This is a genomic window from Arenibacter algicola (assembly GCF_018860365.1).
Classification (GTDB): Bacteria; Bacteroidota; Bacteroidia; order Flavobacteriales; family Flavobacteriaceae; genus Arenibacter; species Arenibacter algicola_B.
Window position 1 is genome coordinate 173014 of the sequence record NZ_JAHKPO010000018.1, and the last position, 57671, is coordinate 230684.

At 36.0% G+C, this 57671-nt stretch carries 62 protein-coding genes (2 of these 62 only partly in view); 11 read left to right on the forward strand and 51 right to left on the reverse strand.

The features are described from left to right. On the reverse strand, window positions 1-303 hold the 5' end (the start) of the coding sequence (locus KO529_RS16210) for an exo-alpha-sialidase (protein ID WP_215948913.1). It extends 1512 nt beyond the left edge of the window; 303 of the gene's 1815 nt are visible here — the first part of the coding sequence; it begins with the start codon at window positions 301-303; its stop codon lies beyond the left edge, outside the window. 352 nt (window positions 304-655) lie between these two features. Between KO529_RS16210 and KO529_RS16215 the strand changes: the two genes are divergently transcribed. Next, window positions 656-1324 carry a class I SAM-dependent methyltransferase gene (locus KO529_RS16215; protein WP_215948914.1) on the forward strand — a complete coding sequence of 223 codons (669 nt, stop codon included), beginning with the start codon at window positions 656-658 and terminating at the stop codon, window positions 1322-1324. A 77-nt stretch (window positions 1325-1401) separates the two neighbouring features. Here the strand turns inward: KO529_RS16215 and KO529_RS16220 are convergent, their stop codons facing one another. Continuing rightward, window positions 1402-2082 carry a thioredoxin family protein gene (locus KO529_RS16220; protein WP_252734435.1) on the reverse strand — a complete coding sequence of 227 codons (681 nt, stop codon included), beginning with the start codon at window positions 2080-2082 and terminating at the stop codon, window positions 1402-1404. A gap of 2 nt (window positions 2083-2084) precedes the next feature. Next, window positions 2085-2615: a TlpA family protein disulfide reductase gene (locus KO529_RS16225; RefSeq protein WP_215948915.1), complete on the reverse strand. Its 531-nt coding sequence runs from the start codon at window positions 2613-2615 to the stop codon at window positions 2085-2087. 442 nt (window positions 2616-3057) lie between these two features. Between KO529_RS16225 and KO529_RS16230 the strand changes: the two genes are divergently transcribed. From KO529_RS16230 to KO529_RS16245, 4 genes are all read left to right on the forward strand, one after another. Beyond that, window positions 3058-3894, forward strand: a complete 837-nt coding sequence (locus tag KO529_RS16230) for a universal stress protein (protein ID WP_215948916.1) — start codon at window positions 3058-3060, stop codon at window positions 3892-3894. Between the two features lie 223 nt (window positions 3895-4117). Further along, entirely contained in the window at window positions 4118-4942 is an 825-nt protein-coding gene (locus KO529_RS16235) for a universal stress protein (RefSeq protein WP_215948917.1), read from the forward strand. Between the two features lie 280 nt (window positions 4943-5222). After that, window positions 5223-6491: a cation:proton antiporter gene (locus tag KO529_RS16240; RefSeq protein ID WP_215948918.1), complete on the forward strand. Its 1269-nt coding sequence runs from the start codon at window positions 5223-5225 to the stop codon at window positions 6489-6491. A gap of 189 nt (window positions 6492-6680) precedes the next feature. Then, window positions 6681-7910, forward strand: coding sequence for an APC family permease (locus KO529_RS16245; RefSeq protein ID WP_215948919.1), 1230 nt, complete (start codon window positions 6681-6683; stop codon window positions 7908-7910). A 235-nt stretch (window positions 7911-8145) separates the two neighbouring features. On the opposite strand, the gene KO529_RS16250 is transcribed toward KO529_RS16245, so the two are convergent. The 5 genes from KO529_RS16250 to KO529_RS16270 form a co-directional block, all read right to left on the reverse strand. Then, window positions 8146-8574, reverse strand: a complete 429-nt coding sequence (locus KO529_RS16250) for a DUF1801 domain-containing protein (protein ID WP_215948920.1) — start codon at window positions 8572-8574, stop codon at window positions 8146-8148. A 303-nt stretch (window positions 8575-8877) separates the two neighbouring features. Then, window positions 8878-9624, reverse strand: a complete 747-nt coding sequence (locus KO529_RS16255) for a carbon-nitrogen hydrolase family protein (RefSeq protein WP_215948921.1) — start codon at window positions 9622-9624, stop codon at window positions 8878-8880. Between the two features lie 51 nt (window positions 9625-9675). Beyond that, on the reverse strand, window positions 9676-10233 hold the full coding sequence (locus tag KO529_RS16260; protein ID WP_215948922.1) for a DUF1572 family protein: 558 nt from the start codon (window positions 10231-10233) through the stop codon (window positions 9676-9678). Window positions 10234-10337: 104 nt separating this feature from the next. Beyond that, the gene (locus KO529_RS16265) at window positions 10338-10772 is read right to left on the reverse strand and encodes an RbsD/FucU family protein (protein ID WP_215948923.1); all 435 of its coding nucleotides are present in this window, start codon (window positions 10770-10772) and stop codon (window positions 10338-10340) included. A gap of 124 nt (window positions 10773-10896) precedes the next feature. Next, window positions 10897-11667, reverse strand: a complete 771-nt coding sequence (locus tag KO529_RS16270; protein ID WP_215948924.1) for an SDR family NAD(P)-dependent oxidoreductase — start codon at window positions 11665-11667, stop codon at window positions 10897-10899. 286 nt (window positions 11668-11953) lie between these two features. Between KO529_RS16270 and KO529_RS16275 the strand changes: the two genes are divergently transcribed. After that, the gene (locus KO529_RS16275; protein ID WP_215948925.1) at window positions 11954-13264 is read left to right on the forward strand and encodes an integrin alpha; all 1311 of its coding nucleotides are present in this window, start codon (window positions 11954-11956) and stop codon (window positions 13262-13264) included. Between the two features lie 457 nt (window positions 13265-13721). Here KO529_RS16275 and KO529_RS16280 read toward each other — a convergent pair whose 3' ends face one another. Further along, window positions 13722-14450 (reverse strand): MBL fold metallo-hydrolase, encoded by a 729-nt coding sequence (locus KO529_RS16280; protein WP_215948926.1) that lies wholly within the window; start codon window positions 14448-14450, stop codon window positions 13722-13724. 313 nt (window positions 14451-14763) lie between these two features. On the opposite strand from KO529_RS16280, the gene KO529_RS16285 reads away from it, so the two are divergent. Both KO529_RS16285 and KO529_RS16290 read left to right on the forward strand, forming a co-directional pair. Next, window positions 14764-15852, forward strand: a complete 1089-nt coding sequence (locus KO529_RS16285) for a nickel-binding protein (RefSeq protein WP_215948927.1) — start codon at window positions 14764-14766, stop codon at window positions 15850-15852. 128 nt (window positions 15853-15980) lie between these two features. Continuing rightward, window positions 15981-16355 (forward strand): group I truncated hemoglobin, encoded by a 375-nt coding sequence (locus KO529_RS16290; RefSeq protein ID WP_215948928.1) that lies wholly within the window; start codon window positions 15981-15983, stop codon window positions 16353-16355. A 298-nt stretch (window positions 16356-16653) separates the two neighbouring features. On the opposite strand, the gene KO529_RS16295 is transcribed toward KO529_RS16290, so the two are convergent. The 16 genes from KO529_RS16295 to KO529_RS16370 all read right to left on the reverse strand — a co-directional run bounded on the left by KO529_RS16295 (window position 16654) and on the right by KO529_RS16370 (window position 33575). After that, window positions 16654-17274 carry a MarC family protein gene (locus KO529_RS16295; protein WP_215948929.1) on the reverse strand — a complete coding sequence of 207 codons (621 nt, stop codon included), beginning with the start codon at window positions 17272-17274 and terminating at the stop codon, window positions 16654-16656. Next, the gene (locus KO529_RS16300) at window positions 17275-18552 is read right to left on the reverse strand and encodes an APC family permease (RefSeq protein WP_215948930.1); all 1278 of its coding nucleotides are present in this window, start codon (window positions 18550-18552) and stop codon (window positions 17275-17277) included. It abuts the gene before it with no gap. 48 nt (window positions 18553-18600) lie between these two features. Then, complete coding sequence (locus KO529_RS16305; RefSeq protein WP_215948931.1) at window positions 18601-19848, reverse strand: FG-GAP repeat domain-containing protein; 1248 nt, start codon at window positions 19846-19848, stop codon at window positions 18601-18603. A gap of 113 nt (window positions 19849-19961) precedes the next feature. Continuing rightward, a complete protein-coding gene (locus KO529_RS16310; protein ID WP_215948932.1) occupies window positions 19962-21014 on the reverse strand; it encodes a glycosylase in 1053 nt (350 codons plus the stop codon). Window positions 21015-21152: 138 nt separating this feature from the next. Beyond that, window positions 21153-21917: a type I methionyl aminopeptidase gene (gene map / locus KO529_RS16315; RefSeq protein ID WP_215948933.1), complete on the reverse strand. Its 765-nt coding sequence runs from the start codon at window positions 21915-21917 to the stop codon at window positions 21153-21155. A 197-nt stretch (window positions 21918-22114) separates the two neighbouring features. Continuing rightward, a complete protein-coding gene (locus tag KO529_RS16320; protein WP_247097425.1) occupies window positions 22115-23881 on the reverse strand; it encodes a Na/Pi cotransporter family protein in 1767 nt (588 codons plus the stop codon). Between the two features lie 320 nt (window positions 23882-24201). After that, window positions 24202-24858 (reverse strand): SDR family NAD(P)-dependent oxidoreductase, encoded by a 657-nt coding sequence (locus KO529_RS16325; RefSeq protein WP_215948934.1) that lies wholly within the window; start codon window positions 24856-24858, stop codon window positions 24202-24204. Between the two features lie 105 nt (window positions 24859-24963). Next, window positions 24964-25758: a cation transporter gene (locus tag KO529_RS16330; protein WP_215948935.1), complete on the reverse strand. Its 795-nt coding sequence runs from the start codon at window positions 25756-25758 to the stop codon at window positions 24964-24966. A gap of 176 nt (window positions 25759-25934) precedes the next feature. After that, a complete protein-coding gene (locus KO529_RS16335; protein WP_215948936.1) occupies window positions 25935-26948 on the reverse strand; it encodes an NAD-dependent epimerase/dehydratase family protein in 1014 nt (337 codons plus the stop codon). A gap of 61 nt (window positions 26949-27009) precedes the next feature. Beyond that, entirely contained in the window at window positions 27010-27579 is a 570-nt protein-coding gene (locus KO529_RS16340; protein WP_215948937.1) for a Crp/Fnr family transcriptional regulator, read from the reverse strand. Window positions 27580-27819: 240 nt separating this feature from the next. Then, window positions 27820-28059: a hypothetical protein gene (locus KO529_RS16345; protein WP_215948938.1), complete on the reverse strand. Its 240-nt coding sequence runs from the start codon at window positions 28057-28059 to the stop codon at window positions 27820-27822. Window positions 28060-28073: 14 nt separating this feature from the next. Then, window positions 28074-28472 (reverse strand): hypothetical protein, encoded by a 399-nt coding sequence (locus tag KO529_RS16350; RefSeq protein ID WP_215948939.1) that lies wholly within the window; start codon window positions 28470-28472, stop codon window positions 28074-28076. Between the two features lie 159 nt (window positions 28473-28631). After that, entirely contained in the window at window positions 28632-29567 is a 936-nt protein-coding gene (locus tag KO529_RS16355) for an ester cyclase (RefSeq protein ID WP_215948940.1), read from the reverse strand. Between the two features lie 96 nt (window positions 29568-29663). Next, window positions 29664-31169: a M20/M25/M40 family metallo-hydrolase gene (locus KO529_RS16360; protein ID WP_215948941.1), complete on the reverse strand. Its 1506-nt coding sequence runs from the start codon at window positions 31167-31169 to the stop codon at window positions 29664-29666. Window positions 31170-31316: 147 nt separating this feature from the next. Continuing rightward, entirely contained in the window at window positions 31317-32495 is a 1179-nt protein-coding gene (locus tag KO529_RS16365; protein WP_215948942.1) for a serine hydrolase domain-containing protein, read from the reverse strand. Between the two features lie 177 nt (window positions 32496-32672). Next, window positions 32673-33575, reverse strand: a complete 903-nt coding sequence (locus tag KO529_RS16370) for a LysR family transcriptional regulator (protein ID WP_215948943.1) — start codon at window positions 33573-33575, stop codon at window positions 32673-32675. A gap of 93 nt (window positions 33576-33668) precedes the next feature. Here KO529_RS16370 and KO529_RS16375 point away from each other — a divergent pair, with 93 nt between their 5' ends. Both KO529_RS16375 and KO529_RS16380 read left to right on the forward strand, forming a co-directional pair. After that, entirely contained in the window at window positions 33669-34265 is a 597-nt protein-coding gene (locus KO529_RS16375) for an NAD(P)H-dependent oxidoreductase (protein ID WP_215948944.1), read from the forward strand. Between the two features lie 377 nt (window positions 34266-34642). Beyond that, complete coding sequence (locus KO529_RS16380; protein WP_215948945.1) at window positions 34643-35956, forward strand: serine hydrolase domain-containing protein; 1314 nt, start codon at window positions 34643-34645, stop codon at window positions 35954-35956. A gap of 238 nt (window positions 35957-36194) precedes the next feature. Here KO529_RS16380 and KO529_RS16385 read toward each other — a convergent pair whose 3' ends face one another. From KO529_RS16385 to KO529_RS16500, 24 genes are all read right to left on the reverse strand, one after another. Then, on the reverse strand, window positions 36195-36782 hold the full coding sequence (locus KO529_RS16385; RefSeq protein ID WP_215948946.1) for a GNAT family N-acetyltransferase: 588 nt from the start codon (window positions 36780-36782) through the stop codon (window positions 36195-36197). An 89-nt stretch (window positions 36783-36871) separates the two neighbouring features. Beyond that, window positions 36872-37240, reverse strand: coding sequence for a VOC family protein (locus KO529_RS16390; protein WP_252734436.1), 369 nt, complete (start codon window positions 37238-37240; stop codon window positions 36872-36874). 200 nt (window positions 37241-37440) lie between these two features. Further along, the gene (locus KO529_RS16395) at window positions 37441-38256 is read right to left on the reverse strand and encodes an AraC family transcriptional regulator (protein ID WP_215948948.1); all 816 of its coding nucleotides are present in this window, start codon (window positions 38254-38256) and stop codon (window positions 37441-37443) included. Between the two features lie 272 nt (window positions 38257-38528). After that, on the reverse strand, window positions 38529-38996 hold the full coding sequence (locus tag KO529_RS16400; protein WP_215948949.1) for a DinB family protein: 468 nt from the start codon (window positions 38994-38996) through the stop codon (window positions 38529-38531). A 135-nt stretch (window positions 38997-39131) separates the two neighbouring features. Next, complete coding sequence (locus KO529_RS16405; RefSeq protein WP_215948950.1) at window positions 39132-39566, reverse strand: nuclear transport factor 2 family protein; 435 nt, start codon at window positions 39564-39566, stop codon at window positions 39132-39134. 211 nt (window positions 39567-39777) lie between these two features. Beyond that, window positions 39778-41094 carry a pectate lyase family protein gene (locus tag KO529_RS16410; RefSeq protein ID WP_215948951.1) on the reverse strand — a complete coding sequence of 439 codons (1317 nt, stop codon included), beginning with the start codon at window positions 41092-41094 and terminating at the stop codon, window positions 39778-39780. 284 nt (window positions 41095-41378) lie between these two features. Then, entirely contained in the window at window positions 41379-42437 is a 1059-nt protein-coding gene (locus tag KO529_RS16415; RefSeq protein WP_215948952.1) for a flavin monoamine oxidase family protein, read from the reverse strand. A gap of 102 nt (window positions 42438-42539) precedes the next feature. After that, window positions 42540-42806: a hypothetical protein gene (locus KO529_RS16420; protein ID WP_215948953.1), complete on the reverse strand. Its 267-nt coding sequence runs from the start codon at window positions 42804-42806 to the stop codon at window positions 42540-42542. 124 nt (window positions 42807-42930) lie between these two features. Beyond that, window positions 42931-44154 (reverse strand): hypothetical protein, encoded by a 1224-nt coding sequence (locus KO529_RS16425; RefSeq protein ID WP_215948954.1) that lies wholly within the window; start codon window positions 44152-44154, stop codon window positions 42931-42933. Window positions 44155-44299: 145 nt separating this feature from the next. Continuing rightward, window positions 44300-45100: a DUF6090 family protein gene (locus KO529_RS16430; RefSeq protein ID WP_215948955.1), complete on the reverse strand. Its 801-nt coding sequence runs from the start codon at window positions 45098-45100 to the stop codon at window positions 44300-44302. 250 nt (window positions 45101-45350) lie between these two features. Continuing rightward, a complete protein-coding gene (locus KO529_RS16435) occupies window positions 45351-45788 on the reverse strand; it encodes a cytochrome c oxidase assembly factor Coa1 family protein (protein ID WP_215948956.1) in 438 nt (145 codons plus the stop codon). Window positions 45789-45932: 144 nt separating this feature from the next. Beyond that, a complete protein-coding gene (locus KO529_RS16440) occupies window positions 45933-46970 on the reverse strand; it encodes a serine hydrolase domain-containing protein (RefSeq protein ID WP_215948957.1) in 1038 nt (345 codons plus the stop codon). 22 nt (window positions 46971-46992) lie between these two features. Further along, window positions 46993-47913 (reverse strand): NAD(P)-dependent alcohol dehydrogenase, encoded by a 921-nt coding sequence (locus KO529_RS16445; protein WP_215948958.1) that lies wholly within the window; start codon window positions 47911-47913, stop codon window positions 46993-46995. 201 nt (window positions 47914-48114) lie between these two features. Continuing rightward, window positions 48115-48453, reverse strand: a complete 339-nt coding sequence (locus KO529_RS16450; protein WP_215948959.1) for a GIY-YIG nuclease family protein — start codon at window positions 48451-48453, stop codon at window positions 48115-48117. Between the two features lies 1 nt (window position 48454). After that, window positions 48455-48868, reverse strand: a complete 414-nt coding sequence (locus KO529_RS16455) for an ester cyclase (RefSeq protein WP_215948960.1) — start codon at window positions 48866-48868, stop codon at window positions 48455-48457. Between the two features lie 196 nt (window positions 48869-49064). Then, a complete protein-coding gene (locus KO529_RS16460; protein WP_215948961.1) occupies window positions 49065-49442 on the reverse strand; it encodes a nuclear transport factor 2 family protein in 378 nt (125 codons plus the stop codon). Between the two features lie 326 nt (window positions 49443-49768). Further along, window positions 49769-50431 (reverse strand): CPBP family intramembrane glutamic endopeptidase, encoded by a 663-nt coding sequence (locus KO529_RS16465; RefSeq protein WP_215948962.1) that lies wholly within the window; start codon window positions 50429-50431, stop codon window positions 49769-49771. A 125-nt stretch (window positions 50432-50556) separates the two neighbouring features. Continuing rightward, window positions 50557-51393 (reverse strand): LytR/AlgR family response regulator transcription factor, encoded by an 837-nt coding sequence (locus KO529_RS16470; RefSeq protein WP_215948963.1) that lies wholly within the window; start codon window positions 51391-51393, stop codon window positions 50557-50559. A gap of 81 nt (window positions 51394-51474) precedes the next feature. Then, window positions 51475-52797 carry an agmatine deiminase family protein gene (locus KO529_RS16475; protein WP_252734437.1) on the reverse strand — a complete coding sequence of 441 codons (1323 nt, stop codon included), beginning with the start codon at window positions 52795-52797 and terminating at the stop codon, window positions 51475-51477. Window positions 52798-52940: 143 nt separating this feature from the next. After that, window positions 52941-53396: a hypothetical protein gene (locus KO529_RS16480; protein ID WP_215948964.1), complete on the reverse strand. Its 456-nt coding sequence runs from the start codon at window positions 53394-53396 to the stop codon at window positions 52941-52943. 164 nt (window positions 53397-53560) lie between these two features. Next, window positions 53561-54016 (reverse strand): GNAT family N-acetyltransferase, encoded by a 456-nt coding sequence (locus KO529_RS16485; protein WP_111625660.1) that lies wholly within the window; start codon window positions 54014-54016, stop codon window positions 53561-53563. Between the two features lie 190 nt (window positions 54017-54206). Beyond that, window positions 54207-55469 carry a serine hydrolase domain-containing protein gene (locus KO529_RS16490; protein WP_252734452.1) on the reverse strand — a complete coding sequence of 421 codons (1263 nt, stop codon included), beginning with the start codon at window positions 55467-55469 and terminating at the stop codon, window positions 54207-54209. Between the two features lie 196 nt (window positions 55470-55665). Then, on the reverse strand, window positions 55666-56001 hold the full coding sequence (locus KO529_RS16495) for a TfoX/Sxy family protein (protein WP_215948966.1): 336 nt from the start codon (window positions 55999-56001) through the stop codon (window positions 55666-55668). Beyond that, a complete protein-coding gene (locus KO529_RS16500) occupies window positions 56001-56384 on the reverse strand; it encodes a nuclear transport factor 2 family protein (protein ID WP_215948967.1) in 384 nt (127 codons plus the stop codon). The genes KO529_RS16495 and KO529_RS16500 overlap by 1 nt, the downstream gene beginning before the upstream one ends. A gap of 101 nt (window positions 56385-56485) precedes the next feature. Between KO529_RS16500 and KO529_RS16505 the strand changes: the two genes are divergently transcribed. Next, window positions 56486-56893: a winged helix-turn-helix transcriptional regulator gene (locus tag KO529_RS16505; protein WP_215948968.1), complete on the forward strand. Its 408-nt coding sequence runs from the start codon at window positions 56486-56488 to the stop codon at window positions 56891-56893. 239 nt (window positions 56894-57132) lie between these two features. Here the strand turns inward: KO529_RS16505 and KO529_RS16510 are convergent, their stop codons facing one another. Together KO529_RS16510 and KO529_RS16515 are read right to left on the reverse strand one after the other, a co-directional pair. Further along, window positions 57133-57417 (reverse strand): addiction module antidote protein, encoded by a 285-nt coding sequence (locus KO529_RS16510; RefSeq protein ID WP_072994314.1) that lies wholly within the window; start codon window positions 57415-57417, stop codon window positions 57133-57135. 5 nt (window positions 57418-57422) lie between these two features. Then, window positions 57423-57671: the 3' portion of a type II toxin-antitoxin system RelE/ParE family toxin gene (locus tag KO529_RS16515; protein ID WP_072994315.1), read on the reverse strand. The gene runs 51 nt beyond the window's last position; only the last 249 of its 300 coding nucleotides appear in the window; its start codon lies beyond the right edge, outside the window; its stop codon occupies window positions 57423-57425.

Genomic DNA, 57671 nt, shown 5'->3' on the forward strand with positions numbered 1-57671 from the left:
ATTCTTGGAAGTAATCAACATTGTTTGAACGGGTGATCTATGCTCATCGGCTTCACCACTAATATATTGTTGGTAGAATTGACCATTCCAATAGGCTAGGTTGGACGCATGACTATATGTCCATCCATATCCATCACTTAACTCTGGATGTGTACGGTTTGCTCGAAAGGTTTGAATATTTTCGACACCAATGGCATATCTTAAGCCCGCTTCGTGGGTAAAGGGGTCAATATGTGTGCCGCCAATGTAGCGTATAGGTTCGTTTTCACTGCCTGTTTGGGCTTTCGAAATTTGACAAAACATTATAATTAGGAAAATAACACAGTTTATGGCTATTATTTTCACTAGAGTAGCTAAATTTAAAATTGTAGTTGGGTATCCAGCTTTCATTGGTATGTATAAAGATTAATCATTTATTTTATTCAATTTGTTCAGGGTTATTACCATCCAAGTTTACTCCTAGATTGTATAAACCTTCAAAGCGCTGGTTACAACATGGTGACCGGACAAATATTTTGAATCTAAGATAGCAAATACCAATTAATTACTTTTACCATTACTTGATTAGCAAAATGCATGGAAAAGTAAAAATACATTGGAATGGATATTAAGCTGATTTTGTAGTTTGCAGTGCCAACTAGAGTGTTTATGGAGAATGAAAGAAAATAGAATAAAAAGAACAAAGAAGCCTTGGCCCACCAAAGCGGCTATGGAACAGGTTTATGAAATGAACCTGTGGGGCGGAAACGAATCCGATTTTTATTCCGGCGCAGGGTCACATCACCCAGAAATAGTAAACCCTTATATAGCTGTACTAACATTATTCTTGAGCTCGTTTAAAGAACCCTTAACCGTATGTGATTTAGGTTGTGGGGATTTTAATGTTGGAAAGGAATTGGTAGGGCATACCAGGAAGTACATAGCCATAGATATAGTTACAGGGCTTATAGCCCGTAATAGGGAAAAATATAAGGCAGATAATTTGGAGTTCCATTGTTTGGATATCGCCCTTGATGAGTTGCCTTCTGGGGATTGTGCTATATTGAGACAAGTGCTTCAACATTTATCCAATGAGGAAGTACAAGGTGTACTGGGTAAGTTGTACAATTATAAATATGTTGTTTTAACGGAACATTTACCTGAAGGGGATTTTGTACCCAATAAGGATATTATTTCTGGACAGGGAATTAGGTTAAAAAAGCAAAGCGGTCTAAACTTATTGGCCCCACCATTTAATTTAAAAGTAAAGGAAAAAAAACCATTATTGTCCCATGTTTTAAATGATGGTAAAGGGGTAATAGTAACTACGCTTTATAAAATATAATAGTATTAAATCTTGTTGATGTACAAGGTAGGTGGCCCAACCAGAACACTCTGCACTAAAGGTGCAGAGTGTTCTGGTTAATTGTAGGCAAGCTTTACCGGACATCCAATAGCCTTGGTAAAGCTGGGATTTGGTTTTTCGTCCTTTTCCAAAGCTTTAATGGCATTTTCAACATATTTTACCTTTACATCTTCAGCAGATCGGGCATTATCATCAATAGTGCCTATATACTGTACCTTGCGTTCTTTGTCCAATATAAACACGTGTGGTGTTCTTACAGCACCATATTGCGGTGCTATTTTTTGTCCTTCATCTGCCAAATAAACAAATGTAAACCCTTTTTCCTTGGCCCTTTTTTGCATTGCCCCATAACTTTCATTTTGGTTGGATTCACTTACGTTGGGGTTGATGGCTATTACAGAATATCCTTTGGGAGCATATTCATTGTGCAGGGCAATTAAACGATTCTCATACATTTTAGCGAAAGGGCACTCATTGCAAGTAAAAACTACTATGTATCCTTTGGCATTTTTTATATCGGATAAGGAAAACATATTTCCATTTACATTTTTAAGTTTAAAATCAGTGGCAACATCTCCAATTTTATAACCTCCAATTTCTTCCAAGGTCTTGGTTTGTTCAGGATTATGCCCGCCGCCACGAGGTGGACCTTTTCTGTCTTGGGCGTAGGAGCCAACAGTTATAAGGAAACTGCTCGCCATAAGTATTGCCGTAAAAAATACATTGTTCGTTTTCATAGTTAATTGTCTTTTATAGTTTTATTTATTTCGTTTTCTAAATCTTGAAGATTTGCAAAAGCGCGTTCGTGATAGGAGCGATTTTTGTTATTGAATATAATGGTAAAGGGTATTGCTCCAGACCAATTTGGGTCTATCTTGTCTATCCAACTGTTGGCATCGGGGTCATCCAGCAACACAACTTTAGATGTAATCCCCTTTTTCTTTAAAAATGGTTTTAGTTTGGTTTCGATATTTTCGGGAAAATCAAGACTTACCAATAGAATCTCCACATTTGGATTATTGGCTTCATACTCCTTAAGTATAGGTAATTCTTTTACACAAGGAGCGCACCACATGGCCCAAAAATTAACTATATGGACCTTATCGGAATTGGTATTTAAAAGAGGTTTTAAGGATTCAAAATTGTAAATAGGGATATCTTCATTGCTAGACAAATAGGTCGATTCCAATTCTGAATTTTCTGTAATAAATCCATAGCATAGGGGAAGAAAGGAAACGGCTAAAAGAAGGATACTCTTTTGTAACTTCATCTTAAATAAATATCGTCAAGTTTTTCATTTATAATTTTAGACTATTAAAAATAGCAAAGGTTTAGCCTGCCTTGAAGTTTTTTTTATCTCCAATGCTGTGAAATTACACTCTCTATTTTCTAACTGTCCAAAGCCAAACCAAGTGGTAGGAGGGAGGTTTATTTGCTAAACTTAAATCATAAGATATTAGCGAAGGCTTTGGTAATTGATCGAGGCATTGGCAACATTTAGGTTTTACCCTATGCAGTGGCTTGGTTGCCATGGTCCCGGTTTACGATTCAGGAAAATCCGTCCAAATTTTCCGCATTACTTAAAGTATTATAGAAAAGTGAACAGCACTTCGCTGGGTCCATGTACAGAGAACTGGATCCGGACACTTATCTGATAAATATCATTGCTGTGCCGTTTTAAATAAAATATATTTGAGCATACAAGTTCAATTATGACACGAAGAATACTTTGTCCTACAGATTTTTCCAGAAATGCCCAAAATGCAATTAATTATGCAATTGCACTCTTCAAGAATGAAACTTGTGTTTTTTATATCCTCAATACTTATCATGTTGAAGGCTATACCATGGAACTTACCTTTACCAATGGTTTGGAGGAATCCAAAAAAAAATCACTCGGCGGCTTGCAAATTGTTCGTGAATGGGTAACTGCTGATAAGCCTATTGACCATAAATTCCACACAGTATCAGAATGTGGTTATCTCATAGACATAATGAAAACCATAGTGGACAAGGAGGGTATAGATTTAGTGGTTATGGGCACTAAGGGAGCTACGGATTCTAGAATGGATATCTATGGGAGCCAAACCGTTCTTGCCATGGAAGAAATTAGAAACTGTCCGGTACTTGCCATACCGTCAAAAACTACCTATACAAAAATAAAGGAAATTGTTTTTCCAACGGATTATAGGACTACCTTTAAAAGACAGGAATTTCAATACCTCGTCGATATAGCAAAAATTTCCAAATCATCAATAAAAGTGTTAATTGTCCTTCCTAAGGATGAAATACTAGATGATCATCAGATCAATAATCAAAACCTCTTAAAAGATTATTTTGAAGGATTGGACTACTCATTCCACACTATAAATGACAAGGATGTGCAATCAGCGATCAATGCATATATACATAGTAGTGATAGTGATATGGTTGCATTTATGAATAGGAGGCACAGTTTTTTTGGTATGATTTTGTCACGGCCAATGGTAAAAAACCTTGGCTATTACACTACTATTCCGGTTCTGGCTTTACACGACTTTAAAAGATGAGGATTTAAGCACTACAATGGAAGCCAACAGGAAGCCTTCAACTACATACGTCTGGAGTTCATTAAAAAGACTACAACATTTTATAAAGAAGTACTAATGCACGTAGGTAAAAGGACTGTTTACAAAGAAGGTTTTTGATAGGTTATTACTAGGGATGACCAATATCATATTATTTTAGCCAATAGTTGGATAATTTTAGAGTTCAAACCTAAAACAGTTTTTTATGAGAATTTTAATTCCAACAGATTTTTCAGAATTATCCAAAGTAGCTATCAAGTATGCTGTAGATATGGGCAAGGACCTGGAGGTAAAACTTTTTTTACTTCACGTAATAGACACTAGTGCGCCTTCAAGGGCCAGAGTGGGTTCCAATAAACTTCAAGAGGCTATAAAAACTAGTTCCGAAAGGGCGATGAAGGAACTTTTGGCGTCTATTAAAAAAGATATTAGCCACAGTATTGATATAAGCTATGAAATTACCTCTGGCACGTCCATAGGAAAATATGTTGAAACGGCTGCCTTGAAAAATGATATCGATATTGTATGTATTGGAACCAAAGGTGCCAGTGGTCTAAAAAAGATTCTCTTCGGAAGTAATGCGGCTGGGATAATAGAAAACAGTAGCATCCCTGTTCTCACCATTCCTGAATTTGCACGCTATAAGGGTGTCAACAATATTGTATATTCCAGTGACTTTTACAATCTTGAGAAAGAGCTTGATTTAATTATTCCATTTGCAAAATTAATGGATGCATGGATTCAAATTCTTCATATCGATAAGGACGATGAAGGTTTTGAAGGGGATCTGCAACAAAAAGAAAAGAGTTTGATAAAGGATTTTTCTTATCAAAAAATAAAAATGACCGAACTAAAAATCAACTCCGTTGTATTGGGCATTAATAAATTTGTTGCCGACGTTGACGCGGATATGGTAATCATGTTTACCCACCATACCAACTTTATAGAAAAGGTATTTCAAAAGAGCGTCACTCAAAATACGGCATTTCAAACTAGAATACCGCTTTTTACTTTTCAAAAGGAGTCATAACCCTAGAAGAATACTATCTGTTCCAGTACTAAATAGTATTACTGTTTTTGGCTAGTTCAGGGAATAGAAAGGTATAGTTAAGGGGTAGTATGGTACGGAAACCGGTCAAGGCTGGTTTAAGTACCCTCAGAAGGCCAGCTCTATTGTATAGAAAAGCATCAAAATTACATATTATGGGATAATTCGACTTCTAAAAACACGGTGTTGGGGATCCGCGAATTTCAATGGTCGATGACGCTTACTTTATCGTAATTAGAGTCCAATAGAATAAAATATTGACATGCATTACCTAAACGAAAGCCACATCCTACTTTTTATTGTGCAGATCCTTGTGCTGCTTGGGGTTGCACGAACCCTTGGTGTTATCTGTGAATCCTTAAAGATACCGGCCTTGGCAGGTGAAATTCTAGCCGGTGTTATTTTGGGGCCAACCCTTCTTGGACGGGTATCTCCAGACTTGCAGAACATGCTTTTTCCTGATAGTGAACCCCAATACATAATGCTGGAAACAGTTTCTTGGCTGGGTGTCTTTTTTCTTTTACTCGCTTCAGGCTTTCATGTTAATGTAGGGCATGCGCTCCGAAGTGGTCGTGCATCCATTTTCATCGGTATTGTTGGTGTGCTGTTCCCTATTGCTATTGGCTATCCAATTTTTAGCGCATATGACCCTATTTATTGGGGTGAAGCAGCTACGGGAATCACATTTCCCCTGTTTTTGTCGGTAGCCTGTTCTATCACGGCCATCTCTGTTGTGGCACGTGCTTTGGGCGATCTTGGAATCAGTAAAACGCCGCAAGCGTCCCTAGCCCTTTCTGCCTGTGCTATCAATGACATTTTTGGATGGTTATTGTTTACCGTGGTGATGTCATTGGTAACGGCCCATACAATGAGTGTCATGGATCTGGGTGGTAGGGCATTGCTTGTAATTGCCTTTATCATTATAAGTATTGCCATTGGGGCCAAAGTTTTAAACTTTGCGTTAAAGCGTGTCCAAGCTACTTCATTACCACAGCCCGCAGCAGCACAGACCCTGATTGTAAGTGTTGGTTTGCTTTGTGGAGCCATCACTCAGTGGATGGGAATACATGCCATTCTGGGATTCTTTCTTGCCGGTACCATGGCGGGAAGTGCCAAAAGGGTAACAGAGGATCTTCGCAATAGTGTCTCCGATACCTTGCACGCTATTTTTGTACCCCTCTTTTTTGCAACACTTGGGATTAAAATCGACTTCTTGGCCGGACTGGAACTATGGCCAACGGTTATATTCTGTATAGTTGCTATTTTGGGAAAATTTATAGGTGCCTGGTTAGGGGCAAGATTGGGCAAACAAACCCAACAAACATCTATTTTAATGGGCCTGATCTTTATTCCGGGAGGCGCTATGGAAATTGTAGTTGCTACACTCGCCATTGAACTAGAACTCATTGGACAGGCAATATTTGTGGCTATTGTATTTTCAGCGCTTCTGTCCTCAATTCTCGCTGGCCCCCTAATTGGAATCCAATCACGTCGCTTAGGGATTGGGAAAAGTGAAGTGAATCCCAGTTAGAAAATTAAGGAATTGTTTTACAACTTTAGGGTAGGAGAATACAAATCTTTAACTCAGAAAGGTTGTCAATAGTCAGGCGAATGTTGATTTACAATTAATAAGGGCTATTGACCTGGGCTATGGTGTAAAACCAACTCCACTATGGTTCAAACCTAACAATAGCTTGAATTAATAGCAAAACTTTAAGGTATGAACGAAGAAAAGGAAGAGGTAGGGCTAAAGAAACAACTGGGTACAATGCAAATACTGCTTTACGGTGTTGGGACCATGCTTGGAGCAGGTATTTATGTACTGGTGGGCAAAGTAGCAGGATATTCTGGAACATTGGCCCCTCTTTCTTTCCTCCTTGCCGGGGTTTTGGCAGGATTGACTGCATATTCCTATTCCCTTCTTGCTCCGCGGTTTCCGAAAAGTGGTGGGGAGATAATCTATGTAAATAAGGCATTCAATTCAAAACGATTGGCCTCTTTGGTGGGGTGGGGCGTAATATTTACAGGGTTTATTTCCGCTGCTGCCATTCTCAAAGGATTTGTAGGCTACTTGGATGTGTTTATAGAATTCCCTGATGCTATTGTCATCATTGTTAGCATGACACTACTAAGTTTACTTGCCATATGGGGTATAGGGGAATCTTTAAATGTGATCGGTATAATAACCCTTATCGAGGTTGGGGGGCTACTATTTGTCATTTTTGTGGCCGGCATAGATATGGAGAAATTCACATCGCAGTTTTCCCAAATGTTCATTACGGCACCTGGTTATGATATATTCGCTGTGTTTCAGGGCGCGTTCTTGGCCTTCTATGCCTTTGTTGGGTTTGAAGATTTGGCAAATGTTGCCGAGGAGGCCAAAAACCCGAAAAAGAGCATGCCTATAGCTATAATGGGCAGTTTGTTCATTGCCTTGTTCCTGTATATTGCCGTCGCTGTAGTAGCCGTGATTGCCTTGCCACTGAACGAACTTTCTACTACCAATGCACCTATGGCGGAAATAGTAGCGAATAAGGGCCCACATTATGCCTATATTATAAGTCTAATTAGTTTGGTAGCCGTTCTAAATGGAGTATTGGCGCAGTTAATAATGGGCTCCAGAGTCCTTTACGGAATGGCCGGACAGAACAACGCACCCAAATTGTTTCATAAGGTACATAAGAAGTACCGTACTCCTGTACTGGCCACTATTGCTATAGGCATTGGGATTGTTGTACTAGCTATTTTTGTTCCTATTGTTGAACTGGCCAATACTACCAGCTACGTAGTTATAAGTGTTTTTGTAATGGTAAATCTATCGCAGACCAAGTTGGCCATTAACGATTACGGGAAGAAGAAATGTTGGGGGAATCGGAAGTTTTTACTGCCATTGTTTGCTGCTCTACTATGTATTGTTTTTCTTGTTTATAAGATACTGGCCGAAGTGTAAGTTACCTAAATAACCTGAGTTTAGTTAATTTTTAGTAATTAAGAGCTGTTAGGGTTAATGTTGTTCGGCCGAGCCAGCCCACAAAGCAGGTGCTCCCGGCAGCTATCTAGCGAGATCTCATTTATTTTAAGCTATAATTGTCCAAAACGACTGGACTGCCTTATAAGATTAGCATTATTAAATATAGAGGTGTTTGATATACGGAGATTACTGAATCTAGTTTCTACCACATTACTCAAATTCCCAACGTAATCAATTCCTTTACTTTATGGTAGGTCAATGCAGCTTTAATACATTCCTTCAATTCCACCTTTGGGATTTTCTGATTTAATTGAAATACTATGGCCCGTTTACCTTCGTATTGAAATTTGTGGTTGAAAACCAACCTAAATGTATCTACCAATCTAGTTGAGCAATGAAAATACATGGCGTACTGGTCCGGTGCTTTTTCTTTCCAGTCCATTCGCAGGGTACTACCATCTTTGGTTACAAAACTTGGTTCTCCCCATTTCAACGTTTCTTCCAATTTATAAAGCCCATCGGTTTCTTCCGCTGCTTCAATGACCAATTCTCGTAACAATTGCATTTTATCCCTAACAAAGTCGGGATAATTTGCAAAGACTGCAGCTACTTTTGGGTCGGTGATCACTTTCAGGTTCCCCATTTCATTCGTTTATTTCTTTTTTACAGGTTGCCAACGCCTAATGCCTAACACTAATTTGGAAGTAAGTTACGGTTTTGTCCGCATATATTAAATAAGACGTTTTTCTACAATACAGTTATGCTGCCTTGGTCAAAAATGCAAAAGTGCGATGTAGTATTTACTGTTGTAAACCTGTTTTGGCGATGACCGTATTATTTACGATTAAGAAAATTATTCCCCTTTTCAAAGAACCTCTATTGGTATATACGTTGCCATAAATTACTCTTAACCTTCTAGGATTTTCATGTTCTTTCTCCGACACTATTAGACATTGCTGTCTTTCCCTTCTTTCACCCTATGGGTTGTTTTTGAAACCGTATCATAGATTAGTAGGCCCTCGCTCTGGCTATCGAGTTGTCCTATTGAAATTCCGTTAGCGTCCCATATTGATGTTTGTCCGACACTTAGGTAATTATCACAATACCCTATACAATTGGCCATTAATACTGGTATTGAATATTGGTTCCCAATGTTTGGATAGTACGCATATGCTTTTTCTATTCCGGCCTGTGATTTCGCCACACTGGCCAAATATACATCAGCCCCCATTTCCCGAGCATTTTTAGCGTGTTGAGGCTGTAAGGATTCGTAACAAATGGCAAGGGCAATTTTCGTGTTTTTTATGGTCAAAATAGTCTGTTCGCTTCCTTCAACGAAATATGGCTTTTCGTCCGGATGCAGTATTTGTTTGGAGTAGGTTTGCCGTGGAAGGTTAGGTTGAAAAATAATCAAACTTATTAAAATTCCGGATTCCGATAGGGTAGGTACACCAACTCCAATGGCAATGTTGTCCGTATCGCTAATTTCTTGAAACACGTCCAATCTCACATCATTTTGGTCGGTCGCAAAATCCTTTGCAAGTTCCGGTTCGTAACTTAACAAGGATAATTCCGGAAAAACAATCAAGTCGGTTTTTTCGGAAACGGCAAGTTCTATCCATCTCAAATGGTTTTGAATATTGGCCTTTATATTTCCTTTTTCCGATTTTGTCTGTGCAATACAAATTTTCATCGTATTTGCTTTTTTGAAATTAATATTCCAATTGAAGTGCCTTTTTTGGTTTTAACCTATGTCGTCCGAGAAATGTCCTTTGTGCTTGCCTTTTGAAAATTTCTCTTGGTTAAATTCTGTTGATCTACCTTTTGGAATCGTCAAACTTTTCCATTCACTTCCTTTGATCATTTTGCCTATATAAACTATTTGTCCTATATGATAGGAATAATGGGCCAATTGTCTATTTATCGCCTCGATTATTGAATGCTCTTGGTTCCTGATATAAACCTTGGTGTCAAAATTTTCTTTATTAATAGAGGCTAGTGCCTCAAACAGGCAATTCCAAGCATCATTCCACTTGGATATAAGTTCAACTTCTGATTTTATTTCGGATTCAAATTCCGAATCACGATTTCGCCATTCTTTTTCTCCGTCGGTGGTTAAAAAATTTGTCCAGCGCGATTTCATATTTCCCCAAAGATGGTTCACCGTAATTGCAATGGAATTGGACTCTTCATTATAATTCCAAAAGAGGTCTTTTTCGTTTAGTTGTTCAAAGGTTCGCTCTCCAAGGGATTTATAATATTCAAATTGCTTCCTTACGCTATTTAGATATTCAATTTTCATAATATTTTATTCAAATTGGCTACCCGGTACTTTATTAAAATGATTTAATTCCTTTTCCATTAAATGAAGTACCTAGATGCTCAATTATAATGACCTTTAAGTTACTAAAAGTTGTTTTCCTCTGCCATTTTTACGACACCAACAATAAGGATCAAATTGGCAAAGCGGCGTTGTTCCCCTGTTTGAATAATCAATGTGGTGGCAGGTTCCCTGATTTTATCGTAGAAAGCCCAGCGTTCCATGCTTTCCCAACTTACATCACCCAATATTTTTTTATAAGCATCGTGTATTTCGGCGCTTGCTTCTGCAGGCTTTTCCATGACGATAGCACCTTGAACAGGGCAGACTTCCAGAATACCTTCAAGCACCGTGAGCGCATCCAATAGTCCTGGGCGAAAGTTGAGGTGTACAGTGGTGGAGTTTGGACCTGTCATGGCACCGACCGGTAAATTTCCGTCTGCAATAACAACTTGTGCAAAATGCCCTGATCGCGCAAGCACTTCCATGATTGTAGGATGTATTACCGGAGTCTTTAACATAAACTTATCCTTGAAAAAAAATTAATATTAAAACACTGGGTGTTATTTGGCTCCCAGTATTTTCTGTTTTTTAGCGATTAGGTGCATTTGGTTTAGTGTTTAGTCTAGTCAAATCAAGGAGGAACTACATATTGTAGACGCCGCCATTGATGTCCAGGGTAGCACCGCTAATAAAGCCGTCGTATTCGGAGGCCAGAAATAATACTGCCCGCGCCACGTCATCTGCGTTACCGGCTCGTTGGATTGGAATACCTGCCGTTGTTGCAGCCGCTGATTCTTTTGTCGTATGAGTGTTGTGAAATGAAGTACCAAGGATAAGACCTGGAGCCACCGCGTTGACCCGAGTACCTTGAGGTCCCAATTCGGCTGAGAGTGCCCGTGTAAATGTAAGGATAGCACCTTTGCTGGTAGAATAAGCCAACGATCCCGGGTGACCTCCTTTACGCCCGGCAAGTGAGGCCAAATTAACAATACTACTATTGTCATTTTTGGCTAGAAAAGGAGCCGCAGCTCGTGTCACGAACATCATGGAGGTAAGGTTTATGTCCATTACTTTGTGCCAGAATTCGGCCTCCATTTCGCTCAGCATTTTACGGGCAACAAGTGAACCTGCATTATTGATCAGTATGTCCAGACCACCAAACGCTTTTACTGTTTTTTCCACCAATGCATTCGCATCGGCCTCCTTTGTTAGGTCACCACTTATAGCAACCGCCTTTTGTCCTTTACCAATTGCATATTCCGTTAATTGGTCCGCGGTATCGGCACTGGAAAAATAGTGGATGGCAACATTGGCTCCACTATCAATAAAGTGTCTGGTGATTGATTCGCCAATTCCTTGAGCTCCAGCAGTGATGAGAACATTTTTTCCGGTTAATTTATTATTGTTTTTCATATTGTTCCTAAATCAATAGCGTTGATAGTTGTCGTGAAATTAATACTTGTCCTTTTTGGACAAGGTACTTTTACTTTTACAAATATAATATAACAAGTTACGCATTTTCCTATTGTAGTCATTGTCAAGGCTATGATTTTGGCCTGGAGGCCCTAATTGCCATGTCTTTGGGTGTGGGTGGATTTTTTGATTAAGTAATAAGTTTTCAGTTTATAATGGCCCCAAACTAAACCTTTCATATTAATAAAAGTCCAATTTAAAATTAGTCACCATTTAATTAATGAAAATGCATTTAAAAAACCTCAAACTGCTTGTAGGAATCCATTTAATATTATCAATACTTTATAGTTGTAGTAATAAGTCAGATGATGGCATAGACGACGAAATTATGAACACTCCAATTTTACCCTATGAAGCGGAAGGTTTGGTGAAAATTGAAAATGGTTCGGGCGGTTTAATTGCAAGTTTGGAAAGTGGGGATAGATTTGGTAGAGACCACGATAAAATTGGAGATGTTAATGGAGATGGTGTAATCGATATTGTAGTTGGTGCACGTTCAGACGATGATGGAGGCGTTGATGCAGGAGCCGTTTATATTTTATTTATGAATAGTGATGGAACTGTTCAAAACAATCAAAAAATATCGATGCTTGAAGGTGGTTTTAATGAAACCCTAAATGCAGGAAACTTTTTTGGTTATGGTGTTGCGGGTATAGGTGATTACGATGCAGACGGGATCCCTGATATTGCCGTCTCCTCTCCTGTACCACCAAATAATGCACTATATATTATTCATCTTAATGCTGATGGCACAGTTAAAGATTATGTAAAAAATCAGAACATAATCGCAAATGGTTTAACAGCTATTGGAGATATTAATGGAGATAATCGTATAGATTTAGTAGCCTGTAATCCTGGGTCTGATGATGGTGGAACACAAAGAGGTGCAATTGATATCTTATTTTTAAATACAGCATCACAAGTAATATATGCAAATACGGTTACCATAAGTTCAACGCAAGGAGGTTTCGGAGTCGGACTTGAAGATGGCGACCAATTTGGAGGTAGGGAAGTGGCCATGCTTAATGATATCGATAACGATGGAAATAAAGAATTGGCTGTAGGTGCTTTTATGTCCGACGGGGGTAAGGGAGCAATTTGGATACTTTCATTAAACGCATCAACTTTTAATGTAGAATCCAAAATTAAAATTGCCGAAGGTTTGAATGGGTTTACCGATAAACTTACTGATGAACTGAACCCTAATGGAACTTATGGCGCAAATTTTGGACACGCCATGTGTGCTTCAGGAGATATCGATGGAGATGGAATTATGGACTTAATCACAGGAGCGAATCAACAAAATGAAGGTTGGGCTTATGTACTGTATTTGAATGCGGACAAGACAGTTAAATCATTCTCAAGAATTAATAATACTGAGGGCGGTTTTAATTTAACTTTGGATTCAGAGGAACGATTTTCACGTTCAATCTCTTGTGTTGGAGATTTAAAGGGTGATGGTTCAGTTGCGATAAATTTTGGAGGTGGAGCTGGTGGTACAGGTACACTTTATACCCTGTTTTTTAGACCGCAGTAAAATAAATATTATTCTTTTTGATTAAAAAAAGATGTTTGTATTGGTTAAATTTTTGATCAGTTAGGAGATAACGTTTTCGTATAACCATTATTTGCCGGTTAATATGCAATAATTATTGGTTGGGACTGACGTTACCAATTCCGAGTGCCTACCTGCCTGAGTGTAGTTTAAGGAAAGTTTAATCGGCCGTTCCGAGTTAAGAGAACAGTGCAATAAATAGCGGTTATTCATTGTTGGTTTAAGGTTTCTCTTTATTTAGGTAGACATTGGGATTATATTTTTCCATTTAGATTTCTGGTTTAGGTAGTTTGGTAAATCCGTATTTTACATAGAGCCATTCCGCTGTGCTTGTCTATAAAATCCAACATCTTAAATCTTGCCCTAATAGACCTCAGGCATAAGAGGGTTCAGGGAAAGGTGAGGCAGTTATGAATTATTGCCATCCAAAGTTTGTCTTTCATATTTTGATTACTTGTCCAATTGTCGGAATGATACACTTGATATTTTCCCCTTTGACTTTCAGCTTATTTTCAAATTCGCTAAAACTCTTACCAAGATTATGGATAGGGACAACAATTTTCGGATTAATCGTTATGGTTGTCTTTACTGCCTCGTCAATGTTCATAGTGAATTTACCGCCAATTGGAATAAATGCTACGTCAATGTCTTTCAATAATTCCATTTCTACTAAAAAGTCCGTGTCGCCCAAATGATAAAAGGATAATCCGTTAATTCTAAAAATATAGCCAACACCTTGGCCCTTTTTATGTTGTTTTATTGTTGAAGTTCCATGTTGGGTATTATAGGCATTCAAAACGGTTACGGAGATGCCGACATTAATTTGGAGGGTGTCATTTGGCTTCACAAGGATGATTCTATCTCCAAGTTCCTTAAAACAACTTTTAGGGGCAAAAATTTTCGTATCCTGTTTTATCAGTCGGTCTACCGTTACTCTTTTGCAGTGGTCTTTGTGGTGATGAGTTATAAATATAAAATCCGCTTTCTCAAGTCCGTTCGGCATTCCGTCAATTGGGTCAGGCCATTTTGAGTACTCTGTTTTATCGGGATATTTTGAAAAATACGTCTTTAAATAGGCGGGGTCAAAATAGATTACTTTTTTGTTGATCCGCAATCGAATCCAGGAATTAGGAAACCAGGTTATATCAGTTTTAGTTGTTATTTCCATTCTGTTTTAATTACCAACAACATGTTCGTTTATGGCTATTTGCCTTGGCAATAACTAAGTTAGCAAAAGAAAACGAATCTGCGGAAAACCCTTCCTGTTACGCTTTTGGGAGTGGAGGATTTTCCAAGAAGGCGAAAAAAAAGCAACCCGTCCACCGGCCTTAATAACAAAATTGTGCAGGTAACGATTAGGGTGGGGGCGGGTTAGTTATACACAGTGTTTTCATATCGTTTTTTCAATTTATTCTATTTTACAGGATAATCAAATAAAAACAAACCTAATATACTTATATTGTTCATTAAAATAAATACCTATGCCCATTTACATGGATCGTCATGATGTATCTAAAGAAGTAACTGCTGAAAGTGTTGCACGGTTACATTTGGAAGACCTAAAGGTTCAACATAAGTACAATTGCCGAGGATTAACATATTGGTTTGATAATAAACGAAAAACCGCATTCTGTTTAGTGGAAGCTCCCAATGCAGAATCTGTAAACAAAATGCACAATCATGCACACGGTGAGTTATCTCATTCAATTATTGAGGTAGATGCAAGTCTTGTTGAATCGTTTCTTGGAAGAATGGAAGATCCTGATGTTAAGCCTGGGGCAGAACTGAACGTCATTGGCGAATCCGCATTTCGTTTTTTACTATCTGTTCGAATACAAATCGGGCGGTTAAACAATAATCTAGATAGTGGTTTAGCATCGTCCATAAGTGACTATACGCATAAGATCATCAAAGTGGTCAAGGCTATGCAAGGAACACTTGTACGGCAAGATAGCCGCAACCTACTAATCTCATTAACAACTGTCCAACATGCTGTTCATTGTGGTTTAGCACTTCAAGAGAAATTGGGAAAGGTATATCCTCAACTCAGTTTGAGTATAGGTTTGGATGCTGGACAACCTGTGGAGGGCAACAAATCTATATTTGAAGATACCATACAGACCTCAAGGAGGTTATGTGAAATGGGAAGAGGATTTTCTGTTTCACCTATGGTTCAGGAAATGTATAAGAACGAGCAATCGGATACCGATCTCAATTCAATACAAATGGTCAAGATTAGTGCCGTTGAGATGGTTTTCTTTAATAAGCTCTTTGATTTTCTGGAGTCCAATTTTTCACGCTCTGAATTGAGAATTGATGCATTTGCCTCCAGCCTTGGATACAGTAGGTCTCAAGCTTATAGAAATAGTTTGGGTTTGTTAGGACTTTCACCAAACGCATACTTGAATAAGTATAGGTTGGAAAAATCATTGGATAAACTGAATAGTGGGATGAACACCGTATCCGAAACGGGTTTTTTATGTGGCTTTTCCAGCTCCTCCTATTTTTCAAAGTGTTTTCGCAAAATGTATGGAATATCTCCCAAAGAATACATGACCGCCTTTCACTAATAAAAACCAGCACTGGCAAAATGCTATTTTGGTCAAAATTTACATTCTTTTGGATTAATAGCACTAGTATGGCTTTAAGGTAAAAGATACTTTTGGTGTTATTGAAATTATTAAATAAATCCAAAATTATGTCAGAGTCATTATTTGAACGATTAGGTGCAGAAAAAGGTATTGTAAAAATTGTAGATGATGTGGTTGAGGCACACATGAACAATCCAGTAATTTCCGCCCGGTTTACTCCCTATTTAGAGCAGCCAGAAAATTTGGCAAAGATTAAAACGCATACTGTCAATTTCTTTACAACAGGAAGTGGTGGACCTCAGGTTTATACCGGTAGGGATATGGAAACAACCCACAGGGGAATGAACATAAGTGCTGCAGAATATATGGAAACGATGGATGATATTTTCATGGTACTTGATAAACATGGAAAAAATGCCCAAACTAAAAAAGATGTACTTGAAATCCTTTGGTCATTAAAAGCCATGATAATAGGTAGGTAAATCTTTAGCTGCAGATAATTAAAGCTATAAAGGTAATCACCTTTAGGCCTTTCCCATTTTTATAAAATGCATGCCAACGGTCCCGGTTGTGAAACGTAGTGCAGAAAACAGGCAGTTTCGTTTTGGATAAACACAAGCCCAATTATTAGATTTCACTAAGAATCTTTTTTTCTCAATTAGCCAAATTTAAAAAATTTGATGACCTCTCAAAAATTATCGAACCTTAGTGTTGGCAATGGCTAGTACTATGTTTTATACAGGTTGTTGGGCATATTTTTATATCGCGTTTGTTGCCTTTTTATTTTACCAAGTCAAATGATATTTTGATTCCTTCTATAATCATATTTGTTCCGATAATTGCAATTATCAATCCCATTAATTTACCAATTACAGAAATTACATTTTCTCCTATTTTTTTAGCAATTAAATCGCTTAAGCTAAAGGTTATGTAGGTTAACAAACACATAATTCCGAAAACAAGTATTACTAAAGCTATGTGTACATATGAGGCATGGGAAACAAAATTCATTGCCGTAACAATAGTTCCTGGGCCAGCTAATATCGGAATCGCTAAAGGCGAGACTGCTATGTTTTCATCAATGTTGACTTTCTCTAAGTGTTTAACGTTTGATTTTTTTGATTGTAACATTTCAAAACCTACAAAGAATATTAAAATACCTCCAGTTATTTTAAATGCAGGTATTGTTATTCCGAATAATTCAAAGATAAATTTCCCTAAAATGACAAATACGGAAACAATAATGAAAGCAATTATTACTGCTTTTAAGTTTATTCTTTGTTTTGTTTTTTTATCTGCTCCTTCAACCAATGTTATGAATATTGGCATATTTGAAATAGGATTCATAATTGCAAAAAAGCCAGTAAAAACAGTAATTGAAAACGTTATTATATTATCCATTTATTTCTTTTCCGTCTTTTTATAAATCCACTCTACTGTAAAGCAAAATACAATAATTGCCAGTGCAATAATAACACCAATAGCATTTGAAGTGTATTGTTGATTAATTAAGATTACTGAGGCAATGATACATAAAGCAAAACCTAACAATGGAATTATCCTATTACTATCTGTTTCCTTGGATAATCGATATCCAACAAGATTGACTACACCAAAAATGAGTAAAAAGCCAACACTTCCTGCGGTTGATATGCTTTCTAATTGAAGTATGTTTACTAAAATTAATGTAGCTACTGCTGTAACCATTAATCCTATGGGTTTATTCCAAAGTTTTGCTAAAAAGTGATGTGGTAGTTCATCGTCCTCAGCAATTTCATAATTTACTTTACTGCCTCCATAAAGAGATGCGTTAATTGCGGAAAAAGTTGAAATTAAGGCAGCAATTGTAATTATAGAAAAACCAATTTTCCCTAACATAGGTTTTGCCGCTTCTGCCAAAACATAGTCTTGCGCCGTGGCAATTTCCCCAAAAGGAAGTGATCCTACAGTTACCAAAGCAATAATGATATATAGCACAATTACGAAAATTACAGAATAGTAATACGCTCTTGGAATATTCTTTTCAGGATTAACTATATCAGGTGCTGCGTTTGCAATTAGTTCAAATCCTTCATAGGCAACGAAAATAACCATTCCGCCAGCAAATAACTTGATTGGTGCTTCCCAATTTGTGACTGCAAGTTGAGCTATATTTGGATTGCCAATTAGACCATAGGCACCAATAAAAACAAAGGAAATTAGAATCACCAATTTAATAATTACTGCGTAAGATTCTATTTTGCCAACGACAGCAATACTATAATAATTAATAGCGGTAGCTAAAACAATAATTGCACTTGCATAAATGTGTGAATCAATTATTTTGTCGTGCGTTAATTCTAATAAGTTTGGGGCATAAGACCCAAATGCCGAAGCATAAAGTGAAAGCATAATAATATAGCTTATCCACAACAGATTATTAATTCCGCCACTAAAGATAGTTTTTCCGAAACCTTGATTGATGAATTTAACGGTTCCGCCTCTGTCAGGATACTTTTTTGATAGCTTTATATAACTGTAAGAAGTTATCAATGCTAAAATACCAGCGAATAAAAAGGCTATTGGTGTTCCGCCTTTGGCCAGTGATACAGCAAGCCCAAGGACTGCAAAAATTCCACCACCGACCATTCCTCCAATTCCGATTGAAATAGCTTCTATTAAACCTATTTTTTTATTCATATTATAGGGTTTTTCAAATTGTGGCCATCGATCTTGATAAAATGCGTCTTACCTATTGACAGTTACTTTATTAAATGGATTTTCGTACCAAATTACTCCTAAACCTTGACTCTCCGCTCCATAGTTTTCCTCACAAGTGAGAACATCCAAGTCACCATCGCCATCTAAATCCAGTAGTTCGATCCTATCAAATTTAATACCCTTTGGACCACTGAGTTTATGCCAATCCCACATAGGATCACTTGGATTATCTCTATACGATATCCAATATATTCCTGATTTATTAGGATTCTTCAATGTATTTGTGGTGTGCACAAGATCAAGCTTTCCATCCCCATCAATATCTCCAACTTTGACAGCCTTTGCTCTTCCTGTGATTTTTGGAATATCAATATGATAACTCTTCCATTTTAAACCATTTTTGTTCAACCGCTTCATATAAACAATCTTTTGGTTGGTATATTCCGTAACAATGGCATCTTCAAGTCCGTCTCCGTCAATATCGGCCATGTCCATGAACATAACTTCTAAACCCTTACCTCCAATAAAATGATCATGCCACTCTTGTTTTTGATTTTCGATTTTGCCAGGATTCTCCAACCATCGAACCCCATTGGTTACACCAGGTTTGCGATCGGAGGTAACTACATCCATATCCCCGTCATTATCCATATCTCTTATAAGAATGGACATAGTCCATGTTGCGGAACCAATCGGATACCATTTCCAGTCAGAAAGATTTCTAGTATTTTTTGGTGCTTGAAACCAACCGATTTTTGCTGCTTTGTTTTTAGAACCAACCACTAAATCAGTTCCATTTTTTCCATCTATTTGAGCAGGGATTGCAAACATCCATTGCATGAGACCATCAGACGCAGGGAGAGTCTGGGTATTCCATTTTGAGGAATCCAGATAGTCATGGGGATTAGTAGGAGCCCAGCTGAAATAAATTTTTCTATTTCCCCCTTCTGTGCTACTGACCACATCAGTTCTTCCATCATTGTCAAGGTCAACAAAAACGGCATCTTCAACATCAGGAGTCTTACCTACAATAACTGATGGCCATTTTTCCTTTACCAAATTGTATCCTGGATGAACATAAACCTTAGTATAACCACCTTCTTCCCAGCCAGTAGTAATATCCATCAAGTTATCATTATTTACGTCGGCTAATCGTACTCCGTCAGCCCCGCTCAATGTAGAATCAATCACATGCCTATCCCAAGTGTTGTTTTGTGCCTGTAGAGACAAAGTGGTAAAAGTTGCTAAAAACAAGAAAAGAAAAAGCCTGCCCATATTTTCATATAAATATTAAATTCGTTACTACATATGTTCGCTATGGCACATAGTTTACACAAGTTTAAGTTTAGCGTTTATTAGCCATGTTTTGTGCACTGTATTATGGCAAGTTATATTGCTAAATCCTTTGATGTCGCTAATGCAATAACTCTACCACTGGTACCTACGGCATTGTAAAAGTGGTAAACAACGCCATTCCATTTTATTACCCAGGGTTTATGGGCATACTTTTTATCATAATCTTCTGAAGAAGCTAACAAGTCTTCTCCTTCCCAATCTGTCCAATTTATTAAATCGTAAGAGCAGGCAAACCTTTCAAAAGCTCCAGGTTTCCAGAATGCTCCAAAATAGAACATTACGTAAATATCACCGATTTTTGCAATCTGTGCATCGCCACAAATGCCTTTTCCTCTTGTAATAACAGGATTTTCTCCATATCGTTTCCAGGTATGCATGTCATCAGATACAGCCATGGCAATACTTTCATAATTAGCAGTATCTCCCTTGGCGTTATAATACATAACAAAGGGATGCCCTGTGTGCTTGTTACTATCACGAATGACCAAACTTTTGTAGATAGTTTTATCCTCAAACCAACGAGCACCTTCATCTTCAGGCGACAAAAGAGGAGAATTATTCGTATTCCATTCCTCAGCTTCTGTTATTGTGGTGGAATTTGCCAAGCCAATTTTTAATGTGCCTGATTCGTATCCGGCTGTATTTCCACCTAAGTAGGTCATCCAGTATTTATCTTGATATTTCTCCACGGTATAATCACCACCCCAATCGGTTTTAACAAGTGATACGTAGCCAGCTTTTTGGTTGGCATCCCATGTGTTTTCTGTAAACGACAATATTTTTCCTTTCGATTTCCAATTTAGCAAATCGTCACTTTCCGATAACCAAGTTTCATATCCTTGACCATCAAAAACAATATAAGTCATATACCAGATATCGTTTTTCCGAAAGATAGTTGGACTGTCAACCATTTTTGTGGTATCAGGATGTTTAACAACAACACCATATTTATAAGGAGTTTTAATCTCATTGAAAATTTTTTCCATTTCTTCCTGAGGTACCACCTTGTTTAATGAGTTGCCTTTGTGATGACAACCGACTAACGATATTGCAGCTATTGCTACCAGTAATAAAATATTCTTCATTCTAAATATATTTATTTCTCCTTATGTTGATTTACCATAACGGTTAACTAAGCGTAGGGTAGGGGTACTGCACGGTACCTGCCCAACTTTGTTATACAGGCGGGAAGGTTACTTATAGGCATTGTTGTAGCCAGTTATTTAATTCCAAATTTCATTGGATTCTGTTAAAATGACTGGATAGTTATCGGTTACTAGTATGGTCTGTTCGTGTTGGGTTACATATCCACCTTTGTTCCCTACTAAAGTCCAACCATCATTCAATTCTACTGCAACAGTGGAGTGTGTTGAAATAAAAGTCTCTATTGCTACAGTTGTATTTTTCTTAAATCGTTCTCTGTTACTTCTAACTCTGTAGTTCAAAATATTTTCAGGCTCTTCGTGTAAACTTCCACCAACTCCGTGTCCAGCCAAATTTTTTATGACCTTAAATCCAGATTTTTTAGCTTCTGTTTCTATTAAATATCCAATTTCAGAAATTTTTACTCCGCCTTTGATATTGTTTATTGCTTTGCGTAAAATGTTTTTAGAAGCATCTACAAGTGGTTGGTGATGATGAATGTCTTTTCCAAGTACAAAAGAACCTCCATTATCAGACCAAAAACCATTTAGTTCTGCGGATACATCAATATTAATTAAATCTCCTTCTTTCAATATTTTTTTCTCTGATGGTATTCCGTGAGCGGCTTCTTTATTAACACTTATACAAGAGTAACCAGGAAATCCATAAGTTTCGTAAGGTGCAGATTTAGCTCCATAACTTTTTAAAATATTAGCTCCGTATTCATCAAGTTCTTTGGTTGACATTCCTACTTTAGCGTATTCTCTCATTAATTTTAGTGTAGTTCCTACAACTTCACTAATTTTTTTCATTCCGATTAATTCTGATTCTTTTGTTATGGACATATTATTTTTTTATTTAACTACATTAGTTATAACTGCGTATTTAGCTTGGAACTTTTATCATATGCGCTGCCAAATTTTAACGTCTTATTTTAATTACCTACCAGCTGGGCCTAAATGGCCTGCCAGTATGAACAATTTACATATTATTCTCGTCCGGCTCGTTTACAATGGTTCCATTTAGTCTTAAATTATTAATATCAGGTATTAACTTCATTGAGATCCATAGTGTCTTGGTTAATATAGATTAATTCACCGGCTTCAATCAACTTTTTTGAAATTAAGGCTACAATATGGCTGTCGTTGACCAAAGAGCTAACCACATTACTGGGAATTTTACTTTCCTTGATCAATTGATCCAGCGTTCCATCCAACAGGATGTCGCTCTTTTCTGCTTGTGATTTTAATTTTTTCAGTTTCTTCAGGTGCAGGGTTGGCTCAGTGCTTTTTTGTAATAAATATAATTCTCTGAGGATTTTGGAAATTTTCTGTCTCAATAGATCATATTCATACTGGATACGAATATCTTCAGAAAAAAGATATACGTTCATGTTTTTCCTTATTTCTTCTAAGGCCTTGATGGCCTCCACAATGTTTCTGCTGGCCAATTTAATTTGTGCAAATTGTTTGGTCAATTCCGGAGAAACGGAAGAGCGGGATTGCGCCAAGGTGGTAAACTCAATGATTTTGCTGTAAATGGTCTTTATCTTACGCAGGTACAACTCTTCAATGTTCACTTCAATCTCCTTTCTCGATTTTTTTATAACCTCCTTAATTTTCTCTTCTCCAAAAAGATCGGTCCGGTGAATATTCATACCATGGGGTATTATAGTGAAAGCGGCTTTCTCAAATAAACGCTTGGTTTCATTACGCAGAGCAAGCAATGCAGTTTGAGGATAAGCCAACGCATTTTCATCCAAAAACTGAGGTTGTTCTATGATATCTTCTTCATCGGTAGACTTGAATACCCTGTGCAAAATATTGATCAATGGGTTGATCAATGGTATCATTATGATGACTCCTAGGACATTGAATATACTATGAAATACGGACAGTTTAAAAGTGTAATTGGATTGGGCTATACCCACCCACTCAGAAATTATATCCACCAGTTGCCCCAAATAGCCAATAAATACCAATGCAATCAATCCGGTTACGATATTGAATATAAAGTGTGCACCCGCAAGCCTTTTCCCGGAAGTATTGGAACCGAGAGAACCAATTATAGCAGTTATAGTAGTGCCCACGTTTGCTCCAATAGACAGTGCCAATGAGTTGGTATAGGTAATCTGACCGACAGCCAATGCTGTAAGTATAAGGGCCATGGTGGCGCTACTTGATTGCAATATCATGGTTATCAACACCCCAATAAAAGTATATATTAGTAGGCCCATTACTCCAGGAATGGCAAAGTCGGCAAGGTTGATATTGTCCTTATAGACATCAAAACCATTTTTCATGAAATAGATTCCCATGAAGAAAAATCCGAGACCGGCCAAGATCTGGCCAATTCCTTTTAGTTTTTTGGGTTTTTGCAATACCAAGACAATCCCGAATGCCAGCATAGGCATAGCAAGACCAGCAATATCTATTTTTAGGCCCAACGTAGATACCAGCCAGGTTGTTGCTGTTGTTCCAATATTTGAACCAAAAATTATCCCAATTCCAGCCCTAAGTTCAATAAGACCGGCACTAATAAAAGAAATGAGAATTACAGAAATCAATGAACTGGATTGCAGGATTGCAGTACTCAAAAATCCCAAGCCTATACTCTTGTACAACTTATCGGTAGATTTTTTGAGTAGGGCCTGAAGCGGACCAGAAACAAAGGAGTGAAACCCTTCTTCCAACATGATCATACCAAAGAGTAAGATTGCTATACCTGCTGCAATCTCTTTTACTGTCGGGTTCATAAACAGTAACATCCCCAACAAAATTAGACTACTGATTAATAATATTTTTTTCAATTTGCCTTTTTTTGAGTTTTGCTTTGATTAATAATTTAAAAATAGGAAATAATTTCAGCCTACATCTTTTATAACATCATTTATGCAATTATATGCTTCCCGAGAAAGGTCCGGCTTAAATGTGGATTACGGAATTTATGTTATTGTTTTTAGGATAAGCACAGACATTAGCTATTCAGAACAGCCCGACAAAGTTATTCTAGCGGGCTGGATTATCTGTGTCCGTCCAGAGCTAAGTTGAAAGCTTGTAAAATCTGCCGTTCCGAGCGAAGCGAACAATGCAACAAATTGTGGCATTATAGTAAAGTTCTGTAGCGCATTTACCATTCTCTAATTTTACCTTGATGCCAAAAGTTACCGCTTTTAGGACTCTTGTTTAGTAAGTCCTTAATGTCGTTGGCAACTTCCTTGGGTTCTCTAGAAGCATCACTTCCGCCCATATCCGTTTTAGTCCATCCCGGGTCTAAAGACGAAACAATCACATTTTGATTTTCAAGTCTTTTTGCCAGCAGTTTTGTGTACATATTCAAGGCAGACTTCGACATTTTATAGTGAGGTTGAAATTCATCAAAGTTCTTTTCACTGAACGAACCCCAATCTGAAGTAATATTAATTATTTGTCCGTTTTTATTAAAATTTGGAATCAACTTTTCGGTCAACTCAATTGTTCCAAATAAATTCACATTAAAGGTTTGTCTTAAATATTCGAGGTTTATGGCAGATTCATTCCATTTTTCCAACAAAATTCCGGCATTATTAATAAGAAAGTCAATTTTTCTGTTGCCAATAATATTAATGAATTTTTCTATTGACTTACTTTCGGCAAGATTTAGTGTATAGCATTCAAAATTCGATTTTGAAATGGAGCAACTTCCTGAAGTTGAAGTTCCAATAACTTTTATATTATTATCGGTCAGTAGGTCGACTGTTGCAAATCCAATTCCTCTACTGCATCCAGTTATTATGCCAGTTTTCATTTTCGATTAGTATTTTTTAGATGCACGTAAACAAAGCACCCCGCCCTGCCCGAATCATTATAGGCGGGTTAATTTTATACGGTGTTGTAGGTAGTGCTTTTTTCGTCACTTGCTCAATTTTAGAATCCGAAACGCTCCTTGTATGACCAAAATAAAAACGATTGTACCAATAAGCAAATCAGGTTTACTAGAGCTCAACCAATTCACCAAAATTCCTGCAATAATTACTCCCAAATTTATAATCACGTCATTTGAGGTGAAAATCATACTCGCTTTCATATGTGCCTCTTCTTTGCTTTTTGACTTTTGTAAAATGTAAAGACAAATTCCGTTTGCTATAAGTGCAAAAATGGAAACTATTATCATTGTCGAAAAATCGGGAAGTTTTTCGTCTCCGAAAAATCTCCTTAAAACTTCTACAAACCCAATAATCGCAAGTGTTATTTGAAAATATCCAGCAAGTTTGGCAATCCGTTTTTTCTTTATTATTGTTCCGCCAACAGCAAACAAACTAATTCCGTACACAAAACTGTCGGCTAGCATATCCAAGCTGTCGGCAACCAACCCCATTGATTTTGAGATTATTCCAGTTGTCATTTCGATTAGGAAAAAGGCAAAATTTATTCCGAGTACTGTCCAAAGTAATTTTTTCTGGTTTGCATTTTCTTTAAATTCTGTTTGGTCTGTTTGTTCGGTCGAGATTTTCTTTCCGCCTAAATTTAGTTCGAGAACTGACTTTTCTATTTGGTCAATTTGTCCGCTGTGAAAAACGGTCAATTTTCGGTTCGGAATATCAAAGTCCAAACTCGAAATACTTGAAATTCCGTCCAATTTCATTCGGATTAAATTTTCCTCAGAAGGACAGTCCATTTTAGTAATTTCAAATACTGTTTTATTCACTTGGTTTCTGGGTTTTAAGGGATTACTTACAACGATGGTGTAAAAAATGGTAGACCGGAAAATGGGCGACGACCATTGGGTTGAACACAAGACGAATTTTAAAATTTGGGGACTTTTCAAATGCACCCGAACCTTTCGGTTTTGTTATAATTGCCTTATTGTTTATATGCGTTGTACTATACCATTTTCTTTTCTTTCCAATCGTTTTTTAAATATTTCAAAGCATCTTCTAAAGCCACTTTTGAAGGTTTAGGATTAAAATCTAATTCTTCTCTGGACTTACTAATGTCATAATCTTGCTTTAAATCATAAAACATATCTAAGTAATGCCTCTGTAATTGAGGTTCTTTTCCAGTAAACTTACTGCTAAATTCCATTAAACCCGCAACAGAGTATAACAAACATTTTGGCACTTTTTTAGGCGTTTTTAATTTTAGTTCAGGATATAAATCGGATGCCATTTTTACACTTTCTTGCAATGTAGTATGTTTCTCGTTGGATAAAATATATCTTTCACCATCTCTGCCTTTTGTCATTGCGTTATACGTTCCTGAAGCTACATCTTTTACATCTACCCAATTTAAAGTTACATTGGTGTCTACAGGTATTTCTCCATTTAAAACTTGTAATACAAGATTGTTGGAATAGCTTAATTTATAAGCTTTGAAACCGATCATTGCAGAAGGCAAAACAATAACCGTTCTGATGCCATATTTTTTTCCCAATTCCAATGCTAGCTTATCGGAATCATTTTTAGAATTATAATACCAATTTCTTCGGTCTTTATTGTATCCATTGTCTACCTTGGCTGGTAACTTCGTGAAATCCAAACTGGCTACTGAACTTACATAAACGATGTTCTTAATGCCGTATTCTTTTGCAATATCAAACACATTTTGAGTTCCTTGCATATTATTATCATAAATTTCAGTTTTGGGGTTTTTGGCCCACATACTGAAATTTGCAGCAACTGCATATAGGTGTGTAACTCCCTGAAACGCTTTTCTTAGAGATTTTCTATCAGTAATATCAGCTTGTACAACTTCACAATCCAACCCTTTAAATGGCTCTACATTACTGATATTTCTAACAGTTGTTCGTACTTTTTTATTTTCAGAAAGCAATAGTCGAACTAAGTTGTTACCTAAATGTCCGTTTCCTCCTGTTACTAATGAAATTTCTTTGCTCATAATTCTTACATTTTGTCTGAGCAAATTTCGGGACCTTTTATGGGGTTGGAAATAACATTTGTTAGATAACGATTTGTTTTCGAATACGACTTAGAGATTGGGGTTCCATTCCTAAAAAAGAAGCGATATTGTCGATAGATACATTTAAAGCCAATTTTGGATATTGATTTACAAATTTCAGATAGCGTTCTTTTGCAGTTAAAATTTGAAAATCTTTAACACGTTCTAATTTGCAACTTAAATGTTCATTGGTTACTTCTTTGACAATTATTGCCCAGAATTTTGTTTCCTTATGCAAAATATCAAAATCAGGTTTTGATATTTTTACAAGATTACAATCCGTAATCGTTTCGTAATAGTCTAAGGAAGGTGTTTCGCTCATAAAACTATCTAAAGATGTGAAAAAATCGTATTCCCCTACAAGGTGCTGTACTACAATCTTTCCATCAACATTTTGATATCCCTTTACAAATCCAGTATCTAAGAAATAAATATATCGCTCTACGTTTCCAGCTTTTAAAAGTTTGGTTTGAGCTGGAATTTCTTCTGAAACGCAATGTTTTTTAATTAAATTAATCTCGTGTTGAGTTAAAGTAATTCTTGATTGTATATAATTAATTAGATTTTCCATCCTTGATTTTTATTGGTTTAGAACGCCTGGGCTCTGATTAGTGCGGTGTAGAAATATGACGGATTCCCAGCCGCGCGCTAAGCTAAGCATTTGGTTTTGATTTGTTTTTTGTTTTGTCCAAAGCTAAAATTGAATATTTCGCTGTCACGTAATTTTCAATTTAGTCACTTTATAAATATACACAGACCTTTCCGTTTAAACCTAAAGTTCGCATTACGTTTAGGTTGTTTTGTTCTGTCGTTATCCTTTTTCTAATCGATATTTTAATGTTTCAATCAGTTCAATGGCTAGTTGCTGAGTTTTCCCCTCTAGTTTATGCGTTTTAAGAGCCTTTTCAAATGCATTAAGAAAGTCATACCAACCATCAGTCAATCCATTTACATAGGATTGAGCTTTTCGAAGTTCGTCAATAAGAGTTTGTTTTCCATCAGTCTTTAGATCGGAACAGAGTATGTCAAATTTCTTCCAGTAGTCTTGCATTGTTCATTCTCCTTTTACTGATTAACAGATTCTATCTTCTTGGAAAGTTCACAGAATTTAGTAAAATGACTGTCAATTAATTCAAACAATTCTGGCTCAATATCCACGTAGTTAAAATGACTAATGGCATAGTCATAAAACTTCCCATTAGTAAGAGCATTCATTTCTGCCATTCGTATAATCTTAGGGTCAAGTGTTTTAAATTTCCCATATTTATCTAGTTGATTTGTGAGATTTTGAAGCAACGTTATAAGTTCTTTAAGGGATTCACTTCGGAATCTAAGATAGTCATCCACTTTCTTAAAAGTTGAATTAACAGGTATCCGGATGTTTGGTATGTTATTGGAATATTCTGTTAGTTTAAATAAATAGCTTTTGGCTAATGAGTTATATTGACTTATTACTTTATCCATCTATTTGAGTTCGCGAATGCACCACAACGTGTTTGTGTATGGTTAGTTGCGTGTTTAATTAACTAATTTAGCAAACAAATCACGGATAGAAAATTTCAGTGGAATTTTCGTAAGTCGGCAGTGATCTAGCAATCAATTATACATTGTTGGCTGTAGTTATTATTTATCCGTTCCAAATTCAAGTTGTCGCTTGTATTCTTTTTCATCAAAATAGCCTTTTGATTTTTGGATTAATCCATCATCATTTAATGTCCATTCTTCAAATCCACTAATTTTAACTTTCTTACCAGTTCCATTTGGTACGTCATTTGTTCCAGTCAGTATCCAATAGAATCGTGTTTTGTCAGATTTAGTGACTAGACTATCCATTGAAACAATCATATCGGGAAAAGCGTCCATAAATCCTTTAGCAACATTTGTAATGGCATTTCTACCAACGGCAGGTTCTCCGTCATTCACTTGTAATGAACCGTCTTCAGCATAAAACATAGCAACAAATTCAGGTCGGTTACTACCCCAGACTTGTGCATAGTTGCGTGCATAGAGATTTAAGTCGAATTCTCTTTCTTCTTCGGGAATCCGGTGAGCGGTCCATGAAATACTTAACAGTTTCCATTGGTCGCTGTCTTTCATCATTATAACATGATTGACCTCATTGCTACTGGCAACACCGAATTTTGAAATGACGGTAGGCATTATTACTGAGGCCAATTGATCTTCGGTTATATTTATCTTATACGAATTGACGGATTCTAAAATAGGCTTTGGATCTTTCATATCCCGGATGGTTTGCAAATACGAGTCAATAGTCATCTCTTTATGCTGCCATTGTCCATCCTTCGGATACGTATATGCGATAATGGCCTGGTCGAAACTCAGGTCATCCAATTCTTGAGCATCCCGGTTTCCAACTGCAGCCAAGATCCTTTCCAGTATGGCTTTTATTTCTTTTTCAGATTGACTTGATGTGCTTTCTATTTGGTCTGAAGTAGTGTTTTCAGAACGTTCTTCTGTGCTTTGTTTAGATTGACAACTCACAATCAGCAAGAAAACTATAATGGAAAATAAAATTTGATTTCTCGTAATATTGTTCATTTTTCGATTGGTTTAATTGTTGCCAACGGTTCGTGGATATTAAATGTTGCATCCCTTAGGGTGCTATGATCTCATATACTTTGTTGTAAGTAGTATTTATTCATTCAATTGATTCACAAATGCATGAAGCAAGTTTACGTATATACGCTGACCTTTTTTAAAACTCTCAATACGCATATATTCATTGTCAGCATGAAAATTTTCGTCACTCCTTTGGAAGCCTACGGAAACTAAATTTGGGCCACCACCATCGGGAATAGAGGACAGGGCCGGCACGGTACCTCCAATATAGAGTATGATCGGGGGGGTCCCGAAAAAGTCTGTTAATACTTGTTTGCCTATTCTAAAGCCCAAATCACTTTCATCGAAAACAGGGGCAGTGCCCATCACACTTTCTTTGAAATCCACTTTCAATCCCCATGGGAGACTATCTTTGATGTGTTTTTTAAGCATTTCCAATACTTCTTTAGGATCATGGTCGGGCCCCGTCCTTGCCAACATTCTGAACCAAGCAGTGTGAGGTATAATAGAGGCCTTACCTTGAACATAACCAGCTTTAAACCCTGTAATGTCTACTGAGGTACGAATCCAAGGACGCTCATAAAAGGAGTATTCTCTCTCTCCGATCCATTGGTCGATGCCAAATTTCTTTAAATCCTTAGCTTGTTGATCTTGGTCTACGACAGCAGCAATTTCCTTTCGTTCTTTTTCAGAATATTGCCTTAGGCCATCATAAAATCCTTTAATAGCTATTATACCATCATTATTCCAAAGGGAAGCAATTACTTTAGAAGCAGCTAAAGCAGCATTCGGTGCAACACCTCCATAGATGCCTGAGTGCAAATCGGTATTTGCTGATGTAATAGTGACTTCAAGGTCTGCGGCTCCTCGTAGTCCTTTCCACATCATTCCTTGGTTGTCATTATTCATCATGGCATCTACACTAACTCCAAAATCAATGTCACTTAGCCATTCTTGATTTGAAGCTAACCATATTGGTAAATGTGGACTCCCCATTTCTTCGCCACCATCCAATAGTAACTTGATGTTGACAGGAAGCTTGCCATCCACCTTTATCAATCCTTCTATGGCACTAATTAAAGCAATAATAGGCCCTTTGTCATCGGTGGCTCCTCTTCCATAAAGCCTTTCATCTCTTATTTCTGCACTAAATGGGTCGCTTTTCCAACGATCTTCATTGACAGGTTGCACATCAAAATGCCCATAAAAAAGGATGGTAGGTTGCCTTTTGTTCCGTGTATAGGAGGCAGTAACTACTGGCAATTCATTAGTGAAAAACACTTCTGTGTTATCCATACCAATGGTATGGAGCATGTCTTTAAGTAAGTCTGCAGCTTTTTTGAGTTCTGGCCTGTTTTCTGGTTTCATCGACATGGTCGGGATGGCAATCAGTTCAACTAAATCATTGATATGCCTTTTATGATTTTCTACAAAAAAACTATCATATTCCTTTAGTTGCTTTTGAGTCGCCTTATTTAGGACCAAGGAGTTATTCCGGACTTGACTTTGAGCGATAGAATCATGATGATAGCTAAAGAAAACTAGCAGGGTGAAATAGTAGATTACATTCTTTTTCATCATTAATTATATTAATTACAACGGTCTCGGCTAAGAGTAGTTGCGTGGTTTAACCCTTAATTTTGCACGTACACACCAAGATGGAAATTCCGCAGGAATCTCCAAAATAGACGAGGACAACCAATTACCTATGGTCATTCTTATACCCAGTTATTTATGCTTAAGTGCTGGGATTATTCTGTCTTGTAAAACTCTATAAGTTGACTTTTCAGGTTCATCATTTATATTCCAACCATTAAAGACAATTATTAAATTATGTTCTGGTGCCATCATTAAATACTGACCTCCATATCCGTTCGCGGAATAAATATTGGTTTTGCCATTATCCGTATATTCAGGAATCCACCATTGATACCCATATCCCGTAACACTTTGCCATTGAGGTTTTACGTCTTTAAGTAAAGGGCTTGTGGATGTTGTGACCCAACTTTCAGATACAATCTGCTTACCGTTCCATTTCCCTTTGTTCAAAAACAATGAACCAATTTTAGCCAAGTCTTCTGCCTTAAGATATAAACCTCCTTCTGTATCAATTTCTCCATAAGGCGTTTCTTTCCAATAGTAATCTGTAATGCCGAGTGGCTCAAATAATTTTTCTTCTGCCCAATGATCAATTCGTTTGCCCGTAATGGTTCTAATGATTTTACCTAAAAGAACAGTTCCTCCACCATTATATACGAATTTTGTTCCTGGTATGGTATCCATAGGCTTGCTCAATACATATTCTATCCAGTTGTCGCTTGATTCCAGCCTAAAACAGTCATTTGTAGTATCATTATGATCGGTTTCTTCATTCCATTGTAATCCACTTCTCATAGTCAATAAATCTTCAATAGATATATTTTGCTTTCGTTTATCTAAAAAGTTAGTATCATAATCAGTCAAAAAAGGCATTGCTTTGTTGTTAACATTATAATCCTCATTCAAATCCAACGCAATACCTAAAAGGATTGAGGTGATACTTTTGGTGACAGACTGAAGGGTGTGCAATTCAGTTTGCTTGTAGTATGGATGCCAATACGTATTATTGAAATTGTATTGATGATTGGTTGTGTCATATTTTTGAACTATGGTTTCATAGTCCTGTTCATATTTGTAATCCGCTAATAACTCTTCATTTTGTATGACCATAAAGCGGTCAATTAATCCATAGTCTCTATCATTTATTTCTGAATTAATAGAATCAATCACGGCGGAAAGGGCATTTTGGGATGTTACCTTCTGTGGGGCTTTATTAGACTCTTTATTTTTTGAGTTACAACCCAATAACGTTACTATAATTAAAATTGAAAATGTTAGGGTTATGATTTTAACTATAGCTGTTCTCATTAATTATGTTTTAATTGGGTATAACGTTGATGTATAAGATTGGTTACAATGTTTAAGCACCTAATTTAGCAAATACAAACGAAATAGAAAATCCGTCCTGCCACGCTTTTGGGCGTGGGTGGATTTTCGTAAGTAATTGAGAACCAGCCATTAATTATACGCGGTGTTGTACTGCGTTTATTTCATTTTTGATGTAAATATATTCTTAATTATATTTAATTCTTTTTTGTATTTCAAATCTGTTCTTGACGCAAAATATAAGGTGTTTTCCGTTTTTACTTTTCCTTCCCAAACTAAATTTATTTGGTTTCTTAAAATTTGTTCTTGACATAAAAAATCTGGAACTAATGCAAGTCCGTTTCCATTGTTTAAACATCTTATAATAGAAGTAATATTTGGTAAAATATAGTTTGGTTTGAAAGCAGGTTTCTTATTAAAATTCTCAAACCAAAAACGTCTAAAATGTTTCATTTCGTTTGATGAACTATACCAAACATTTTGAAGTAGTTCGTCTTCTAACTTACTTAAATTTTTTGATTTAATGTGTTTTTGTATTTTAGTTACATTCGTTTTATTTCCTGCTATTAAAACGATTCTTTCTTTTGAAAAAGGAATATACTCAACTAATGATTTTTTTTCATTCTGTTTTTTAGGTGTTATTACTAAATCTAAAATACCATTGTTTAGGTCTTTTATTAAATCTGTATGTGCCCCAAATCTAGCTACTAGGTCAAAGTCTAGTTTTGGAATTTCGGGTTCAATAATTAGTTGAAACATTTCTGAACACATTCCAATGTTCAGAGATGGATTTTTTTCTTGAGTTGTTTTTTTAAAATGCTGTTCTGCTATTTCAAGTTTTTTTAAAGATTCAATAATATATTCATATAAAAATTTCCCATCCTCTGTTGGAATCATTTTTCTCGAAGTACGTTCAAATAATTTTTTGCCAACATAAGCTTCTAGTGCATTTAAGTGTACACTAACTCCAGGCTGGGACGCATATAAAGCAATAGAAGCTTTAGTCAAAGTTCCGTTTTCATATATTTCTTTAAATGTTCTGTACCATTCTAAATTTACCATAGTTATTAAAATATTGATACAAAGGTATGATTTGTATTATTTTTACAATAATAAATATAGCTTTAGTTTTGCCTCAAATAAATTAAGAGACAAATGAAAAATATATTTATAATTAATGGAAGTCATCCATTTGCACATTCTGGTGGAAGATTTTACGAAACACTTTTCACTAATACGATTTCATTTTTTGATAAGCTTGAAGAATTTGAAGTGAAATTTACTCAAGTAGGTGAAAATTATAACGTAAAAAAAGAAGTTGAAAAATTTAAGTGGGCAGATTTAGTGATCTATCATACTCCAATTTGGTGGTTTCAAATACCTTTTGGATTTAAAAAATATATAGATGAAGTTTTTACGGAAGGTCATCAAAATGGAATTTATGCAAGTGATGGAAGAAGTAGAAAAAATCCAAACATCAATTACGGGACCGGTGGTTTAATGCACGGAAAAAAATATATACTTACTACAAGTTGGAATGCACCTAAAACCGCATTTACTTTAGAAAATGAATTTTTTAATCAAAAAAGTGTAGATGAAGGTGCTATGTTTGGGTTTCACAGAATGAATGCTTTTACAGGAATGGAATTATTAGCAACACATCATTTTCACGATATGGAAAAAAATGCAGATGTTCCTTTTGAGTTGAATAATTACAGTGTTTTTTTAAATGATTTAATGATTAATTTGTAATTATCTGGTTTAGTTTCGAAAATGCAGTACAACGGTTGAGCTATGAACATTACGGGAGCAAACTAGCGTTTGCTTTCCGCCACGCACACAGCAAAATCTTTTACCTGCCCGTACCGAAAAGGTAACGGCCCGACTTTGTTATTCAGTCTGGCGTTCGGGCGGGTTTTCGCCTGCCACGCTTTTTAGCGTGGTTTTTTCTTTTTTTGTTCTAAAGCAAAATCCATAAGATTTAGCAACTTTATAAATATACACAAACCTTTCGATTAAGCACGAAGCTCTTATGGTTTATAGGTTGTGTTTCAGGTCGTTATTCTTTTTTGTCAAAAGGCAGACAATTGATGCCATATATAATTTCGCTATCTTTAATAAAAATATAAATGACAATAAACTCGAATGCCGGCTATCAAGCAATTCAAATATTAATTATTCTCTGCTTTACGTTTATCAGCTCACAAACCAGTGCCCAAGATAGTGAAGCAATAAGCATTAATCAACAGCTTGATGTGATACGCAACTATCCATTTGATATGCCGTTCGAGCGAAGTGATATTAATCTCCTTAATTGGCAGTATTGGCCTTATAGCCGTTATGCAAGTCATCACCCACGAGAGTTTATACCAATGGCTACCATCCACGCTGACCCTGAAGCAGCAGCACTTGAAGAAATAAAAAATGACCCATTCAATCTCGTGGAGCTGGAAGTTTCTGTTGATACGGAAAAAGATGTTCCATTATCAGACCTTCTGCAGTCAATACAAATGAAAGGCTTTGCTGTGATGCATGAGGGGAAATTAGTTTTTGAAACCTACGATCAAGGCATGCAAAAACATGATATTCAAATTTTACAATCTAGTTCAAAAACGTTCACCGGTATGTTAATCCATAAGTTGGCAAGCGAGGGCCTATTAGATTTAGGCGCTAATGTGGACGAATATTTACCTGAATTGAATGCTGATGTTTTCAAAGGTTCTACGTTGCAAAATATGCTTGATATGGAAGTGGGGTTTCCTGACTTTGGTAGTTACCACAATGCAGATGATTTTGGCTTTATGAGTGAAGTTCATATGGGGCTGAAGCCAAAGGTGCTAGGTGTTGAACATCGTTCAACTTTGTTATTTATTCAACAGTTTCAAAAACCATCCTTCGCAGCTGGCAACAAATTTTCATATAATGATATGAATACTCAGGTGTTGGCTATGGTTGCTGAGCAGGTCACAGGTAAGCAATATGCTCAGTTGATAGAAGAAAACTTCTGGCGCCCCTTACAAGCCCGCTATGATGCAGCTGTTTCCATTGATGAAGACGGCAATGCAGGCGCTAGCTGGGGTATGGCAGTAACACTAAGGGATGCTGCTAGGTTTGGCCAAATGATGTTAAATAGAGGCAGTTTTAAAGGTAAGAGGGTAATCCCTGAGAGTTACTTTGAATCAACATTTGACCAACCACCTACAGAACCCTTATCGCCTTATTTCGTACTTGGACAACAAGAGGATTACAGAAATCAAGTATGGATGCTGCGAGACGATGGGTTGATGCATACGATAGGTTCATTTGGCCAGTTTATTTTTGCGGATTACAAAAACGAAATCGCCATAGTTTTCATGGCAAATTGGAAGGATAATGGTCACTTGGAAAGCAAAGAGCATTTGCTGCGAATTGTCCGTGCAGTAGGCAAACAAATTAATCGTTAACCATTTTATTGATACCTTCTCTATAGTAGGGTTCTTCACCGCTTTATTGATTTCTATTTTTTTTGTTCTTACATAAAGAAAAAAGAGAAACGAATAAGAAAATACCAATTGCTCTGATGTAATTAAGTATTTTTTTTTAATGACCTGTATCGTTTAGTAAATGAAAAGTAGGCGATTTCGAAGTGCCAAACTTTCGGTTAAGCACAATGTTTGATACGAGCCAAAAGCCTTTGTTTTATTACTGTTTCGCCTGTTTTTTAAATACATTGTTGTGTGCAGGTATTCCATTTTTATTAGTTTCTATTTTTAAGACAATCGTGTCTTCATAGTCTGGAATAAAGTCATCTGGAATTTTATCGGTTTCAATGAATCCTGCTTTTTTATATGACTTAATTGCATTCAGATTTCGATTTGAAGGAGCTATGTAAATTGTCTTGCAATCAAATTTATCTTTTAAATAGTTACATAAGCACATTATTGCTTCCGGTCCAAATCCTTTTCCAGTATATTTTCTGTCGGCCAACCAAATGTCAATTTCTGTGGACTTTGTTTTTTTGTTTATGTCGTTATAGTTTATTTGTCCAATTTCCTGTCCAAAATGTGTCAATATGAAACATTGTCCATTCAGTGGTTTCGAACCGTCAAAATAATGGTCTAAAAAATCTTGGTTAAATTCTTCCCAAGTTGGAATAGGAGCGTCAGGGAAATTTGGAGAGCCAAGCATATAACTTGTTAGGTTTGAACGAGTTAGCCAATCATATACACTTCTTTTGTCCTGTAAAGTAGCTGGTCTGATTATCAGTCTATGTGTATTTAATAGTTCCAATTTCTTCGATTTACCCAACTGCCTTTCGGCAAGCACCAAAGCCTGTATTGCTTATAGCCATTGTTGTACGTTCGTTCTTTTTCCCACGTTTAGTTTGGGGAATGCAGACCAATTTTATTTCCTTCCGAGTCAAGGAATATTGCGTAATAACCGCTTTCGTCAGCGTGAAGTGATTTTGGAACAATGATTTCTCCACCATTTTGCTCTACTTTATCAAGAATTATTTGAAGATTATCTCCACCATCTAGATATATGGTAACTCCGTCAGCCGAGGGTTTGTAACCTTCCGCTTTCATTATAACTCCCGTAACCATTTGCCCTTCATATGGGAATATGCCCATTTGCATTTCTGGGAAATCCATTTTTTCAATGTTAAGGTCTAAAATTGTTTGATAAAAATCGACTGCTCTTGAAATATCTGTAGCCGGAATTTCAAAAATGGAAATAAAACTTTTCATATCGCTCGTTTTTTGTGTTTCGTTTGAATCGGTTTGTTGGTTCTCGTTACTGGATTTGTCTTGACCTTTACAAGCTATAATGCAAAAGGAAAGTATAACCGCACAACAAAGTGTTCTCTTTTTCATATTTGATGTTTAAATTCTCGGTGCAAATATGAAATTTTTACGAAGTCAAAAATTGTAAAAATGCGACACCTTGTTTATTTGTAGAAGAGTGTTGAAAGAGCCATATTTTCGTTACCTAAAAAATCCTTCGGGTTAATTCCTGTAAACTCCTTAAAGTCTTTTATAAAATGTGCTTGGTCGAAATATTCACTTTCGTATGCAATGTTGGTTAAGGTGTCTGTCTTTTTGTTTAGCAACATTTTTAAAGCAGTTTGAAGTCGGATGACTTTACCCAATTGTTTTGGGCTGACACCAATTTGCTTTTTAAAATTTCTTTCTAGTTGTCTTCTTTTGGACAAGTCTTCTTTAAGAATAGTCAATATCGATTCAGTTCCATTTGATGATATAAGTGCATCAACGGTCCGTTTTACAATATTGTCAACTGTGGTTTTATCATTGAGTTTTTCTAAAAGAAAGTTTTCTACGATTTCAATTCGTTGTTTGCTGTCTGTTGCGTGAATTATTTTTTGTTCCAATTCTTTTGCGGTATTCTCTCCAAACAATAATTCTATTGGCGTTTCTTTATTTGCCAAATTTTTAATGGGCGTAGTAACGAAATTGGCAAAGCCATAAGGGTAAAATCTAATTGCAAATGTATTTACGTAGCCTGTTGGCTCGATAAAAAATGGTTCAATCGTTTGTCCAAGTACCATTGCACGAGGTTGAAGGATAAATTCATCTTGCGTAGTGTAACGCTTTATGTCGTCTCCAAGGATAAATGCCATTTCAATACAACCATCAGGTATAATTAGCTGTCTTTCCTTATCGTTTTCGTTAGGAACTTCCAAAGTCCAATAACAACTTACAAGAGATTCTAAATCTGGATGTGGTTGGAATGTTTGATAGTCCATTGATTAATTGATGTTTTTTTGAATGACGCACAACGGTCTCGTGTAACCGCCAGGTACGGGTTAAATTAGCGATTATTTTCGGTTTAGCACAGGCTTTGGCCATTCCGACCGGCCCGACAAGGGTATGCTGGCGGGGTGGATTCTAGCCTGCCCTGAGCGAAGTCGAAGGGTAGTAGGATCCGCCGACCAGAGCATTGCGACCAACGAACTCCTTATAAAATATACATCAATGCATAAATGGCGGTTATATATTGTTGGCTGTAGTGTTTTTTTCAATCCCATATGTTTGGTCTATCAATTTTCATTGCTCTTAAATACGATAAAAATGTTCCTGCGTGTACAGATTCATGATATCCAATCCGTAACAAATATTTTGCAAGGATTTTCTTGTCTCCATTTCCAGGGTGTACTATTTTCGTTTCGTTTAATTCCCTATCCGAAAATTGTCGAATACTTTCTAAAAATGTTTTTCTAAAAGGCTCAGCAAATTCAAGTTCATCTTTTAGGTTTATGAATGGTCGGTTTTTCCAAGGTGTTTTATAATTTGTCATATCTCCTTGATTAATAATAACATTCCAGCCATAATCAGCCTCCAAAACGTGTCTTATCATTTCTGACGCACTCATTGCTTTTTCGTCAGGTTTCCAATTATAATATTTCTCAGGTAGTCCATTCCAAAGTTTTATACTTCTTCTCCTTATTTCTTTGAAATTTATAATTATGAGTTCGGATTGGTTCATTTTCTTTGTTTCAAGAATGTCTTTTTACATTTCAGACAACGGTTTAGTATAAGTGACATAGCCAACAGACAAAAACCTTTGATTAAGCCAAAAACACCCACATTAATTTTATACGGTGTTGTTTGCAGTATTTTTTTACTTTCTTACTGTTGAATGTAAAAAGTCCATTTTCCATTTTCCGTCAATCTTTTTAAAAGTAGCACTTTCTAACCAGTCAAATTTAACTTTAGTTGTATCATTAAAAACAAAGTTTGCGCGATTAAAATAATTGATATTACCAGAATTGTTATCCACGTTAATTCTCAGATTTTCAAATTTATATTCAGCTGTATATTTTGGAAAACTCTTCATCATTTTGAAAATACTGTCATTGTTAAAAACTACTCCATCTTCATATATAATAAAGTCGTCAGTTGTCAAATCTCGCATTTTTTTAAAATCCATTGTTTCAATTCCGTTAAAATATCCAATTAAAACGGACTTTAATTGTTCAGGATTATCAGTTTTTTCTTCTTGACAAGAACTAAATAGCAGAATCTGGGTCAGAAGTAAAATTGACAATTGTTTCATATGATTCATTTTTGGTGGGTTTGTTTATTCGTTTTGGCTTATTGCACGCAACGCAGCGCTATGTGTAGTTGCGTGGTTTAGCACTTAACCTCGCCAATACACGCCAAGTTGGAAATTCCGCAGGAATTTTCAAAGTAGGCGAGAACAAGCAACCCGCCGGAACGACCCTGTCGGGCTGGTTACTTATAGCCACTGTTGTGCCGTCGTGCTTTTAATTTATATTGTTTAAATATTTTTCTAACATAGTATATCCATCCGAAGCTACTACATTGCGGTCATCAGGGTTTTGTTTGTCCAACTTGTTTTTAATCTCCCAGTAATCAGGCATTCCGTCATGGTCTGTGTCAATGGGGGCGGGGGAGCTTTTTAGTTCGGGCCAGCCACCAACATCGCTTGGAACATCAATAATACCTTTATTGCCATATTTTGCTGTTCCATGAAGAACATCATCGATAATATCTGCATCTACTTTATCTCGTGTAGGTAAAGAACAACCCGCGTATTTTAATACAGCTTTATAAGCTTCTTCAGCTGTTTGTTGATTAATTTCCATTGCAGGCCATGGTTGGTTGAGTTTATACGCCGCACTTGTTTTTGTCACCCCCAACAAATTATTGTCAGTGACTTTAGGGTATCCATCAACAATATTTTCAGAAACCCACCATTTTCCCGCGTCAGCATCTTCATCCCTTGATGAGGGATCAACAATACAGCTCCTCACTTTTGAATCGGTTGCGGGTCCTGGCTTATAATAATTGGCAATCATGTTAATCGTAGAATGTTCAATTGGTGGGTTGCGTCTATCCCCTTTCTGATGTGCCTCACCTCCATAACTACTTGCATATTCCCAATTATAAATTACATTGTTTCTGTAATCATTAAACCCACTGCCAGAAGCCCAACGTGGGTTTCGACTAGCATTATGTGCAAAAAGGTTATGATGCCAAGAACCGTATTTATTTCCCCATATTCCCCCAAAACGATGATCATCGGAACTGCCTTTGGGGCACGCTTGTGCAATAATACACCATTGAACCGTTGTATTCTCGTTATGGTAAAGTGTCATCGTTTCATCGGTACTCCAACTAGCAGATATATGATCGAAAATAATATTCTTATGATACCTACCGCCTATTCCGTCATTTTCACCTGTGGAAGGGTCAAACCTTACTCGAATATACCGAATGATTATATTATCGGCATCGGTAGACAGGTTTCCTTTGATACATATTCCATCACCAGGAGCCGTTTGTCCAGCAATAGTTATACTGTCATTTTTGATACTAAAATTACCCGTTATCGTACCCGAAACTCTGAAGACAACTGTTCTAGGTCCTTTAGCTTCTAATGCAGCCCTTAGACTTCCTTCTCCTGAATCATTAAGATTTGTGACTTCAAATACATTTCCACCACGTCCACCAACAGTATATTTACCGTATCCTTCTGCAGTAGGGAAGGCTAATTGTTGAGACCATGCATAAAATAAAGTCAGGATCGAAATCATTCCAGTTAAAAATAATTTTCTCATATTTTTAATTTTTATATAATGTAGAAAGTTCTAACATGCGGCACAACGGTCTCGTATAACTGTCCATTACGGGTTAAATTAGCGATTATTTTCGGTTTAGCACAGGCTTTGGTATTTCCGACCAGCCCGACAAGGTTATACTGGCGGGGTGGATTGTAGCCTGCCCTGAGCGAAGTCGAAGGGTAGTCAAATCCGCTGACCAGAGCATTGCGACCGACGAACTCCTAGAAAAATAAACATTAGTGAGTAAATTGGGGTTATACATTGTTGCCTGCTGGATTTTTTTATTTTAATATTTTTTTTAAAGTATTTTTCGCTGAAAGTATTGCTCCTTCCATATAGCCAGAGAATTCATCAATGGATTCTGTCCCTGAAAAAAATAATTTACCACCCATATAGGTATTCTTAAATAACGGATGTCCATTATTTTGATGTGGTATACTGTTTATTCGATTACCATTTAGAACAAATTCGTCTGTCCATATTTTTTCATAGTAGGTTAAAGGAGTCGAAGCATCTTTTCCCAAAAGTTCTTCTAATTGCCTTAATACAAGTTCCTTTCTGAGTTCTTTAGTATAGGTTGATGAACTACCATTCAAGAAGCCTGTGAAACCAAATTTATCTTCTTCAAAATTTGTATGGTCGTACATTTCAGAAACAATTCCTACATGACTGTACAACATTCCGGAATATCCATTTTTTCTCCAAAACGGTTCGGAATATTCTAAAACAAATTTAATGGCTCCCGCCATCCAAGTTTGGACCGTTGGTAAAACAGCTGAAATATTGTCAGGTAATTCAGGGATAAATTTAATTTGCGAACCCACCAACTGTGCAGGTAAGCATAAGATAACTTTATCAGCTATAATTTTTTCTCCTTTATTGGATTGAACTATTAATTCATTTTCAGTTTCTTCAATGGAAACAACTTTTGTTTTTAGTTTAATTTGTTCAGCATCTATTTTTTCATTCAGAGTGTTTATTAAACGCTCTGTTCCGCCTGCAATTCTATAAGATGGCGTTTCGGCTTCGGGTATATAAAATTCCTGAGCTGGTTCAAATGATTTGGTTTGAAATAAAGATTTCCCTTTAGAATATTGAGGGAATTTTTTTAATTCTAACTCATCCAATAATGAAATTAAGTTGGGATGCATATCAGAGAACCAAGTAGCACCTAATTCTAGAGGTGTTTCATTTTCTCCTTTTATGGTTTGTATTCTACCACCTAACCTATTCGAGGCTTCCAAAACTGTTGCAAACACATTCTTTTTTGATAATGAATATGCTAAAGTAAGACCGCTAAGTCCCGCACCAATGATTATTATTCTTTCGTTTTGTTTCATTAATTGATATTTGTTCAATTCTGCTGGCAGCTAACGTCCCATGTATGGTGTCGTAGCTATCCCGCAGGGTAGCTATGCACTATACATATTGTTGTACTTTCGTTATTTTTCAACTTCTTTTTTAATCATATCTACTATACTTTCAATCTTTTCTTTTACGCCTTCAGATTGTTCATTATTATATCTCGTATAACTTATCATTTGAAATAAATAATCTTCAAAATCAGGATGAATCAACAAAGGTTTGAAATCTGATTTAGATACTAAGTCTTTCGTGGATTGATATTCTTTTAAGCTCCCAATCGCAAATTTTTCCCTTATTTGTTTGTCTTCCATAAATGGGCTACATATACATCTTACACTTCTCATGCTTTAGATCTTGATGATGATTTAACTTCGAAAGAAGAGGCAGTCATAGTTAGTCTAAATGCTGAAAATCATGATATTCTAAAAGCTAATGCTAGCTCAAGCTAGTATAGAATAATCAAGATTATTATTTGCATTTACCTTCTTTGTTTTCAACGGTTTTTAAGACCTTTCCGGTATTTGCAATCGATAGAGCTCTTGTGAAATCTTTTAGTGAAAAACGGGCTGAAGCTTGAAGCAACATTTTACTTTTAAAGCCAGTTACATTAGAAGCATCTTTGACCAACTCTTTGCCAATAACCTTTATCTCGACTTCCGACCCAAGCTTGAAAATATCAATTATATTCTGATTGATAGCAGGAGCTTTTGCTGATTTTAATTTGCCATCGGCATAGCGTTCTATTGTCCATTTTCCTTCATGGAATAAGGCCCCGTCAATGTAGATTTGTTGTATATGATCATCGGAAAAATTTCCTGAATCATAATTAAATGCTAGTTGGTACTTCCCCGTCTTATCAAAATATTCAATTCTTAAATCATTAGATAATAATTTCTGTATGTCATAAAGTTGTGGTTTTAGAGTAAAGAAACTATTCGTCCAGAATATTTCCCAATCACCTAGAGTTTTCGTTCCAGTACATAAAGGTATTCTTTGCGGTTTGGTTGCAGTGTATTCTTTCGGAGCAGGGGATCTGAGCAAATCATAGAAATTAATATCCACTTCAGCACAACCGACCACAAACTTATTGCTCTTTTCGCGATCAAAAAACAAAGTCTCTGGATGGATCAATCCATTTTTTGCTTTGTGCCATGTTATTTCACAATCTATTTTTGTTTTGCCAATAGCATTATCCACTCCTCTTTTTATATCAGGATGGTCTTTGTCCAAAATAGCTTTCATGCGATCTGACCAATCTCTTAACTCCTGGGCCTTAGCTTTTTGGGAATTAAAAAACTTTTTTAAGCTGGTTTTTATGTACGCTTTTTCAAAAGGAAATTTGAGCGCAAAATCGGCCCCATAATCTACTAGATTTACATAGCTTCTAATATTTCTTAAAATCATAAAGCGTACAGCAGGGCTCGAGCTTTTAAGAGTAAAATTTTCTTTCTTGAATTGAGCTGTTTTGAGTAGGTTGTCAATCTGCACCATTTGAGCCGATGTGCCACCAGCCACAAGACAGCCAATGAATTTTTCAGCAGTGCCGTATTTCTCCAAAAGAGTCGGGGCTTTCTTATTGGCGCATGCTTCACATTCTGCTCTTGATGGTAGTTTGGGTGCAGAATTTTGTGCTGCAGTAGATAGGGTTAAAAGTAAAATAAGGATTAGAATAAAAGGGTTGTAAGTTCTCATAACTTATTTGTGTTAAAAGTTATTTTTTCAAAATAGTCCATATTCACATTGCAGTATTTGTTGTTAATGTTGTACAACGTCCCATGTATGGTGTAGTAGCTATCCCGCAGGGTAGCTATGCACTATACATATTGTTGTACTTTCGTTATTTTTCAACTTCCTTTTTAATCATATCTACTATACTTTCAATCTTTTCTTTTACGCCTTCAGATTGTTCATTAGTATATCTCGTATAACTTATCATTTGAAATAAATAATCTTCAAAATCAGGATGAATCAACAAAGGTTTGAAATCTGATTTAGATACTAAGTCTTTCGTGGATTGATATTCTTTTAAGCTCCCAATCGCAAATTTTTCCCTTATTTGTTTGTCTTCCATAAAAATCATTTGCATTCCTCCAATTTGATAATTTTCTATTAAGAAAGGAATTAAACGCTCTTCTGTTAACTTCACAATTATTGATTCTTCTTCACTTAGTTCACTTAAATAACTTGAAAATGATGTGATATTGTTTCTTAAATCAATGTTTTCCAATAAATAGAGCTTTCCAGAATTTATCAATTCATTACTTACACTAAGCTGTGGGTCGAAAGTAGGTCGGATGGAAATTCGAGAAAGATGAACGTTAAGGCTATCCTGTAAAATTAGTTCTGGCTTTTCTGTTCTATATTTTAATAGCTTAAAACTGGAGTACAATATATCATTTCTTATATCTATTTTTTGTTCTATTTGGTTTAGATTATTCGAATACTCTTTTAATAGTTGTGATAGAATTAGCTGTTCTTGTTTTCTATTTTGTTTATTTTGATTCCAACTATTAATCTGTAAAGCAATTAAAATTCCGATAACCACGAGCACTATTTCTCCGATTGCATAGATCAGATATGTCCTGAATTTGTTTTCAGTGAGCATTTTTTGCCTAATTTTTCTAAAGAATTTTATCATTGGTTAGCGGTTTCTGATAATGAAGCACAACGTTTAAGCTATGAAAAGTAAGGGAGCAAACTAACGTTTACTTTTCACCACGCACATAGCCAAATCTTTTTGTTTTCGCCTGCCACGCTTTTTAGCGTGGTTTTTTCTTTTCCTTGTTTAAAGCAAAATCCCAAAGATTTTGCGGACTTCATAAAAATACGCAAACCCTGCGAATAAACTCTAAGCCCGTATTGTTTATAGGTTTTGTTACCTGTGGTTTTTATTTCACATTTCTAATCACAACAATCGGTTCTTTGAGTTTTTTACTTGCAATGGAAATATTGTTATAGATCCATTTATCACTATTCCAATCCGCCAAAACCCTCATTCTACCTTGTCCCTTTGTTCCAGTGATGTGAACGTATATATCGATTGTAGTATCATTGTTTGAATAGTTAACAATCCCTCTAACTATGTCAATTCCTTTTACCGGTTCTAAAATACCTAACAATTCAACTACTTCTTCATTTTCCTGAGCTTTTAGAATGGCATTTTGCATAAGATTTGGGTCGACATAAGCTTTTGTAATATCAGAAAATCTTGTCCCAATTGGAGAGGACGCAATAGCAATAACAAAGAATACAAGTACACCAAACACAGGAGTGAACCATTTCCAATTCCGTTTCCACCAACTTTTATGTTCAATTAATTCGTCCATTTTTTAAATTACAGGTAACGGTCTCGTATAGGAGTAGTAGCGGATTTCTACACACTAACTTTTCAGTTGAGCACTGACCTTTGTTTTATGTTTTATCTTACGTTGTATCACTTTAACCGCTATTACTTGTAAACATTGTTAGGGCTAGTTTTTCTTTCTCAATATTTTTACTATTCGATTATACATTATTTCTGATAAATTCCAGTTGTAGCCTTCAAAGTCCACCGTATTTGTAAATTGAATGACTACCGCATCGATGTCCTTGTGGTATTTGGCAATTGTTTGATAGCCTGGAATCAAACCTGTATGTTCATACTCATAAATTGAGGTATAGATTTCCTGTTCTTTTTTGTCTTTAAATACAGAGCCATCATTTAGAGCTCTAATAAATTTGCCCAAATCTTCTGCCGTAGCCAACATTACACCATTATCGTCTTTCTTTAAATCGTTTTCATAGCCAACGTAATAGCCACTCATTACATCATCTAGATTGACATCCTGAATAGAGCCATAAGTGCTTTTAAGATTCAGAGGGGTTAAAATTTCCTCACTTATGTATTTAAATTTACTTTTACCTGTCACTTTTTCTATGAGCTTAGAAAGTAATAAGTAATTTGTATTGCTATATTCAAAATCAGTATCGGGTTCAAAGTTGGCTGGCAAGTCAAGTACCAATTCTAACCGTTCTTTGTCGTTTTGTTTTGGATGAACCCAATAATTTTTGGTGTCGGTATAATTTGGAATTCCACTCCGATGCTGAACCATCATTCTTATCATAATTTTATCAGCATTTTCGATCTTATCTGAAAGTTCAGGAAAGTAGTCAGCAAGAGTTTTATCCAAAGACAAACGTCCGTTATTTACCAATTTGGTGATAGCTACGGCAGTATATAATTTGCTAACACTGGCAATTTTGAACAAAGAATGTGGTTCGGCAGGGGTTTTGCTATCTCTATTTTTATAGCCTGAGACATAAAATGCTGGAGGTTTATTTTTTTTATCAACATAAACTATAATTCCATCAAACCCATATTCAGATACTTTATTAACTTGTTCCTGCACTGTTTTGGGCAAGGGTGTCATCCATGCTTTTACTATTGGCCAAGGAACAAAGTACAATGAGATTATTGTTCCAATAAGCAGTGCTATTCTTATAATTCCCCTTGTGTACTTCTTTGTCATATTATCTCTAAACGAAAAACTTTTAATTTGCTATTTCAATGACTACATTCCCTTTTTTTTGTCCCTTATCAACATACTCGTGAGCGGCCACAATTTCCGAAAGAGGAAAACATTTATCTATGTACGGTCTGACCTTTCCCCCTTCAGCAAGTTCATGTAGTTTATTCAGATGCTCCTGTTTCGGGCTTGTGAGTGACTTTACCGAAACAAAGCTGCCTTCCTGTTTCAATACTTTCTTTGCTTTCGATTTTGACGTTTTTCCAACTGCGTCAAAAACGATATCAAACTTCTTTTCAAGTGAAGAATAATCCTGCTTCCTGTAGTCAATAGCACTATCAGCTCCAAGTGATGTTACCATTTCTAAATTGGAACTACTACAGACAGCCACCACCGTTGCTCCTTGTTCTTTAGCAATTTGGATGGCGTAGCTTCCTACACTTCCTGAAGCACCATAAATTAATACATCCTGTCCTTTGCTGAGGTTAGCTTTGTTTAGCAGAAACAAAGCTGTCATCCCTCCAACGGGCAGGGCCGTAGCTTCTTTGAAATCAAGCTTTTTTGGCATTAACCCGAGTACTCCTTTTTTTCTTTCTTGCGGTATGCATATATATTCGGTGTAAGAGCCGGTATCAAGCATGGTAGGAGTGGCAAAAACTTCATCACCAACTTTATACTTGGTAACATCTTTTCCAACAGCTTCCACAATTCCCGACAATTCATGCCCTAATATTTCCTTTTTCGGTTTAAACAGGCCGAACATTAGTCTGACAAAAAGCCAAGCTACTGGTGGAAAATCTGAACTACGTAATCTCGCATCACCTGAAGTGACAGTAGTAGCACATATTTTGACAAGAACTTCGTTGTCCTTTGGCTGTGGTTTTGCAATATCAACCAATTTTAAAACGCTTGGGGGGCCGTATTTTGTGTAAATAACTGCCTTCATATTTTTTATTTAAGAATTAGCCACATCGTGTTTGTGTATGATTTCGTTGCGCCTGCCTGCCGCAGGCGGGTGTTTCAGCAACTAATTTAGCAAATACAAACCGAATAGAAAATCCGTCCCGCCACGCTTTTGGGCGTGGGAGAATTTACGTAAGTAGGCTAGAACTAGCAATGAATTATATACGTTGTTGGCACCTGCTTTTTATTTGTAGATACTCTCAATATTCAACTCTTCAGTTACCATATCTTGCAGCGTTTTCAATTCCTTATTATAATTTATATTTTCTTCGTCTCTACCTTTTAATTCTGATAAAACTTCAAATACAAAATTTTCTTCTCCATACTCATTCCAATCTTTTTGGAAGCTCCGATTCCTGTGGTTTCCAAATTTGAGTTCCATTTTATGTCTATTCCATTTTGATTCCATATCAATACTATGGTCAATCAGAAATTTATTATTACTAATATTTCTTATTTGAAAAACTCCCATTGGGATTTTCAATTGTTGGTAGGCTTCTTTAAGTTCTTTTTTAGTTTTCATATTACATAAATCCTAATTGTTTCATAACTGTTATTCTGTCAAAAACTTGAGTGTGTCCATTAATTAAATTGTCCTTAAAATGATAAATTGTTAGACCTTTTGTATTAATGGATTTTTTAGTTGGCGGATATTCTCCAATCATTCCAAGATTAGTACCTGTTAATATCCATGTTATAGCAACGTAATTTTCTTCTGGAATAGCAGATGTTATTTCAAAATTCATATCAGGAAATGAATTGAATGAAAAATTCAATCGTTCTTTGAATTCAGAATGAGATAAAGTTTTTCCTTCCCAAGGGTCAGTTGTATCAATATGGATTGTATATTCTGGATGAACATATTGTTCAACTTTATCATAATTCTTTTTATTCCAAATTTCAGTCATAAATTCCCGAAGGAAAGATTCTTTGTTCATCTTCTTTTTTTAAGTTGGTGCTAACGTGCACGTATAAGTATAGTTGCGAGTTTACGTGCGAGGATTTTCCGACTTGTGACGCCATTTGGCGTTAAGGAAAATCAGACGTAGTAAACTTGCAACGACCTTTGGTTAAGCCCAAAATTGAGCAATTATTTTTATACATTGTTGGCAACTGGCTTTTTTCCACTTTTGGTTAAATTCCGATTACGTATGATGTTATTGATTTTATTTTCGTTCCTTTTGCTCCACTAAATTCATAAAAGTCCGAAAACGCATATTTTTTACCGTTCTGCATTTTTATAATTCCGCTTACAGCACCTTCTTTTCCGTGAGTTAAAATTCGGTCGAGTATCAATTCCGATGCTTTTTCCTTTTTCATCTTTCCCAATTCCTCTGTAAAATTTTCTTTTCCCTCAATTTTTTTGTCGCCAATTATATTCCACACAATTTTGTCCGTTACGCTCTCTGTCAGAAAATCCAAATTTCCTTTCGCAAAAGCGATATTTATTTCTTTTAAAAATTCCTTTTTCGGTGCATTTCCGCAATCAGCACTTACAGTTATTTTTGTCATTTTTCCGAATCTTTAATTTCAGTTCCGAGTTTTTTTTAAGCTTGTTGCCAACGCAGCGCTATGTACGACATCTGCGACAGCAGTGGGCGGGTTGTAGCGTTGGTGGGCAATTTTATGGAAATATAGTGAAAACCTTTTTTGTTTTTCGACGGTATTGGGAATAAAATGTGGCGGTCCTACCGAGCGCAGCGAACACATGAATACATTAAACAATGGACATGGCATGAATAAATTACATATAGTGACTTGATATGTTGCGCAAGAGTTAAATCCATTTAAGCAAACAAGCAAAAAGTCTATCTGTTTAATGTTATCATTTGGTGTAGTTATGCCAAACCAAAGTAAAAACTCAAAATACCTAGTGTGTTAAAAAAGCCATGTATCATTATCATAAACCATAAATCGTATTTGCGCATGTAGAATATTATAGATAAGAGTGCTCCGATAATTACTACAACAAGTTGCCCTGTTATTCCCTGCTGCATGTGCATGTATCCGAAAAAACCACAAATTATTAGAATATTAATAGCAAGACTGCTTTTACTGTCTCCAAAGAATTTGACGAACTGTCGCATAAGATAACCTCGAAAAATAATTTCTTCTCCAAATCCTGCAGTAGCCCACACTATTAATAGCCAGACGATGGTGACTTCAAGGTTTCCTTCCAATTGGCTCATGCTTGAATAATCAATAGGAATTCCTGTTAGTATCTCAATGGCCGGAACCACTGCAAAGACATAAAAAATAAAGAGTCCCAGTGCAACTAACGGAGCATGCACAAGGAGATTTTTTGCATTGAATTTTGCACGTTTAAACCCAAGCGCTGAAAATGGTTTCCCCTCGTATTCTAAGTAATTAGCTATAATGATGATAATAGAGATAATTATATTTTCAAAAGGTGTTCTGGTGATTGGCCCAAAGTACATGAAACAAATAATGGCAAGAGTGACTAATGGAATTATAATTTGTCGTAAGGTCATTTTTCTCATCGTTTTTGATTTTAAATTCTAAGACGAAGTAATGAACAAGACTCCCAAAAACCCCTTTAAATATTAATGTTTTTACTGAATGGTAGTAAATTGATAACTGGATGGTCGATATCTTATAATTTATTTTATTGAAACCAAGTCATAAATGCTTTTCGTTTATAACGACTGCTGTTGATTTCGGTAATCGCATCATTTTCAATAGAAGTTTTTAACGTAATCCGCAACTTGCCATTTGCAATTTTTTCAATTTGGTCTACCGCACTTTTATGAATGATAATTTGACGATTGACTCTAAAAAACAATTGGTCGTTTATTTTTTCTTCGAGTTCATTCAATGTAAAATCGGTGGTAATTGTGGTGCCATCATTTTGAACAGTATAGACAATTTTATTTTCGCTATAGAAACATGCAATATTTTCGTAGGTAAGCTTGGTTATTTTCGCACCACTTTCAATAGTAATTTCATTATCTTTTATAGATAGCTTATATAAATTGTAGATGTCTAGGGAATATGCTAACCCTATGAGAATAAAACTTAACAACAAGGTAATTAGCAATCCAATTAATAAATAATAGAATTCAGTTTCTCCACCCGCAATTTTATTTAAGACAATACCTAACGGAATATACATGACTGTAATATACCCAAGAGTAGAGACCATATACCATGACATAGAGGCGATTTCTACTTTTTTAGAGAAATACTTTTTCTTGTAATATTTAAAATTAAGCTCTGCTATAATTCCAATAAGAATACACAAAGCAATAGTGGATAGAAAACCTTCTACAGGGAATCGATACGATTCACTATTTAGGAAACTCTCGGGAGTTGATAAATGATTTAGGACTAAAGAGAATATTATAAAGACAATTAATTTCTGAAACCAACTCCATAGAGAACTATAGTTAAATTTAATCAATACTGTTTTTAATGCATTCTTGGTTGGTTGTGAAGTACTCATTAATTTGAAGTTTCTATTGTAGGACGATGTGTTTTTACCATTGCAGCTAACGTTCTGAATAAACGCCTGTTTTAATGGCGTTTATTTTTTGTTAGCATCAGTTTTTGGCTGTTGTTGCGTAGAGCAATGTATTCCACCTCCGTCCCAATTCTGCGGCATGAAGTCAAGAAATACGATTTTACGACCAGGGAATTGCTTTTTAAAAATCTGTTCGACCTCTTTCTCTCTTTTTTCAGAGGTGCCCATTCTAGTATATGTCGGTAGAATTACCAAGCCATTAGTGACCAGATAGTTCATATAACTTGCTGCAGGTATTCTCAATAATGTATCTCCTTCTTGCGGTCTTTCAGAAGGAAGAAACCAACTGGGAGGTAAGTCAAGTGAATTCTCTGAAAAGTCTATATTTTCCGTAGCTATAATTTTCTCAGTGATAAGTTCTGGTAACGGGACCTTAACAATGGTAAATGGCTTGCCATCCTGATCGGTAGAATTTTCAAGAATTCTAAGATTCTCACTCATTCTTTCATAGTTTATTCTATTTATGGGATTCAAATCCTTTTCATCCTCGTCAACCCAAGCCAATAAAATCGTATTCGCATCTGAAAATCGTACAAATTCGTCTGAATGCTGCACACCTCCACCGACATAATTGTCAGCAATCCTTCTGTAAAAACCATTTGGATCATCTGCCAGGCTTTGTTTGAGCCAAATGATATTTGAGACTCCAAGGACCTTTTTAAACTCTTTTTCAATTTCTTTCTTAGTACGATTGGGATTTCTGTTGAATACAGCGCTTTCACAGATTATGAGTGTTCCTTTCCCATTCACTTCAATATTGCCTCCTTCATGTACAACACTCGTTTTTTGAATAACAGCATTTTCAACTTTTGCCATCAAACTGTCGACCATAGTCGTTTTAGGGTTAATCCAAAGTTCTGAGTATTTGCGAATGCTATCGACATTGCCCTCATGCATTAATCGCAAAAATTCAGGAAGACCATATTGATCAAAGCCAAAATCTGCAACCCCTAATTCACCTTTTTTGTTGACTAAAAATGCTGCACCATAGTCGCGAATCCAATATTGTTCGCCTAGTATAACGTGAAATTCTAGTCTGGTACTATCGACCTTTTGAAGACTCAGATATTTCTTTGCTACCTGTAACAGGCTATCTGATGATACTGCTATTTTGACTTTTACTGTAGGTGTAAGCGTCTTTATTAACTCAACAATCCCTTCTTGAAATTGTGTGTTTTTTCTTTCTCTCCAGCCTAGCCAAATAGCCTGGTGAGTTTCCCATTCGGCCGGCATATAAAAGGCTGATTCATCAATGCCTTGTTCACCATTTTTTTGATTGCAACTAAAAATGGTTAGTAGTATAAATATGGTTAAAATATATTTCATTGTTGATGATTTTATTTATGCTAACGGTTAGGCTATGAAAAGTAGGCGATTTCGAAGGACTCCACTTTCGGTTACGCACAAACTTTAATACGAGCCAAAAGCCTTGAATTTACTACTAGTTCGCCTATTTTCTATATACATTGTTACCAGCTTGCTTTTTCATCAATCAGTTCAAGTTTTCCATCCGCAATTTTATAGAACATCATTTTTTCGCTACCTTCTTTCACGTATGGAAGTCCAAAAATTATTGGTTCTTTTTTTGAACTCGTTTTCGAAGATATAAACTGATATTTAGGTTCTATTAAAATATTCTTATTGTTATCTGCAATTCCATAAGAAAAATAATCATCTGTTCGGCTTCCTCCACCACCAAAACCAATCAACATTACATCTTTTGAGTACATATACTTTTTAATTAAAATCAGCTTATTATCAAGTTGCTCATTTGCATAATTCAGTTCGTCCGCATTTTCAATGTATTCGGTTCCGATAAGGCTAATTCTATAGTAAGGTTGTCCAAAAAATCGCCAAACAAATAATGAGATAATTACAACCGCTATAAAAGTTATTATTAATCCTATTTTCAATGTTTTATTCAATTAATAAATTGTTTTTTGTGAGTTCAGCTTGCTGGTAACGGTCTTGTGTATGATTAGTTGCGGGAAAGGACGCGAGTCGTTTTCCGCCGTAACTGAAAGATAATTAATAAGATTGAATTTCCGAGAGGAAATTCAGCCGCAATTAATTATGCACGTTGTTGGCATTAGTTTTTTATTCCCTTATATACATTCGGGTTGTGTTTCTCCATATAAAATTCAGGATTAGGTATTTCTGAAAAACCAAACTTTTTATAAAGCCATTCAGCTGTATCAGTTAATAAAATCCAGCGTCTTAATCCTTGAAGATTAGGATGTTCCATTATTTCATTTATCAGCCATTTACTTAATCCCTTTCCTCTATATTCCTTTAAAACATAAACATCTCCTAAATATGCAATAGTTGAATAGTCTGAAATTATTCTAGCAAAGCCAATTTGCTTGTTTTCGTAATAAAGTCCAAAATTCAAAGAGTTTTCAATTGATGTTTTCAAAGTATTGATTGGAATTCCTTTAGCCCAATCAGTTTCATTTGAAAGGAATTTGTGAATGCTCAAAACATCTAATTTATCCTTGTCAGTTGAAATGGTATATTCATTTCTATGAGTTTCTCTAATTTTCATTTTCTTAATTAATGCCAACGTTGTTGTATATGGTTTGTTGCGTGTTTTAAGCACCTAATTTAGCAAATACAAAGCAAATAGAAAATCCGTCCCGCCACGCTTTTGGGCGTGGGAGGACTTTCGTAAGTAGGCTAGAAGCAAGCAATTAATTATACACGTTGTTATGCTCTGTTTTAATTCAGTTCTTCTATTAATTAAAAAGGTCTGATTTAGAAACCTGTCTTGAAATATCATCTAATTCGTTATAAACTCCATCATCATCGGCAGTTCCAAAAAAGGCTATCACTAAATTGCGAGAAGGAGAAATGTAAAGACCTTGTCCGCTAAATCCACCTTTATAAAAATCTCCGTCTTCCATTACTTTGTCCCATTGATAGGTATTGTGACGAACAACTTCTTTATCAAGCGTGTAATTTTCAGAACCGTATGCAGTTACCAAGTGAGGACGACCTTGCTTTTGAATTTTATCAAAATATTCATTTGAAACGAAAGCATTTTCAGTTGAACGACCTTCGTTCAGAAACATATAGCCAAATCGAGCTAAATCTCGAAGTGTAGAATTAATTCCTGCGTGAGAAATGCTAGTGCCATTTGTTTGAGTAATAAATGCATCAGATTCCGCACCGATTTTTCGCCAAATTTCACGTTCAATATTTTTTGCATAAGAAAGACCTGTGATTCTCTCTATGAGGCAAGAGAGAACGTATGTGTTTACTGAAGTATATTCAAATACCTCTCCAGAGGTTTTTGCAGATGATAAGGTCTTAATGTGCTCAAAAGCATTGTCTGCGGTTTTTTCTGTTCGTTTTAGAAATCCAAGTGCTGCTTCAAATTGATAGTAACAAGTTTCAGGGTTTTCAAAAGCACCATCAACCCATTCACGACAATCAATTCCTGAAGCCATATCAAGAATGTCAATAACAGGAACGTTTTCCCATCCAGACCCTTTAAGTTCAGGTAGATAATGTTCTATCGGTTTTGTTGCATCAAGTTGTTTTCTGTCTTCCAAAATTGCTATAAGAGTTGAAGCAAATACTTTAGATACTGACCAGTAAAGGTGCCTATCGTTTGGAAACATTCTTGGGTAGGCTTCATATACAATACGGTCTCCTTGCAATATTATCATACCATCCACTTTCTCGCTAGTTTTGACATAGTTTTGAAGTGTCATTTGTCCTAATTCAGAAGTAACAACAAACTCCTCGATTTCTTTGCGGTAATCTTCTTTCAGGCTTTTAATATTTCCTTCTCTATTGATAATGGCGTGAGTCCAAAATTCAGGCATATTTAAAAATATATAACGAGATATTTCACCTCCATCATCCCAATTATCCAAATTCCATTGCTTAAATACGGATTGAATTTCCTTATTTGAAAAACCATCATAAGTTTGAGCAAATAAATTTGAATATGGAACAATTAATAAAAGAAGTAATAGTCTGTAATAGTACATTTTTTTCAAGGATATGTGGTTTTTAGAAATTGAGCATAACGTGTTTGTATATGGTTTGTTTCGTGGTTTAGTACGTAATTTAGCAAATACAAACCGAATAGAAAATCCGTCCCCCCACGCTTTTGGGCGTGGGAGGATTTTCGTAAGTAGGCTAGAACTAGCAATTAATTATACACGTTGTTAGCCACAGTACTTTTTATTTTCCTTTTGAGGTCAGTTGTTCGTTAAAGTCCAATGCAAGTTCAATCCAATGTTTGAATTCATTTTCTTGTTTCAAGTTTTCTTCTTGGACGTGTATGTAACCTTTGTAATTCCGTCCTCTCATCACAACAGTTGAACATCCTTTTTTTTTGACTTCTTGTTCGTGCAATTTGGGGTCAATTCGGCACATCATTCTTTTTGGTCCAGCAGTTAAACAGATTTTACCCTTGACCATAAAAGCCAAACTGCCGAACATTTTCTTTTCCTTAACATTAGTTAAATGTTCGAGAGAAACTCTAATCCTTTGTGCGATGTTTTCGCTGTATCCCATTATTTTTTCGGTGTGTTTTTGTCAAACGTAAGCGTATCGAAGTAGATATGCAATGAAGTCAATTTACCATCCTTTGCAGTCCAAAATTCCGCTACATCTCCAGAAATATGCTTTCCATTTGGGAAAATGTAATCGTAATTGGCAATCACACTTGCATTATCTCCATCTATTATCATTCTTTTTACTCGCATATTTTGGTAGACCCTTGAAAATCGTGCAATAATGTTTACATAGACTTCTTTTCCTTTATTTATATCTTCATTTTCCATATTGTCAGCCCTAAATTCAAAGTCATCCGAGATTACGGATTCCCAACCTCCTTTTTTTGCAAAGCCTTTGTAATACGTTTCTAAAAGCTTTTTTGTAGTCGTATAGTTTACCATTTTTTTATTTTTTGTCGTTAATTCAAGTTATTGCATTTTGCAAGTTCTACAAATTTATAAATGTTATTGTAAATTGCAAGTACTTTTTATATTTTTGTATAATGAAAAAAAACAGGTCGGACTGTCCAATCAGTTGTTCGTTAGACGTTTTCGGTGATAAATGGTCATTGTTAATAATCAGGGATATTATGCTCCGTGGGAAGTTGTCATACAGCGAATTTTTAAAATCTGAAGAAAAAATTGCTACGAATATTTTGGTTAATAGACTGAATGTGCTTGAATCTGAAAATATCCTTTACAAAAAGGTCTCGCCTGAAAACAAGTCCAAATTTGTTTATAGCTTGACGAAAAAAGGCATTGACTTACTACCGATTGTCATTGAAATTATGGATTGGGGTGCAAAGTACAATGAAAACTGTCCGAGAAGGGAACTTGGTAAAAAAATCCAAGTGGATAAGTCAAAAGTCATTTCCGATTATCTTGAAAAACTAACTGAAGAATTTGGGTAGCCTGTTCGTTTTTTTCCGTATTGTGGTTAACGTTCAAGCTATGAGTAGTGCGGAGACAAGGAAATCTTTTTGTTTCCGTCTACGCACGTAGCAAAAGCTTTTTGTTTTGTTTTATTTTTTTGTTTTCAGAGCAAAATCCTAAAGATTTTGCGCACACATAAATATACACAAACAATAGAATTAAACACCAAACTCCGCATTACTTATAGGTATTGTTGTGGTGTCGTTTTTTTTTTTTTTTAAGCAGACATTGGATTCACCTGAATTTGTCCTCCAATCGCTTTCAAAACTTTCATAATCGTAGCAAATTGAGGTTTAGAACCTTCAGATAAGGCTTTGTACAAACTCGGTCTACTTAATCCAGTTTCTTCAGATATTTTAGTCATTCCAATCGCTTTTGCAATGTGTCCAATTGCATTTATCACATCGTCATTATCTCCTTCTTCTAAAACAGTATTGAGATACTCTGCAATCATTTCTTTGCTGTCCAAATAATCCGCTATGTCAAATTTTGAAGTTCCCATTTTATTTATTTATTTAATTTGTTCCAGATTTCTTTCGCTTTTTTTATGTCTTTCTGTTGAGTCGACTTATCTCCACCAATGAGTAGAACAATTATTTTACCATCTTTTTCTTTGAAGTAAACTCTGTAACCTTTTGCGAAATTCACTCGTAATTCCCTAATTCCGTCACCGACAGGTTTGCAATCCCCAAAGTGTTCGTCGTTTTCTAGTTTCTGTATTCTAAACAGAATCTTGGCTTTGCCTTTCAAGTCCTT

What these genes read in the sequence shown, in the direction of transcription:
- KO529_RS16425 (WP_215948954.1), bottom strand. Translation starts at nt 44,154, where the DNA reads ATGAGAACTTACAACCCTTTTATTCTAATCCTTATTTTACTTTTAACC.
- KO529_RS16440 (WP_215948957.1), bottom strand. Translation starts at nt 46,970, where the DNA reads ATGACAAAGAAGTACACAAGGGGAATTATAAGAATAGCACTGCTTATT.
- KO529_RS16495 (WP_215948966.1), bottom strand. Translation starts at nt 56,001, where the DNA reads ATGGGATACAGCGAAAACATCGCACAAAGGATTAGAGTTTCTCTCGAA.
- KO529_RS16290 (WP_215948928.1), top strand. Translation starts at nt 15,981, where the DNA reads ATGTCAGAGTCATTATTTGAACGATTAGGTGCAGAAAAAGGTATTGTA.
- KO529_RS16485 (WP_111625660.1), bottom strand. Translation starts at nt 54,016, where the DNA reads ATGAAAATTAGAGAAACTCATAGAAATGAATATACCATTTCAACTGAC.
- KO529_RS16265 (WP_215948923.1), bottom strand. Translation starts at nt 10,772, where the DNA reads ATGTTAAAGACTCCGGTAATACATCCTACAATCATGGAAGTGCTTGCG.
- KO529_RS16270 (WP_215948924.1), bottom strand. Translation starts at nt 11,667, where the DNA reads ATGAAAAACAATAATAAATTAACCGGAAAAAATGTTCTCATCACTGCT.
- KO529_RS16410 (WP_215948951.1), bottom strand. Translation starts at nt 41,094, where the DNA reads ATGAGAAAATTATTTTTAACTGGAATGATTTCGATCCTGACTTTATTT.
- KO529_RS16345 (WP_215948938.1), bottom strand. Translation starts at nt 28,059, where the DNA reads ATGCAAGACTACTGGAAGAAATTTGACATACTCTGTTCCGATCTAAAG.
- map (WP_215948933.1), bottom strand. Translation starts at nt 21,917, where the DNA reads ATGTCCATAACAAAAGAATCAGAATTAATCGGAATGAAAAAAATTAGT.
- KO529_RS16430 (WP_215948955.1), bottom strand. Translation starts at nt 45,100, where the DNA reads ATGATAAAATTCTTTAGAAAAATTAGGCAAAAAATGCTCACTGAAAAC.
- KO529_RS16295 (WP_215948929.1), bottom strand. Translation starts at nt 17,274, where the DNA reads ATGGATAATATAATAACGTTTTCAATTACTGTTTTTACTGGCTTTTTT.
- KO529_RS16360 (WP_215948941.1), bottom strand. Translation starts at nt 31,169, where the DNA reads ATGATGAAAAAGAATGTAATCTACTATTTCACCCTGCTAGTTTTCTTT.
- KO529_RS16340 (WP_215948937.1), bottom strand. Translation starts at nt 27,579, where the DNA reads ATGGAAAATCTAATTAATTATATACAATCAAGAATTACTTTAACTCAA.
- KO529_RS16350 (WP_215948939.1), bottom strand. Translation starts at nt 28,472, where the DNA reads ATGGATAAAGTAATAAGTCAATATAACTCATTAGCCAAAAGCTATTTA.
- KO529_RS16405 (WP_215948950.1), bottom strand. Translation starts at nt 39,566, where the DNA reads ATGAAACAATTGTCAATTTTACTTCTGACCCAGATTCTGCTATTTAGT.
- KO529_RS16500 (WP_215948967.1), bottom strand. Translation starts at nt 56,384, where the DNA reads ATGGTAAACTATACGACTACAAAAAAGCTTTTAGAAACGTATTACAAA.
- KO529_RS16390 (WP_252734436.1), bottom strand. Translation starts at nt 37,240, where the DNA reads ATGAAAAGTTTTATTTCCATTTTTGAAATTCCGGCTACAGATATTTCA.
- KO529_RS16225 (WP_215948915.1), bottom strand. Translation starts at nt 2,615, where the DNA reads ATGAAGTTACAAAAGAGTATCCTTCTTTTAGCCGTTTCCTTTCTTCCC.
- KO529_RS16275 (WP_215948925.1), top strand. Translation starts at nt 11,954, where the DNA reads ATGCATTTAAAAAACCTCAAACTGCTTGTAGGAATCCATTTAATATTA.
- KO529_RS16435 (WP_215948956.1), bottom strand. Translation starts at nt 45,788, where the DNA reads ATGGACGAATTAATTGAACATAAAAGTTGGTGGAAACGGAATTGGAAA.
- KO529_RS16375 (WP_215948944.1), top strand. Translation starts at nt 33,669, where the DNA reads ATGAAAAATATATTTATAATTAATGGAAGTCATCCATTTGCACATTCT.
- KO529_RS16490 (WP_252734452.1), bottom strand. Translation starts at nt 55,469, where the DNA reads ATGTACTATTACAGACTATTACTTCTTTTATTAATTGTTCCATATTCA.
- KO529_RS16465 (WP_215948962.1), bottom strand. Translation starts at nt 50,431, where the DNA reads ATGAGAAAAATGACCTTACGACAAATTATAATTCCATTAGTCACTCTT.
- KO529_RS16285 (WP_215948927.1), top strand. Translation starts at nt 14,764, where the DNA reads ATGCCCATTTACATGGATCGTCATGATGTATCTAAAGAAGTAACTGCT.
- KO529_RS16220 (WP_252734435.1), bottom strand. Translation starts at nt 2,082, where the DNA reads ATGAAAACGAACAATGTATTTTTTACGGCAATACTTATGGCGAGCAGT.
- KO529_RS16235 (WP_215948917.1), top strand. Translation starts at nt 4,118, where the DNA reads ATGAGAATTTTAATTCCAACAGATTTTTCAGAATTATCCAAAGTAGCT.
- KO529_RS16250 (WP_215948920.1), bottom strand. Translation starts at nt 8,574, where the DNA reads ATGGGGAACCTGAAAGTGATCACCGACCCAAAAGTAGCTGCAGTCTTT.
- KO529_RS16335 (WP_215948936.1), bottom strand. Translation starts at nt 26,948, where the DNA reads ATGAGCAAAGAAATTTCATTAGTAACAGGAGGAAACGGACATTTAGGT.
- KO529_RS16215 (WP_215948914.1), top strand. Translation starts at nt 656, where the DNA reads ATGAAAGAAAATAGAATAAAAAGAACAAAGAAGCCTTGGCCCACCAAA.
- KO529_RS16325 (WP_215948934.1), bottom strand. Translation starts at nt 24,858, where the DNA reads ATGAAAACTGGCATAATAACTGGATGCAGTAGAGGAATTGGATTTGCA.
- KO529_RS16230 (WP_215948916.1), top strand. Translation starts at nt 3,058, where the DNA reads ATGACACGAAGAATACTTTGTCCTACAGATTTTTCCAGAAATGCCCAA.
- KO529_RS16260 (WP_215948922.1), bottom strand. Translation starts at nt 10,233, where the DNA reads ATGAAAATTGAATATCTAAATAGCGTAAGGAAGCAATTTGAATATTAT.
- KO529_RS16400 (WP_215948949.1), bottom strand. Translation starts at nt 38,996, where the DNA reads ATGAACCAATCCGAACTCATAATTATAAATTTCAAAGAAATAAGGAGA.
- KO529_RS16450 (WP_215948959.1), bottom strand. Translation starts at nt 48,453, where the DNA reads ATGAAAACTAAAAAAGAACTTAAAGAAGCCTACCAACAATTGAAAATC.
- KO529_RS16460 (WP_215948961.1), bottom strand. Translation starts at nt 49,442, where the DNA reads ATGACAAAAATAACTGTAAGTGCTGATTGCGGAAATGCACCGAAAAAG.
- KO529_RS16370 (WP_215948943.1), bottom strand. Translation starts at nt 33,575, where the DNA reads ATGGTAAATTTAGAATGGTACAGAACATTTAAAGAAATATATGAAAAC.
- KO529_RS16305 (WP_215948931.1), bottom strand. Translation starts at nt 19,848, where the DNA reads ATGGGCAGGCTTTTTCTTTTCTTGTTTTTAGCAACTTTTACCACTTTG.
- KO529_RS16475 (WP_252734437.1), bottom strand. Translation starts at nt 52,797, where the DNA reads ATGAAATATATTTTAACCATATTTATACTACTAACCATTTTTAGTTGC.
- KO529_RS16470 (WP_215948963.1), bottom strand. Translation starts at nt 51,393, where the DNA reads ATGAGTACTTCACAACCAACCAAGAATGCATTAAAAACAGTATTGATT.
- KO529_RS16255 (WP_215948921.1), bottom strand. Translation starts at nt 9,624, where the DNA reads ATGAAAATTTGTATTGCACAGACAAAATCGGAAAAAGGAAATATAAAG.
- KO529_RS16280 (WP_215948926.1), bottom strand. Translation starts at nt 14,450, where the DNA reads ATGGAAATAACAACTAAAACTGATATAACCTGGTTTCCTAATTCCTGG.
- KO529_RS16365 (WP_215948942.1), bottom strand. Translation starts at nt 32,495, where the DNA reads ATGAGAACAGCTATAGTTAAAATCATAACCCTAACATTTTCAATTTTA.
- KO529_RS16455 (WP_215948960.1), bottom strand. Translation starts at nt 48,868, where the DNA reads ATGAACAAAGAATCTTTCCTTCGGGAATTTATGACTGAAATTTGGAAT.
- KO529_RS16505 (WP_215948968.1), top strand. Translation starts at nt 56,486, where the DNA reads ATGAAAAAAAACAGGTCGGACTGTCCAATCAGTTGTTCGTTAGACGTT.
- KO529_RS16415 (WP_215948952.1), bottom strand. Translation starts at nt 42,437, where the DNA reads ATGAAACAAAACGAAAGAATAATAATCATTGGTGCGGGACTTAGCGGT.
- KO529_RS16420 (WP_215948953.1), bottom strand. Translation starts at nt 42,806, where the DNA reads ATGAGAAGTGTAAGATGTATATGTAGCCCATTTATGGAAGACAAACAA.
- KO529_RS16240 (WP_215948918.1), top strand. Translation starts at nt 5,223, where the DNA reads ATGCATTACCTAAACGAAAGCCACATCCTACTTTTTATTGTGCAGATC.
- KO529_RS16380 (WP_215948945.1), top strand. Translation starts at nt 34,643, where the DNA reads ATGACAATAAACTCGAATGCCGGCTATCAAGCAATTCAAATATTAATT.
- KO529_RS16355 (WP_215948940.1), bottom strand. Translation starts at nt 29,567, where the DNA reads ATGAACAATATTACGAGAAATCAAATTTTATTTTCCATTATAGTTTTC.
- KO529_RS16300 (WP_215948930.1), bottom strand. Translation starts at nt 18,552, where the DNA reads ATGAATAAAAAAATAGGTTTAATAGAAGCTATTTCAATCGGAATTGGA.
- KO529_RS16395 (WP_215948948.1), bottom strand. Translation starts at nt 38,256, where the DNA reads ATGGACTATCAAACATTCCAACCACATCCAGATTTAGAATCTCTTGTA.
- KO529_RS16510 (WP_072994314.1), bottom strand. Translation starts at nt 57,417, where the DNA reads ATGGGAACTTCAAAATTTGACATAGCGGATTATTTGGACAGCAAAGAA.
- KO529_RS16445 (WP_215948958.1), bottom strand. Translation starts at nt 47,913, where the DNA reads ATGAAGGCAGTTATTTACACAAAATACGGCCCCCCAAGCGTTTTAAAA.
- KO529_RS16245 (WP_215948919.1), top strand. Translation starts at nt 6,681, where the DNA reads ATGAACGAAGAAAAGGAAGAGGTAGGGCTAAAGAAACAACTGGGTACA.
- KO529_RS16310 (WP_215948932.1), bottom strand. Translation starts at nt 21,014, where the DNA reads ATGAAGAATATTTTATTACTGGTAGCAATAGCTGCAATATCGTTAGTC.